Source organism: Avibacterium sp. 20-126, from assembly GCF_044358625.1.
Classification (GTDB): Bacteria; Pseudomonadota; Gammaproteobacteria; order Enterobacterales; family Pasteurellaceae; genus Avibacterium.
Genome location: NZ_CP091457.1, coordinates 1,895,426 through 1,953,096 on the forward strand (window position 1 = coordinate 1,895,426; position 57,671 = coordinate 1,953,096).

General features: G+C 40.0%; 57 protein-coding genes (2 of these 57 running past the window's edge). 21 read left to right on the top strand and 36 right to left on the bottom strand.

The window, feature by feature from the left end; genetic code table 11:
* On the bottom strand, positions 1 to 102 hold the start of the coding sequence (locus tag L4F91_RS08905; protein ID WP_250349556.1) for a putative transporter. 1,557 nt of this gene lie to the left of the window's left edge; 102 of the gene's 1,659 nt are visible here — the first part of the coding sequence; it begins with the start codon at positions 100 to 102; the stop codon falls past the left edge of the window.
* Positions 103 to 310: 208 nt separating this feature from the next.
* Here L4F91_RS08905 and L4F91_RS08910 point away from each other — a divergent pair, with 208 nt between their 5' ends.
* Complete coding sequence (locus L4F91_RS08910) at positions 311 to 2,092, top strand: ABC transporter ATP-binding protein/permease (RefSeq protein WP_250349555.1); 1,782 nt, start codon at positions 311 to 313, stop codon at positions 2,090 to 2,092.
* 86 nt (positions 2,093 to 2,178) lie between these two features.
* On the opposite strand, the gene L4F91_RS08915 is transcribed toward L4F91_RS08910, so the two are convergent.
* The 7 genes from L4F91_RS08915 to L4F91_RS08945 form a co-directional block, all read right to left on the bottom strand.
* Positions 2,179 to 2,919 carry an ankyrin repeat domain-containing protein gene (locus L4F91_RS08915; protein ID WP_265762592.1) on the bottom strand — a complete coding sequence of 247 codons (741 nt, stop codon included), beginning with the start codon at positions 2,917 to 2,919 and terminating at the stop codon, positions 2,179 to 2,181.
* A gap of 91 nt (positions 2,920 to 3,010) precedes the next feature.
* Positions 3,011 to 3,781 (bottom strand): energy transducer TonB, encoded by a 771-nt coding sequence (locus tag L4F91_RS08920; protein ID WP_265762591.1) that lies wholly within the window; start codon positions 3,779 to 3,781, stop codon positions 3,011 to 3,013.
* Positions 3,782 to 4,168 carry a TonB system transport protein ExbD gene (gene exbD / locus L4F91_RS08925; RefSeq protein WP_250349552.1) on the bottom strand — a complete coding sequence of 129 codons (387 nt, stop codon included), beginning with the start codon at positions 4,166 to 4,168 and terminating at the stop codon, positions 3,782 to 3,784.
* 1 nt (position 4,169) lies between these two features.
* Complete coding sequence (gene exbB, locus L4F91_RS08930) at positions 4,170 to 4,625, bottom strand: TonB-system energizer ExbB (RefSeq protein ID WP_250349551.1); 456 nt, start codon at positions 4,623 to 4,625, stop codon at positions 4,170 to 4,172.
* 163 nt (positions 4,626 to 4,788) lie between these two features.
* Positions 4,789 to 6,840 (bottom strand): TonB-dependent siderophore receptor, encoded by a 2,052-nt coding sequence (locus L4F91_RS08935; RefSeq protein WP_395896045.1) that lies wholly within the window; start codon positions 6,838 to 6,840, stop codon positions 4,789 to 4,791.
* Positions 6,841 to 7,112: 272 nt separating this feature from the next.
* On the bottom strand, positions 7,113 to 8,393 hold the full coding sequence (locus L4F91_RS08940) for an HlyC/CorC family transporter (protein ID WP_250349549.1): 1,281 nt from the start codon (positions 8,391 to 8,393) through the stop codon (positions 7,113 to 7,115).
* A 42-nt stretch (positions 8,394 to 8,435) separates the two neighbouring features.
* The gene (locus L4F91_RS08945; RefSeq protein WP_395896047.1) at positions 8,436 to 9,245 is read right to left on the bottom strand and encodes an inner membrane protein YpjD; all 810 of its coding nucleotides are present in this window, start codon (positions 9,243 to 9,245) and stop codon (positions 8,436 to 8,438) included.
* Positions 9,246 to 9,402: 157 nt separating this feature from the next.
* Between L4F91_RS08945 and ffh the strand changes: the two genes are divergently transcribed.
* Positions 9,403 to 10,788: a signal recognition particle protein gene (gene ffh, locus L4F91_RS08950; protein ID WP_395896049.1), complete on the top strand. Its 1,386-nt coding sequence runs from the start codon at positions 9,403 to 9,405 to the stop codon at positions 10,786 to 10,788.
* 61 nt (positions 10,789 to 10,849) lie between these two features.
* On the opposite strand, the gene L4F91_RS08955 is transcribed toward ffh, so the two are convergent.
* The 4 genes from L4F91_RS08955 to infA all read right to left on the bottom strand — a co-directional run bounded on the left by L4F91_RS08955 (position 10,850) and on the right by infA (position 15,107).
* Complete coding sequence (locus L4F91_RS08955) at positions 10,850 to 11,251, bottom strand: NUDIX domain-containing protein (protein ID WP_395896051.1); 402 nt, start codon at positions 11,249 to 11,251, stop codon at positions 10,850 to 10,852.
* Between the two features lie 108 nt (positions 11,252 to 11,359).
* Positions 11,360 to 12,823, bottom strand: coding sequence for a sucrose-specific PTS transporter subunit IIBC (locus L4F91_RS08960; protein ID WP_395896053.1), 1,464 nt, complete (start codon positions 12,821 to 12,823; stop codon positions 11,360 to 11,362).
* Positions 12,824 to 12,915: 92 nt separating this feature from the next.
* Positions 12,916 to 14,772, bottom strand: coding sequence for an ATP-binding protein (locus L4F91_RS08965; protein ID WP_395896055.1), 1,857 nt, complete (start codon positions 14,770 to 14,772; stop codon positions 12,916 to 12,918).
* A gap of 116 nt (positions 14,773 to 14,888) precedes the next feature.
* The gene (gene infA / locus L4F91_RS08970; protein WP_005627617.1) at positions 14,889 to 15,107 is read right to left on the bottom strand and encodes a translation initiation factor IF-1; all 219 of its coding nucleotides are present in this window, start codon (positions 15,105 to 15,107) and stop codon (positions 14,889 to 14,891) included.
* A 178-nt stretch (positions 15,108 to 15,285) separates the two neighbouring features.
* Between infA and L4F91_RS08975 the strand changes: the two genes are divergently transcribed.
* The 4 genes from L4F91_RS08975 to ndk all read left to right on the top strand — a co-directional run bounded on the left by L4F91_RS08975 (position 15,286) and on the right by ndk (position 18,910).
* Complete coding sequence (locus tag L4F91_RS08975) at positions 15,286 to 15,834, top strand: DUF924 family protein (RefSeq protein ID WP_250349540.1); 549 nt, start codon at positions 15,286 to 15,288, stop codon at positions 15,832 to 15,834.
* A gap of 13 nt (positions 15,835 to 15,847) precedes the next feature.
* A complete protein-coding gene (locus L4F91_RS08980) occupies positions 15,848 to 17,056 on the top strand; it encodes a low temperature requirement protein A (RefSeq protein WP_395896072.1) in 1,209 nt (402 codons plus the stop codon).
* A 112-nt stretch (positions 17,057 to 17,168) separates the two neighbouring features.
* Complete coding sequence (gene pepB, locus L4F91_RS08985) at positions 17,169 to 18,476, top strand: aminopeptidase PepB (protein WP_395896074.1); 1,308 nt, start codon at positions 17,169 to 17,171, stop codon at positions 18,474 to 18,476.
* Positions 18,477 to 18,484: 8 nt separating this feature from the next.
* Positions 18,485 to 18,910, top strand: coding sequence for a nucleoside-diphosphate kinase (ndk, locus tag L4F91_RS08990; RefSeq protein WP_250349537.1), 426 nt, complete (start codon positions 18,485 to 18,487; stop codon positions 18,908 to 18,910).
* A 77-nt stretch (positions 18,911 to 18,987) separates the two neighbouring features.
* Here the strand turns inward: ndk and pfkA are convergent, their stop codons facing one another.
* The 5 genes from pfkA to ung form a co-directional block, all read right to left on the bottom strand.
* Entirely contained in the window at positions 18,988 to 19,953 is a 966-nt protein-coding gene (gene pfkA / locus L4F91_RS08995; protein ID WP_250349536.1) for a 6-phosphofructokinase, read from the bottom strand.
* Between the two features lie 114 nt (positions 19,954 to 20,067).
* Positions 20,068 to 20,982, bottom strand: a complete 915-nt coding sequence (locus tag L4F91_RS09000) for a cation diffusion facilitator family transporter (protein WP_395896077.1) — start codon at positions 20,980 to 20,982, stop codon at positions 20,068 to 20,070.
* Entirely contained in the window at positions 20,982 to 21,533 is a 552-nt protein-coding gene (locus tag L4F91_RS09005) for a hypothetical protein (RefSeq protein ID WP_395897875.1), read from the bottom strand. Before L4F91_RS09005 ends, L4F91_RS09000 begins: the two co-directional genes overlap by 1 nt.
* 52 nt (positions 21,534 to 21,585) lie before the next feature.
* Entirely contained in the window at positions 21,586 to 22,362 is a 777-nt protein-coding gene (gene yaaA / locus L4F91_RS09010) for a peroxide stress protein YaaA (RefSeq protein WP_265777319.1), read from the bottom strand.
* 21 nt (positions 22,363 to 22,383) lie between these two features.
* Positions 22,384 to 23,052, bottom strand: a complete 669-nt coding sequence (gene ung / locus L4F91_RS09015; RefSeq protein ID WP_265777320.1) for a uracil-DNA glycosylase — start codon at positions 23,050 to 23,052, stop codon at positions 22,384 to 22,386.
* Between the two features lie 282 nt (positions 23,053 to 23,334).
* On the opposite strand from ung, the gene grcA reads away from it, so the two are divergent.
* The 4 genes from grcA to L4F91_RS09035 all read left to right on the top strand — a co-directional run bounded on the left by grcA (position 23,335) and on the right by L4F91_RS09035 (position 25,881).
* Positions 23,335 to 23,718 carry an autonomous glycyl radical cofactor GrcA gene (gene grcA, locus L4F91_RS09020; protein WP_103853427.1) on the top strand — a complete coding sequence of 128 codons (384 nt, stop codon included), beginning with the start codon at positions 23,335 to 23,337 and terminating at the stop codon, positions 23,716 to 23,718.
* 159 nt (positions 23,719 to 23,877) lie between these two features.
* On the top strand, positions 23,878 to 24,507 hold the full coding sequence (locus tag L4F91_RS09025; protein WP_395896080.1) for a hypothetical protein: 630 nt from the start codon (positions 23,878 to 23,880) through the stop codon (positions 24,505 to 24,507).
* Positions 24,507 to 25,331 carry a cytolethal distending toxin subunit B family protein gene (locus L4F91_RS09030; protein ID WP_395896082.1) on the top strand — a complete coding sequence of 275 codons (825 nt, stop codon included), beginning with the start codon at positions 24,507 to 24,509 and terminating at the stop codon, positions 25,329 to 25,331. Before L4F91_RS09025 ends, L4F91_RS09030 begins: the two co-directional genes overlap by 1 nt.
* A 19-nt stretch (positions 25,332 to 25,350) precedes the next feature.
* A complete protein-coding gene (locus L4F91_RS09035) occupies positions 25,351 to 25,881 on the top strand; it encodes a hypothetical protein (RefSeq protein WP_395896084.1) in 531 nt (176 codons plus the stop codon).
* Positions 25,882 to 25,927: 46 nt separating this feature from the next.
* Here L4F91_RS09035 and artM read toward each other — a convergent pair whose 3' ends face one another.
* The 5 genes from artM to L4F91_RS09060 form a co-directional block, all read right to left on the bottom strand.
* Complete coding sequence (gene artM, locus L4F91_RS09040; protein WP_395896086.1) at positions 25,928 to 26,611, bottom strand: arginine ABC transporter permease ArtM; 684 nt, start codon at positions 26,609 to 26,611, stop codon at positions 25,928 to 25,930.
* Positions 26,611 to 27,282: an arginine ABC transporter permease ArtQ gene (gene artQ / locus L4F91_RS09045; RefSeq protein WP_250349530.1), complete on the bottom strand. Its 672-nt coding sequence runs from the start codon at positions 27,280 to 27,282 to the stop codon at positions 26,611 to 26,613. Before artQ ends, artM begins: the two co-directional genes overlap by 1 nt.
* 5 nt (positions 27,283 to 27,287) lie before the next feature.
* Positions 27,288 to 28,010 carry a transporter substrate-binding domain-containing protein gene (locus L4F91_RS09050; RefSeq protein ID WP_395896088.1) on the bottom strand — a complete coding sequence of 241 codons (723 nt, stop codon included), beginning with the start codon at positions 28,008 to 28,010 and terminating at the stop codon, positions 27,288 to 27,290.
* Positions 28,011 to 28,021: 11 nt separating this feature from the next.
* Positions 28,022 to 28,759, bottom strand: a complete 738-nt coding sequence (gene artP / locus L4F91_RS09055; protein WP_265777325.1) for an arginine ABC transporter ATP-binding protein ArtP — start codon at positions 28,757 to 28,759, stop codon at positions 28,022 to 28,024.
* Positions 28,760 to 28,873: 114 nt separating this feature from the next.
* On the bottom strand, positions 28,874 to 29,941 hold the full coding sequence (locus L4F91_RS09060) for an AI-2E family transporter (protein WP_250363551.1): 1,068 nt from the start codon (positions 29,939 to 29,941) through the stop codon (positions 28,874 to 28,876).
* Between the two features lie 232 nt (positions 29,942 to 30,173).
* Here L4F91_RS09060 and arsC point away from each other — a divergent pair, with 232 nt between their 5' ends.
* From arsC to L4F91_RS09075, 3 genes are all read left to right on the top strand, one after another.
* Positions 30,174 to 30,524, top strand: a complete 351-nt coding sequence (gene arsC, locus L4F91_RS09065) for an arsenate reductase (glutaredoxin) (RefSeq protein ID WP_265777326.1) — start codon at positions 30,174 to 30,176, stop codon at positions 30,522 to 30,524.
* An 80-nt stretch (positions 30,525 to 30,604) separates the two neighbouring features.
* Positions 30,605 to 30,916: an alternative ribosome-rescue factor A gene (locus tag L4F91_RS09070; protein ID WP_250349525.1), complete on the top strand. Its 312-nt coding sequence runs from the start codon at positions 30,605 to 30,607 to the stop codon at positions 30,914 to 30,916.
* A complete protein-coding gene (locus L4F91_RS09075) occupies positions 30,888 to 31,181 on the top strand; it encodes a DUF5377 family protein (protein ID WP_250349524.1) in 294 nt (97 codons plus the stop codon). Before L4F91_RS09070 ends, L4F91_RS09075 begins: the two co-directional genes overlap by 29 nt.
* A 63-nt stretch (positions 31,182 to 31,244) precedes the next feature.
* Here the strand turns inward: L4F91_RS09075 and glnA are convergent, their stop codons facing one another.
* Positions 31,245 to 32,663, bottom strand: a complete 1,419-nt coding sequence (gene glnA, locus L4F91_RS09080) for a glutamate--ammonia ligase (protein ID WP_395896092.1) — start codon at positions 32,661 to 32,663, stop codon at positions 31,245 to 31,247.
* Between the two features lie 315 nt (positions 32,664 to 32,978).
* Here glnA and typA point away from each other — a divergent pair, with 315 nt between their 5' ends.
* A complete protein-coding gene (gene typA, locus L4F91_RS09085) occupies positions 32,979 to 34,829 on the top strand; it encodes a translational GTPase TypA (protein WP_250349522.1) in 1,851 nt (616 codons plus the stop codon).
* Positions 34,830 to 35,031: 202 nt separating this feature from the next.
* On the opposite strand, the gene L4F91_RS09090 is transcribed toward typA, so the two are convergent.
* The 4 genes from L4F91_RS09090 to L4F91_RS09105 all read right to left on the bottom strand — a co-directional run bounded on the left by L4F91_RS09090 (position 35,032) and on the right by L4F91_RS09105 (position 39,550).
* Positions 35,032 to 35,733, bottom strand: coding sequence for a lactate utilization protein C (locus L4F91_RS09090; protein ID WP_250363555.1), 702 nt, complete (start codon positions 35,731 to 35,733; stop codon positions 35,032 to 35,034).
* On the bottom strand, positions 35,733 to 37,145 hold the full coding sequence (locus L4F91_RS09095) for a LutB/LldF family L-lactate oxidation iron-sulfur protein (protein WP_250349520.1): 1,413 nt from the start codon (positions 37,143 to 37,145) through the stop codon (positions 35,733 to 35,735). The genes L4F91_RS09090 and L4F91_RS09095 overlap by 1 nt, the downstream gene beginning before the upstream one ends.
* 1 nt (position 37,146) lies before the next feature.
* The gene (locus tag L4F91_RS09100; RefSeq protein WP_250349519.1) at positions 37,147 to 37,878 is read right to left on the bottom strand and encodes a (Fe-S)-binding protein; all 732 of its coding nucleotides are present in this window, start codon (positions 37,876 to 37,878) and stop codon (positions 37,147 to 37,149) included.
* Between the two features lie 76 nt (positions 37,879 to 37,954).
* Positions 37,955 to 39,550 carry a lactate permease LctP family transporter gene (locus L4F91_RS09105; protein WP_265762578.1) on the bottom strand — a complete coding sequence of 532 codons (1,596 nt, stop codon included), beginning with the start codon at positions 39,548 to 39,550 and terminating at the stop codon, positions 37,955 to 37,957.
* A 290-nt stretch (positions 39,551 to 39,840) separates the two neighbouring features.
* Between L4F91_RS09105 and der the strand changes: the two genes are divergently transcribed.
* Positions 39,841 to 41,370, top strand: coding sequence for a ribosome biogenesis GTPase Der (der, locus tag L4F91_RS09110; protein WP_395896095.1), 1,530 nt, complete (start codon positions 39,841 to 39,843; stop codon positions 41,368 to 41,370).
* Positions 41,371 to 41,445: 75 nt separating this feature from the next.
* Here the strand turns inward: der and L4F91_RS09115 are convergent, their stop codons facing one another.
* Genes L4F91_RS09115 through udk form a run of 4 tightly spaced genes read right to left on the bottom strand, consistent with a single transcriptional unit; the run spans position 41,446 to position 45,243 of the window.
* Complete coding sequence (locus L4F91_RS09115) at positions 41,446 to 42,636, bottom strand: sugar transporter (RefSeq protein WP_265762576.1); 1,191 nt, start codon at positions 42,634 to 42,636, stop codon at positions 41,446 to 41,448.
* 57 nt (positions 42,637 to 42,693) lie between these two features.
* Positions 42,694 to 44,004 carry a hypothetical protein gene (locus L4F91_RS09120; protein ID WP_250363558.1) on the bottom strand — a complete coding sequence of 437 codons (1,311 nt, stop codon included), beginning with the start codon at positions 44,002 to 44,004 and terminating at the stop codon, positions 42,694 to 42,696.
* A gap of 3 nt (positions 44,005 to 44,007) precedes the next feature.
* Complete coding sequence (dcd, locus tag L4F91_RS09125) at positions 44,008 to 44,592, bottom strand: dCTP deaminase (protein ID WP_265762575.1); 585 nt, start codon at positions 44,590 to 44,592, stop codon at positions 44,008 to 44,010.
* Between the two features lie 9 nt (positions 44,593 to 44,601).
* A complete protein-coding gene (gene udk / locus L4F91_RS09130; RefSeq protein ID WP_250349513.1) occupies positions 44,602 to 45,243 on the bottom strand; it encodes a uridine kinase in 642 nt (213 codons plus the stop codon).
* Positions 45,244 to 45,466: 223 nt separating this feature from the next.
* On the opposite strand from udk, the gene L4F91_RS09135 reads away from it, so the two are divergent.
* The 4 genes from L4F91_RS09135 to fbpC are packed head-to-tail and all read left to right on the top strand — an operon-like array spanning position 45,467 to position 50,708.
* On the top strand, positions 45,467 to 46,507 hold the full coding sequence (locus L4F91_RS09135; protein WP_265762574.1) for an ABC transporter substrate-binding protein: 1,041 nt from the start codon (positions 45,467 to 45,469) through the stop codon (positions 46,505 to 46,507).
* A gap of 27 nt (positions 46,508 to 46,534) precedes the next feature.
* Positions 46,535 to 47,563, top strand: a complete 1,029-nt coding sequence (locus L4F91_RS09140) for an ABC transporter substrate-binding protein (protein WP_265762573.1) — start codon at positions 46,535 to 46,537, stop codon at positions 47,561 to 47,563.
* 21 nt (positions 47,564 to 47,584) lie between these two features.
* Positions 47,585 to 49,642, top strand: coding sequence for an iron ABC transporter permease (locus tag L4F91_RS09145; RefSeq protein WP_265762572.1), 2,058 nt, complete (start codon positions 47,585 to 47,587; stop codon positions 49,640 to 49,642).
* Between the two features lie 13 nt (positions 49,643 to 49,655).
* The gene (gene fbpC, locus L4F91_RS09150; protein ID WP_395896099.1) at positions 49,656 to 50,708 is read left to right on the top strand and encodes a ferric ABC transporter ATP-binding protein; all 1,053 of its coding nucleotides are present in this window, start codon (positions 49,656 to 49,658) and stop codon (positions 50,706 to 50,708) included.
* Positions 50,709 to 50,774: 66 nt separating this feature from the next.
* Here fbpC and rsmC read toward each other — a convergent pair whose 3' ends face one another.
* The 3 genes from rsmC to L4F91_RS09165 form a co-directional block, all read right to left on the bottom strand.
* Positions 50,775 to 51,767 (bottom strand): 16S rRNA (guanine(1207)-N(2))-methyltransferase RsmC, encoded by a 993-nt coding sequence (rsmC, locus tag L4F91_RS09155; protein ID WP_395896101.1) that lies wholly within the window; start codon positions 51,765 to 51,767, stop codon positions 50,775 to 50,777.
* Positions 51,768 to 51,912: 145 nt separating this feature from the next.
* Complete coding sequence (locus L4F91_RS09160; protein ID WP_395896103.1) at positions 51,913 to 52,419, bottom strand: DUF2301 domain-containing membrane protein; 507 nt, start codon at positions 52,417 to 52,419, stop codon at positions 51,913 to 51,915.
* Complete coding sequence (locus L4F91_RS09165; protein ID WP_395896105.1) at positions 52,412 to 53,320, bottom strand: helix-turn-helix domain-containing protein; 909 nt, start codon at positions 53,318 to 53,320, stop codon at positions 52,412 to 52,414. The genes L4F91_RS09160 and L4F91_RS09165 overlap by 8 nt, the downstream gene beginning before the upstream one ends.
* Positions 53,321 to 53,473: 153 nt before the next feature.
* On the opposite strand from L4F91_RS09165, the gene L4F91_RS09170 reads away from it, so the two are divergent.
* Positions 53,474 to 53,809, top strand: coding sequence for a carboxymuconolactone decarboxylase family protein (locus L4F91_RS09170; RefSeq protein WP_250349506.1), 336 nt, complete (start codon positions 53,474 to 53,476; stop codon positions 53,807 to 53,809).
* A gap of 48 nt (positions 53,810 to 53,857) precedes the next feature.
* Here L4F91_RS09170 and tldD read toward each other — a convergent pair whose 3' ends face one another.
* Both tldD and rng read right to left on the bottom strand, forming a co-directional pair.
* Positions 53,858 to 55,306 (bottom strand): metalloprotease TldD, encoded by a 1,449-nt coding sequence (gene tldD, locus L4F91_RS09175; RefSeq protein WP_250349505.1) that lies wholly within the window; start codon positions 55,304 to 55,306, stop codon positions 53,858 to 53,860.
* A 113-nt stretch (positions 55,307 to 55,419) separates the two neighbouring features.
* Positions 55,420 to 56,895: a ribonuclease G gene (rng, locus tag L4F91_RS09180; protein ID WP_250349504.1), complete on the bottom strand. Its 1,476-nt coding sequence runs from the start codon at positions 56,893 to 56,895 to the stop codon at positions 55,420 to 55,422.
* Between the two features lie 133 nt (positions 56,896 to 57,028).
* Here rng and cmoB point away from each other — a divergent pair, with 133 nt between their 5' ends.
* Positions 57,029 to 57,671: the 5' portion of a tRNA 5-methoxyuridine(34)/uridine 5-oxyacetic acid(34) synthase CmoB gene (cmoB, locus tag L4F91_RS09185; RefSeq protein WP_395896108.1), read on the top strand. 323 nt of this gene lie beyond the right edge of the window; only the first 643 of its 966 coding nucleotides appear in the window; it begins with the start codon at positions 57,029 to 57,031; the stop codon falls past the right edge of the window.

The window sequence follows — 57,671 nt, forward strand, 5'->3', positions numbered from 1 at the left end:
TCCAATACCTAACCCAACGCCACGAACTTTGAAATGCCCGATCCATAATCCGACGACCGCAACAAGGGCTAAAATGCTAATCGTCACCGCAATATCACTCATCACAACCTCGATAATTTCATTTAACTAAAAAAATTATAGCAACCTCTAAACAGAAAGAATGGATTAAAGTCTAAAAGTTTAATCTACATCACATTTTTCTTGCGTGCGGACTAAATTTCTTTAACAATCTTTGAACAAATTTTTAATTCTGCACTCTAAACAAAGACGATTTAACCTTTTATTTTCACATATTTACTCGGACGGTATTATGAATTGGTCAGAAGAATTACTCAGTTCATTTTTATGGATAATTCAAAGTCTTGTTATTACAAGCATCGCATTTTCTATTATTTTAGCCATTTTGGTGAAAACAACCCGTTGGGCAAGACAATTTTGGCTCATCACCCAAACTTACCTTTCGCCGAAACAGCATTTAAAACCACTCTGTTATTTTTGGGTGATTATTTTCTTTAATTTGCTTGCGGTACGGTTAGATATTCTCTTTTCTAACTGGTATAACGCAATGTATAGCGCCTTACAAGAAATGAATGCAAACGTATTTTGGCAACAAATGATCATTTTTTCTTTGCTCGCGACGGTACACGTTTTAAACGTCTTGTTTACCTATTACCTTTCGCAACGTTTTAAAATTCAATGGCGAACTTGGCTTAATCAACAATATCTCAACCAATGGACAGCAAACCAAGCCTATTACAAAACCTTGCACGGCACTAGCCAACTAGACAACCCCGATCAGCGAATTCAGCAGGATATTGACTCTTATGTGACCAGCTCGCTTGGCTTTGCCACTGGCGTCATTTCCTCAACCGTATCACTGGTTGCCTTTACCGCAATTTTATGGGATTTATCCGGTCCAATGGTGATCGCAGGCTATGAAATCCCACATATGATGGTCTTTCTGGTTTTTGTTTATGTGCTAATTACGAGTCTTATCGCTTTTAAAATTGGACGACCATTAATAAAACTTAACTTTGCCAATGAAAAGCTTAACGCGAACTACCGCTATTCCCTCATTCGTTTAAAAGAATATGCCGAAAGCATCGCCTTTTATCGTGGTGAAAAAATGGAAAGCCATATTTTATTTAAACAATTTAACAACATTATTAGCAATATCTGGCAATTGGTTTATCGAATGCTAAAACTGTCCGGATTTAATCTTGCGGTATCGCAAGTTTCCGTTATTTTTCCTTTTATCATTCAAGCGACACGTTACTTTAGTGGACAAATTAAATTAGGGGATTTAATGCAAACTTCACAAGCGTTCGGTAAAGTGCAAGAAGCCCTTTCTTTTTATCGAAATTCTTATGATGACTTTACCGCTTATCGTGCAGTACTTGATCGTTTAACGGGTTTCCACAGTGCGCTCCATTCTATTAATCACAACACAAATGTGGAAATAGAAAATAGCGATGGCGAAGTGATTTTTCAACATTTAACGATTAAACGCCCTGATAATCAAAGCCTGATTGAAAAACTTAATCTCACTCTCCCTTTAGGAAGTCGCCTACTTATTCAAGGTCCTTCTGGCTCAGGAAAAACAACCCTATTACGCACCATAGCCGGACTTTGGCCATATTCTGAAGGCAAAATATATTGCCCGCAAACACAGGCATTGTTCCTCTCACAAAAACCGTATTTACCGCAAGGTCGGTTAATTGATGCGCTTTATTATCCTACGCTTGCACCTCAAGAACCGGATTTATCCCATATTCAACAAATTATGCAACAGGTCAATTTAGGTCATTTAAGCGATAAACTTGAACAACAAAAAGATTGGACGCGTGTACTTTCTCTCGGCGAACAACAACGCCTTGCTTTTGCGCGTTTATTTTTACATAAACCACAGGTTGCCTTCCTTGACGAAGCCACCGCAAGTATGGACGAAGGATTGGAAGAAGCAATGTATCAATTATTAGATAGCATATTGCCAAATACCACTATAATTAGTGTAGGGCATCGTTCTACCTTACTGAAACATCACGCATTGCATTTACAAATTCAGCCAGACAAAAGCTGGCGTTTATGCTAACTAATAAAAAATCAGAATAAACAAAAGTGCGGTGTAAAAATAGGAAGTTTTTACACCGCACTTAGCTTTTTATTTAATCTTATTAACTAGTTACAACTAGGTTTGCCTGTTTTATGATTAATTGCGCCATTTTGAATAAGCAGTTTTTGCATTTCAGGTAAATTACGCTCACAGGCATAAGACAAGGCACTTTGGTTATAAGAAAACATTGATGGCTCTTTTGTGGTGGTCACTAAATTCACATTTGCTCCCTGAGAAATAAGGAATTTTACTGTTTCCAAGCGGTTATTGCTGGCTGCAACCATCAGCAAGGTTTCCCCATCACTTTCAATGCTTTGATCGTTTAAATCTACGGGACTTAAATTCCCATAGATTTTTTTCACTATATGGGTATTTTTGCCTAATACAGCTGATTTCAGCACGTTATAAACATCACCTGAATCAGTAGCAAAAAGGCTTGCACCTTGTGAGATCAAATATTCTACAATATCTTCATAACCAATAAATGCAGCCCAACCAAGCGCAGTTTGCCCAAGACTTCCTGTATCTTTTACCTCAAGATCTTGCCCTTTTTCAACCATCGCTTTAATTTCAGCTAAATTACCTTGTTTGACGGCATCAAACCAGTGTGCATTTTCACCTTTAGAGGGTTCTGTATAGAAAATGCGCCACGCAAGCTTATTTGGATTCGCAATATCGTGCATTTCTTCTGCACTAATACGAAATGCGGAGGTATAAGGCTTCGCCTGTTCATTTTCTGTTGCAGAGGCAAACATTGATATGCCAAGGGTTAAGGTAAAAGTAAAAAGTTGGGTTAATTTTTTCATTATCTTCTCTCTAATAAAGTAGGGAGCGAGCATTATAAAGAGAAGTGCGGTGTAAAAACAGGGAATTTTTTCACCGCACTTAAGAATGGTTTTACTGAATACTAAATCGTAATGGCACAGTCAGTGAGGAACTAACGCCCGCGGGTTTTGGTCCAACAGAACGCGCGCGTTTTACGGCATCAAGGGCGGCATTATCCAGATCATTATTCCCTGATGATTTTGCTAATTGCACATTATTCAATGAACCATCATTTGCGATGATGAAACTAACAGTAACGATTCCTTGCTTTCGCATCATTTTGGCGCGTTGCGGATAACGTTTCTGACGCTCAATTTCCTTCCTTATGGCACTAAGGTAGGCTTTGGCTTCATCTGAACTTGTTCCTTTCCCAACTAAATTCGGATTAGTTACCGTTGCTTTGCCTAGGCTCGTTGCATTGGAGGTGATCTTCGCCGCTGAATTAATATTACGATCGCCTTTTTCTAATTCTTTATTTGCCAACGGTTTTTCTTTTGGTTTTTGCTTTGGCTTCTCTTTTGGGATTTTTTTTGGCTTTTCTTTTTTAACCTCTTTTTCCTTTGGTTTTTCAGGCTTTGGCGGTTCTGGTTTCACAATAGGATCAGGCACGCTTTCTTTCACTTCTGGTTCCGGCTCTATTGGCTGTGGCTCTGGTGTCACTTCAGGCTCTTCCACGGTCATTCCCATTAGCATTTCCATTGAAATGCTATTATCAATGATTTCTGCCTGATAACCATTTGCCGTGCCATCATCTCGTATTGCATAAAGAATTGCCCCAATGAGCGTTACGTGGAACAGCAAAGAAAAGAAAAAACCAAACCAAGAACGATGTTTATTTACCATTTAGTTGCCTTTCTCTTTCATTGTTACAATGGCAACATTTTTGATGTTATTCTTCGCCATTAAATCCGTGAGGCTAACAAAATCTTGGAAGGTTGCTTTCGCATCGACTTTTAGGGTAACTTTTTGATCTTTCGCCCAACTTGCGACTTCTTTTTCCATTTGAGCGAGATCCGTAGGTTTATCGTTAAAAAAGATTTCCCCTGTTTCGGTAACCGTTAATAATTTAGCCAAATCGTCCGACTTAAATGCGACGGTACTGCTTGCTTTTGGCACATTGACTTGGATTTTTCCTTGAGAAATAAAAGACGCGGTAATTAATACAATCGCCAGCAACACTAACATAATGTCAATGAAAGGGATAATATTGATTTCATCAAACTTTTTCACATTATGCCCCTAGATTTTTTTGTCCGTTTAAGGCTTTCCATTTCAAGCGATTCACTTCTACTTTGCGTTGTAAACCGTTGTAAAACACCATTGATGGAATGGCAACTAAAATCCCTACGGCAGTGGCTTTGAGGGCAAGAGAAAGATTAAGCATAATGGCAGCAGCATCAATATCTCCCCCTGAATTTCCCAATTCATAGAAGGTTAATAGAATACCGATAACTGTGCCAAGCAAGCCGACATAAGGGGCATTCGATCCAATAGTGGAAATAATAGTGAGATTACGGTTGAGATCGATGTCTAATTCGTGAATATTGGTGTAGTGTGAAACATTCACACGGCTCAAAAAGATAAAACGTTCAATGACGAACCATACCATCATAAAGCTCATTAAGCCGAGTAACCCTAAAATAATGTAATCAATATAATGTTGTAAAAATGCGAATAATTGTGGCATTGGGAAATCCTTAACGCTGACGTTAAATAAAACTGAGGCAAACTGCCCTTAATTGTTATTGAGAATGAATTTCAATTAGGTTGCAAATTGTAACAAATTAAAAATTTTCGGTCAAAGTGCGAATAAAAAATGCGGTGAAAAATCACCGCACTTGTTAAACAGATTAGAATGTGTAATTTACATTCATTCTAAAGTCGCGTCCAGAGCCCGTTAAACTATTTACCCCTGCACGCTGGCTATGGCTTTTGTAGTTTTTGTTGAATACATTATCTACTGCAACGTTAATCGTGAGATTTTCATTGGCTTCCCAGCTCGCATAAAGATCATTTACGCCATAACCCGGTTGTTTCACACTTGCGCTTCCACCTGAACCACGGCTAGGTGTTCCTGTTTCGCCTTCAACAAAACGTCCTTTCCAACCGATAATTAAGTTTGGATTAGCGAATTTGTACGACACTTCGGTTGTCCAAGTACGCCCTGTTGCCACAGCAAATACTGTATTATCCGCCACATTACCATAGACTTCAGGTTTACTTTCTGCCACACCTGCGCGTAGTGTTAAGCCCGCGTATTTATAAGCAGCGGAGAGTTCATAACCTTGGTTACGCAATAATGCGCCATTATAAATAACATTATTTTTCAATGACATCGCATCTTTTACTTTTTGCCAGAAGTAACTTCCACTTAGTGAAATACGATCATTTAAATCATAATTGAAACCAATTTCTGCATTGCGTGCTTTTTCTGCACGGATATTGCTATCGATTCCAATTGTGCCAGAACCAGCAATCATTACCTCATATAAACGAGGACTACGGGTTGCATAGTTCAAGCTGGTGTTCAAGCTTAAATCATCAGAAACTTGCCAAATTAAGCCCGCACTTGGGTTGAAATGCCCTTTGCTTGCCTTAGAGCCATCTGACGCTTTAAAGTTAAAGTAATCATAACGCGCACCTGTTGTTAAGATGACTGGCCCCATTCCCCAAATGCCTTCTACATACACACCGAGATCGTCTTTGCGTTGATTATGCGCCTCTGCGGCAAGTTGATTTGGTTTTCCTACTTGTTTACGATAATTTACGCCGTATTTCACTAGGTGATTTTCACCAATGGCGCTGTCTAAATTTAAGTTAGCTCCCGTGGTGAGAATTTGGGTTTTACTGCTTCCTTCTTCACGTACACGTTTTGTATGATAAACATTGGCTTTCGCTTCGGTAACAAAGCCCATATTCTTACCTGTCCACTCCAAATTGGTGGTATCTTGCGTAGTGGTACGGTAACGTGGGTTATTATTCTCTTCATTCACCACATAATTCCCATTACCATCTAATACATAGTATGCATTCTTCCCACTTCTATCTTTGCCGGCATAAACGTTACTTAATTGATAGCCTTTATTGATTTGTGCTGAAGATAAGCGAGCAGTAGAAACATAAGAATTAGAAAAATCAAATTCTTCACGCAATGCACGCACACCATAGTAACGTTCTTGGCGATGGCTTAGTACTACACGTTGATTTTCAGTAATATCCCAACCCAATTTAGCCAATAAGCCACGCTCACCTAGTGCGCTGTTTTGTACGGTATCTGAACCATTAAGATTTTTATAATCTTTACCGCCTTTATAGTTTTCTTTGTGATTCCAGTTACCTGAAACTAACGCATCAAATGCCCCTACTTTGCCATATACACTCGCGCCTTGCGTATAGCCTTTATTACTACGCACGCCGCCAGTAAGTTTAAACCCAAAATCTTGCCCTTCTCTTAATAAATCTTGCGCATCAACAGTTGTTGCAATAATTGAGCCACTGGTTGCACCAATCCCAGCACTGGCAGAACCCGCTCCTTTTTGTACATCAATACGTTTAATTAAGGCTGGATCCAATAAGAAACGGCCTTCGTGGTGGAAGGATTGGGTATCTGAATAAGTATTGTCCACTTTGAAATCAATTTGATCTTGCCCCATTCCACGAATTGTTACCCATTGCGATGTTCCACCATTTCCACCACCAAAATTAATCGCAGGCTCATTAAATAACAAACCACGTAAATCCGTTTCCGTACTACGCTCCATTTGTTTTAGGGTAACGACATTGGTTTTGCTTTTCGCCCCGGTATTTTCAGTAACAACATCAATCACACCTAAGGTTTCCGCTTGCACCGCCGTTGCCACAAGTGTTGCGAGAGGTAAAAGAACAAATTTTGCTTTCTTCATAATGAACTTCCTTTATTACACACCATTAAAATATTGAGAATTATTATCGTTTTTTTTTGCATCTTTAGTCAATCGTCAGAAATGGAAAAAAGCAAATTTTTATCTACCAACAATAAAATCTTTAAAAATAAGAAAAAACTCATAAAAAAAACACCGCACTTTTATAAATAAATTAGATAACATTCAAAAATAAAAAGTAAATGCAAGGCAAAAGAAAAAGACGAAAGGCAATTCACCTTTCGTCTTTCTGCTTTTATGATAAGGAAATGCGTTTAGTTCGGCTGTGTTGCTGATGAAATTTTTTCTACTCTCGCTTGTTTCACCATATTATCTGCGACTTCTAAAATCGTGATTTTTAAGCCGTTAATTTCACATTCTGTTCCTTCATCAGGAATTTCTTCTAAATGCTCTAAAATAAGTCCATTGAAGGTTCGGGCTTCATCGGTATCCAAATGCCAGTCAAATAATTTATTTAAATCCCTGATATTTGCTGATCCTTCAATAATCATTGAGCCATCTGATTGCTGGGTAACTTCTTCATCAATGGAAGGTGCAGTAGAAGTGGTAAATTCACCCACAATTTCTTCCAAAATATCTTCCAATGTCACCAAGCCTTTAATGTCGCCATACTCATCAACCACTAAACCTATACGTTCTTTTTTATTACGGAAGTTGACTAATTGTGCATTTAATGGCGTGCCTTCAGGGATAAAATAGGCCTCATCAACTGCTCGAATTAATGTCTCTTTACTAAATTCATTTTTATCTAACATTAAACGATATGCTTCACGCACACGTAAAATACCTAGCACATTTTCGTCCATACTTTCTTTGTATAGCACGATTTTACTGTGTGCCGAGTGATTAAGCTGACGCATAATGGCTTTCCAATCATCGTCAATGTTGATCCCGCCAATATCATTGCGTGGCACCATAATATCGTCCACCGTCACTTTTTCTAAATCCAAAATAGAAAGCAACATTTCTTGGTGCGCGGAAGGAATGAAATGCCCTGATTGATTCACAATAGCACGTAGCTCTTCCGTGCTTAATGAACTGACTTTTTGTTCATTTTTAACACGGAATAATTTCATCAAACCACGAATAATCAGGTTCATTAAGAACACGATTGGACTAAAAATTTTCAGCAATGGCGTAAGAATATGACTTGATAAAAATGCCACTTTTTCTGGGTAAAGTGCTGCAATGGTTTTGGGGAAAATTTCAGCGAAAATCAGCATTGCAAAAGTTAATGCCCCAGTGGCAATCGCCACCCCCATATCGCCATACAAACGCATTCCAATAATGGTTGCAATCGCGGAAGCAGAAATATTAACGAGGTTATTACAAATTAAAATAAGGCTAAGCAGAATATCGGTTTTCTTGAGTAATTTTTCTGCCTTTTTTGCACCTTTATGTCCCTTTTCAGCAAGGAACCGCATTCGATAACGATTGGCAGAAAGTAAGCCCGTTTCTGAGCTAGAAAAATAAGCGGATAAAATCAGTAAAATAATTAACGTGATAAATAATGTACTAAGGGGGATACTATCCAAAATCAAATCCTTTTATCAAACCATCGTTCTTGGGCGCTCAAATTAAAGCCCTAGCCCAAACGCAACACGACTGCCAAAATAAGCAATTGAGAGCAAAATCATACCCGAAATACTATAAATAATCACCTTTTTTCCACGCCAGTGCCATTTCCAATGCCCAATTAAGGCAATGGCTAACACACCCCACGCTAAAAAAGAAAAAATCGCTTTTTGTACATTTTGCATACCAAAAAAGTCGGGTAAATACACCGCGCCAGAGATTAACGTTAAAGTCAGTAAGAACTCACCACTTAACATCAAACGGAAAAAATGCCGTTCTACCGTCATTAATGGCGGAATAATAGGCGATAATGCTAACTTTTTACTTTTTAAGTTTCTATCAATCCACCACAATTGAACGGCATATAAGGTCGCAATAAAACATACCGCATAAGCCAATAAGGCTAAACCGATATGTAAAAATAAGCCCACATTATGGATTAAATGTTGCACAAGTGCGATAGGTAAAAATGTCTGTAAAATCAAATTAATTATCGCCAAACAATACACAATGGGTAATAAGAACCACAGGGTATTCACTCGAAAACCAAGCGCAAAGGTTGCCAAAGCAGCCACAATTACACTTAGCAGAGAACTAATATCCATCAGGGTAAATTGTTGGGCATTCGCTAAATGAGAAAACAGGGGGACAAGACTAATGCAATGTGCCACAACTGCCAAAAGTGCGGTGCAAAAAAACAATGTTTTATTCGGTTTTTTCGTTTGTTCTCCCGAGTGTGCTTTTAATAACATTGGGGTAATGAACAAAATACTGATTATGTATAAAAAAATCGAAAATATGGCAAACCACATTTTTACTCACCTTAAAGCCAAATCAAGAATTATTTTTATTCTAGCCTTGCCGCACTAAAATCGCTATAAATTTCTTGCAAATGATGAAAATCTGTGGGATTTCAGTATAATTGGCACAATTTATTTCATTTCATTCCACTCAAATTTAGGAAAAACGATGTTTGAAAACCTTTCTGATCGTCTCTCGAAAACCCTGCGTAACATTACGGGGAAAGGACGTTTAACCGAAGATAATATTAAAGATACCCTGCGTGAAGTGCGTATGGCATTGCTTGAAGCAGACGTTGCTTTACCCGTCGTGCGTGAATTTATTAATAAAGTCAAAGAACGTGCTATCGGTGAAGAAGTCAATCGTAGCTTAACGCCGGGACAAGAATTTCTCAAAATTGTGCAATCTGAGCTTGAAAAAGCAATGGGTGAAGCCAATGAGAGCCTCAACCTTGCGACCCAACCGCCTGCGGTGATTTTAATGGCTGGTTTGCAAGGGGCGGGGAAAACCACGAGCGTGGGTAAGCTCGCTAAATTCTTACGTGAACGTCAGAAGAAAAAAGTGATGGTGGTCTCGGCGGACGTCTATCGCCCAGCCGCGATCAAACAACTTGAAACCCTTGCGCAAGCCGTTGGGGTAGATTTCTTCCCCTCTAATAGCCAACAAAACCCCGTAGAGATTGTGCAAGCCGCCCTTGCTGATGCCAAACTCAAATTCTACGATGTGTTGATTGTGGATACCGCGGGTCGTTTGCACGTTGATGGTGAAATGATGGAAGAAATCCAAAAAATTCACACCGCACTTAACCCAGTGGAAACCCTTTTCACCGTGGACGCAATGACCGGACAAGATGCCGCGAATACTGCAAAAGCCTTTAATGAAGCGCTACCGCTTACAGGGGTTATTCTTACCAAAGTAGACGGCGATGCTCGTGGCGGTGCGGCCCTTTCTATTCGCCAAATCACTGGCAAACCCATTAAATTCTTAGGGGTTGGGGAAAAAACAGAAGCCCTCGAACCATTCCACCCTGATCGTGTTGCTTCACGCATTTTAGGAATGGGGGACGTACTTTCGCTAATTGAAGATCTACAACGCTCAGTGGATCAAGAAAAAGCGGAAAAAATGGCAAAAAAATTCCAAAAAGGCGATGATTTCACATTGGAAGATTTCCGTGATCAGCTTATTGAAATGAAAAAAATGGGCGGAATGATGACAATGCTGGAAAAATTACCGGGTGCGAAAAACCTGCCTGATCACATCAAAAATCAAGTTGATGACAAAATGTTTATTAAAATGGAAGCCATCATCAATTCAATGACCTTAAAAGAGCGCGCTAAACCTGAAATCATCAAAGGTTCACGCCGCCGCCGTATCGCCTTAGGCTCTGGCACACAAGTGCAAGACGTGAATAAATTGCTGAAACAATTTGACGAAATGCAACGTATGATGAAAAAAATGCGTAAAGGTGGAATGGCAAAAATGATGCGTGGAATGAAAGGAATGATGGGCGGAATGGGCGGTTTAGGCGGCCTTGGCAATATGTTCAAACGCTAATTAATCGTAAAAAACGGAAGAAATAACCGCACTTTCAAAGTGCGGTTATTTTTTGGTGCGTTTATTCTAACGTACCTTGCTGTCTTAAATATTCCAATACTTTTTGTGTCGCTAAAGAGCATTTTTCTTTGCTTTGGTAATCCAGCCAAGCCAGTTCAGCAATTTCACTTTCAGGGCGATAATCGCCGATGAAATCGGCTTTATAGCAACGGAGTGTTACGATGCAATCACTGTTTTTACCATCTGCTTTGGCTGAAAATTCACCAATTCTTTCAAGGCTAGATTCAATTAAGGTAATACCCAATTCCTCTTTAATTTCCCGCAACAACGCTTGTTGATCCGTTTCGCCTTGCTCTCTTTTCCCACCAGGTAGATAAAATTTTTCTTTTCCTTTGGAACGCGCCATTAATACTTGATTGTCTTTAATATATAACCAAGCTAATTTATCAATTTGCGTCTTCATTTTTTGCCTCATTGAAAATAAAAATCTGCACCTCAAACGCAGAATATTGTATTCCTGTTTAGGGTGCAGATCAAAGTGCGGTACTTTTTTACGAAGTTTTATGCAATATTATCTTTTAGCTTGCGCACGTTTTACTAAAATTACAGAAAGCGTGAAAGCCACTGCGAAAGAAATAACCATTCCCACGCTATACATTGCAAGGCTGTCTGGTTTAATCGACGGAATACCTAAGAAGCCTGCCGCGCCCAGCGCTTGTGCTTTCACATTGAAGAACGCAATAAATGCACTTGATAATCCAGAACCAATCATTGCCGCTAAGAAGGCTTGACGATAGCGTAAGTTTACCCCAAACATTGCTGGCTCGGTGATACCTAATAAGGCGGAAATCCCTGAAGGCACGGCTAAACCACGTACTTTTGGATCTTTCAATGCAAAGGCTACACCTAAACAAGCCGCCCCTTGTGCGATATTTGACATTGCAGCAATCGGAAAAATGAAAGTACCACCTGATAATGACATATTAGAAAGTAGCTGGGTTTCTACTGCAATAAAGGTTTGATGCATACCTGTAATGACGATTGGTGCATAGAATGTCCCGAAAATACCACCGCCGATAAAGCCAAGTTTGTCATATAACCAAGTTAAACCAATGGTGATTAAATCACCCGCTTCACGTCCGATTGGGCCAATCACGGTAAAGGCTAATAACCCCGCGATAAATAACGAGAACATTGGCGTAATAAGATTATCTAGATAAGACGGCACAAATTTACGGAAAGTTTTCTCTAAAGTAGCAAGAACCCACGCCGAAATTAAGGTTGGAATTACCGTGCCTTGATAGCCGACTTTTTCAATTTCTAAACCAAATACATTCCAGTGCGTAATTTTGCCTTGCGCGGCGGTCAGGGCATAGTTCCAACCATCTGCCAGTGCTGGGTGAACCAATAACATCCCCAATGCAGCCCCTAAGAACGGGTTTCCACCAAATTTGCGAGTGGCCGAAAAGCCCAGTAACACGGGCAAGAAGACGAAAGGCGCATTGGCAATAGTATTAATAAAATCAACAAGATCGGAAAGATTACTAAAGCGATCGACAACGGAATACCCCGTGATAGGCTGCCCAGAATCACGCAGGGCTTGTGGCACATCCCAGAAGAATCCTTGTGCAGTAAGCATACTGTGGATCCCCATTAATAAACCGCCCGCTACAATGGCAGGGATAATTGGCACAAAAATATCTGCTAAGCCTTTCACCAAACGCATAATTAGCCCTTGGTTATTGTCTGAAGCTTGTTTTGCAACCTCATTTTTCGTCATATCCCCGATGTTTAATAATTTTGCCATTTCATTGTGTACTTTATTTACGGTCCCCGAACCAAAAATAATTTGATATTGTCCTGAAACAGAAAATTGACCTTTTACGCCATCAATATTTTCGATCGCCTCTTTATCAATTTTGCCTTCATCTTTGACCACAATACGTAAGCGAGTTGCACAATGGGCAAGCGCACTGATATTCTCTTTACCGCCCAACTTCTCAATAACTTGCTTGGCAATATTTGGAAAATTCATTGGTTTCTTCCTCTTCGTTAGTATTAAATTTGAACGATATAGATTTTAGCTAAATCCTTTAAGCATTGCTAGATCGATAGCGTAAAACAAGGCTAATTATTGTAAGAATTTAACCAATCCATTAATTTATCAAGATCTTTTTGCCAATATTGTGAAAATGTCTCTAACCAATCCGCAATGTTATTTTCCCAATCAGCAAATTCATTATGTTGTGCTTGTTCCATAATATGTTGGATACGTTTTAACCCCACCGAACCTGCCGCACCTTTGATTTTATGGGCAATATTTGCCACTTCTTTTTGATATTCAGGTTGAAGTTTGTACATTTCATAAGCAGAGAACAACTCTTTCACATAATCAGGCATCATTTGTTGGAAAAGTGCGGTGTTATTTTTTACCGTTTTTACGCCTAATAAGGTGACAAGTTCCTGTAATGTAGCCAGATCTAAGATCTCATCTTGCGCAATATCGTATTGTTTCGCGGTTGCTGGGATAGGCGAAATATCCTGATTAAAAAACTGATATAAACATTGCGTCAGTGCCTCTAAAGAAAGGGGCTTGCGTAAAATATCGTCCATTCCTTGTTGGAGATATTCTTGTTTATCGTGCATTACGTTGGCGGTAAGGGCGATCAGTGGCGGTAAATACTCATAATGATCATTTTCATATTGCTGACGTAAATACTGAGCGATTTCAAAACCCGACATATCAGGCAGTTGAATATCAATGAGTAACAAGTCATAACTATTTTGTTCAAATTTTTCAATGGCTTGCTGTCCCGTCATCGCGACATCTACCTCATAGCCTAATTTTTCCAAAACAGATTTTGCGACAATTACATTGACCTCAATATCTTCAATGAGCAAAATACGCAGTTGGCTTGGCAAATATTGTTGATAGTCTAACGGTTTACTGACAGGTTTAGCTTGGATAGTTAAGGTAAAAATTGAGCCTTTTCCCACCGCACTTTGCACGCTGAGATCGCCCCCCATTAAATTGGCAATGGTTTTGGAAACGGCTAGACCAATTCCACTGCCCGCGTGCTGATATTGGTTGGATTGCACACGATAATACATTGCAAAAATATTGGCTAATTCGCTTTCTGCAATGCCAATACCCGTATCAGAAATCGCAAAAGCAAATTGTTGTTCAGCAATCTGTGTAACTTTGAGCTTGATCACGCCTTTTTGTGTAAATTTCACTGCATTATTAATTAAATTCCATAAAATTTGACTCAATCTTGCGTTATCTAACATCAGCCATTGCGGTAAATCAGATTCATAGTCTAGTTCAAATTTTAGGTGATTTTGCTCCGCCATTAAGGTGGCAAAATTGGCAATATCATTAAGAAAGGCATAAAAATCCGTTTCTTTGCGGTTCAATTCTATTTTATGCGCATCAATTTTTTCCAGATCGATAATATCGCTAAAAATATGCCCTAAAGACACCGCACTCATATTGATTGTTTTGAGATAATTTTGCTGTTCAGCGGTTAAATTACCGTCTAATAAAATACGGCTCAACCCAATAATGCCATTTAGTGGGGTGCGCAATTCGTGGCTAATGGTTGTCATTAATGCGGTTTTATTTCGGCTATTTTGTTCAAGATCATTAAGCGCAATGGATAATTTCTTTTCTGCGACCATTCTTTCCGAGACTTCACGGCGTAAATTTTCCACTAATTTGGCTAATTCAAGGCGAGATTTTTCTAGCTTTTCCACTAACAGCGTGAAGAAATAGATCACAAAAGGCGCAGAAATCAAGCCAAATACCACAGAACGCACGACGTCTGCCCAATAAACCGTTCCTACAACAAAAAGGCTTAATAGCATTTGTGTACAAAGTGCCAGTACAGCTAGCACCAGCACACCAAGCAGGGAAAACCGCACGCGCCCAAGACGGATCACCCAATCCACATAGCGTTGTGCGAAATGTTTGATATTTCTCATTTTTATGCTCTTTATCGGTAAATAGCGTGATAATTGCGATCACATTATAAAAAATAGATAAAAATTTGCCCTAAGCATCACTTAGGGCAAATCTCAATAAATAAGAAGAATAAAAATTAGCGACTACGGAAAATAATACGTCCTTTGCTTAAATCATACGGCGTCATTTCTACAGTAACTTTATCGCCTGTTAAAATACGAATATAATTTTTACGCATTTTTCCTGAAATATGTGCAGTAACTACGTGCCCATTTTCTAATTCCACACGGAACATTGTGTTTGGCAAGGTTTCTAAAATTGTGCCTTGCATTTCAATGCAATCTTCTTTAGCCATTAATTCCTCTAATATTAGTTAATAAATAAGTCAAAAAACGGGCAAATTATACTCCTATCAAGGGCATTCACCAAGTTTTTTCTAGAAATTTAGTCTAATGCACAAATTTTAATAAACTATGGTAAAATCTGCCGCCGTGAAATTCACTTCATTTTTTTATTTCAATTAAGGACATTTTATGAATATTGCGACACCACAAGCGGTGCTGGATTTTTGGTTCAGCGAGGAAAATCAACCTTTTTGGTTTGTAAAAAGTGAAGACTTTGATAATAAAATTCGTGAAAAATTTGACCGCACTTTAAAAGCGGCAGCACAAGGTGAATGCGCAAGCTGGCGTGAAAGCATCGAAGGACGCTTAGCAGAAATTATTGTATTAGATCAATTTTCTCGTAACCTATACCGCAATACCCCTGCGGCATTTGCACAAGATCCGATGGCATTAGCATTAGCCCAAGAAGCGATTAAACAAGCTGATTTTACTCGCCTGCCAACAGTATGGCGTAAATTTATGATTATGCCTTATATGCACAGTGAATCAGCCTTTATTCACCAACAAGCAGTTGATTTATTTCGTTCGCTAAATGATGAATACACGCTGGATTTTGAGTTACGCCACAAAGCCATTATTGATAAATTTAATCGTTATCCACATCGTAATGAGATTTTAAATCGCCCATCGACAGCGGAAGAAATTGCGTTTTTAAATCAACCGAATTCCTCGTTTTAATCTGGAGTATTAAATGATTCATAAATTAATGAAAGCCCGCGATCACCACGAAGTCCATCGTGTCGCCACCACGCTTGAGCTTTATTTTGATTTAGTTTTCGTGATCGCCATTGCGGCTACCGCAAGTGGTTTACACCACGCCCTAGCAGCACATCATTTCAGTGAAGGCTTAATCCATTTTGCCACGTCGTTTTTCTGTGTGTGGTGGGCTTGGATGAACTTTACTTGGTTTGCCTCTGCTTATGACAATGACGATTTTAGTTATCGTATTGTTACAATGGTACAAATGTTCGGTGCAATTATTCTTGCCATTGGTATCAATAATGTCTTTGAACATAATGATTTTACGATGATCTTAATCGGCTATATTGTGATGCGGGTCGCGATGGCATATCAATGGTTTCGTGCAGCCAAAAGTGATCCGGAACGTCGGACAACCTGCTTGCGTTATGCCTTCGGGATTATTTTCACCCAAATTTGCTGGACTATTAGTGCATTGAATTTTCCTTATTTATTCAATAATCTCTTTCCATTCTTGGCATTATTAGAACTTTGCGTGCCAGCTTGGGCGGAAAGTGCGAATAAAACTGCTTGGCACCCACACCATATTGCTGAACGTTACGGATTATTGGTTATCATCGTATTAGGTGAAGGTATTTTAGGCGCCACCAACGCCATTACGCCGTTATTCCATAGCAATGAAGCAATGCTTACTGAAGCATTCCCGCTCGGTTTGGGTATCTCTGCCCTAATGTTTTCTTTATGGTGGCTTTATTTCAAAATGCCTTGGGGTGAATTTTTACATAATGAACGTACCTTAAATAATGCGTTAGTTTATGGCTATGGACATTTATTGATTTTTATCGCGCTCACTGCATTAGGCTCAGGTCTTGAACTGTTAGCCGACGCCGTAAAAGAATTTGGCACGATGGCAGAGGTTGTTGAACACGCAAGCAGCAATGCCCATTCTATTTCACCGCTATTTGCGATGATCGCCCTAAGCATTTGCACTGCGATTTATCTTATTGCGTTAGCCTTCTTACGCTGGTATTTAGATAAAGATACGAATTACAGCGTAATTGGTTTCGTACTTGCTATCGCAGCCACCTTCCTCGGCGTACTATGCGTGTATTTAGGTATGCCACTGCAATGGTCAATTTGGTTCACCGTAATAGCCCCAATCGCAATGATTTCTTTCTATAAAACAAAACCCATCGGTTAAGTTTTTGCCCCCCTCCCCTCGCTAAAAAGTGAGCGAGGGGAGATTTAACATTTTGATTTTTCTCACACTTGTATTAGGATAACTAAATCTAATTTGAATGAGGATAATCATTATGTTAATTCACCTTTCAACACAACCTGCCAGCCCAGTCTGGGGCGAAAATGCATTGCTGAGTTTTTCCAATGACGAAGGCACGGTTCATATCAAACAAAACGCCCCAAATTCTGACCGCACTTTAATTCAGAAAGCTGCGCGCAAATTACGTAATCAAGGTATTAAAGAGGTAGAATTAGTCGGTGAAGATTGGGATCTAGAAAACTGTTGGGCATTTTATCAAGGTTTTTATTCCGCAAAGCAAGATTACGCTATTGAATTTCCTCATTTAGATGACGAACCGCAAGCAGAACTATTTGCCCGTATTCAGTGCGGTGATTTTGTTAGAGAAATCATTAATTTACCCTCTGATGTGATCACCCCAAAAAAATTGGCTGAGCGATCTGCACAATTTATTGCCGAACTTGCTGCGGAATACGCCTGTGAAAGTGCGGTAAGTTTTGAGATTATTTCTGCGGAAGCCTTATTAGAGAAAAATTATCAAGGCATTTGGAATGTAGGCAAAGCGTCTAGCCATAAGCCTGCGATGCTACAACTGGATTTTAATCCAAGCCAAGATCCGAATGCCCCCGTTTTAGCCTGTTTAGTGGGGAAAGGCATCACATTTGACAGTGGCGGATATAGCTTAAAACCGAGTGATTCAATGTCCACAATGCGTACGGATATGGGCGGTGCAGCGTTAGTGACGGGCGCATTAGGTATGGCGATTGCAGGAGGGTTAAACCAACGGGTGAAACTCTATCTCTGCTGTGCCGAAAATATGGTAAGTGCCGAAGCGATGAAATTAGGAGATATTATCACTTATCGTAATGGCATCACTGCCGAAGTGCTAAATACCGATGCCGAAGGGCGTTTAGTACTAGCCGATGGTTTAATCGATGCCGATAAACAAAATCCGCAATTTATTATTGATTGTGCCACCTTAACGGGAGCGGCAAAAATCGCCGTAGGAAATGATTACCACTCGGTGCTTTCAATGGATAACGAACTTGTTGCCGACCTCTTTAACGCGGCACAAATCAGCAATGAGCCATTCTGGCGTTTGCCTTTTGAAGAATTCCACCGTCATCAAATTTCATCATCATTTGCGCAAATTGCCAATATCGGTACCGTGCCGGTGGGCGCAGGTGCAAGCACGGCAACGGCGTTTTTATCCTATTTCGTGAAGAATTATCAACAACATTGGTTGCATATTGATTGCTCTGCCACTTATCGTAAATCAGCCAGTGATTTATGGGCTGCGGGGGCAACAGGCATTGGTGTGCAAACACTCGCTCATTTACTCTTAAACAAAGCAAATTCATAGGAGGAAAGATGGAACGGACATTATCTATCATTAAACCGGATGCGGTAGAACGTAACTTAATTGGTAAAATTCTTAACCGTTTAGAAAGTGAAGGTTTCCGCATCATTGCAATGAAAATGGTACATTTAACCCAAACACAAGCAGAAGGGTTTTACGCAGAGCATCAAGGCAAACCATTTTTTACTGATTTAGTCGATTATATGACTTCCGCCCCTGTGGTAGTTTCCGTACTAGAAAAAGAAAATGCGATTAAAAATTACCGCACTTTAATGGGGGCAACAGATCCAGAAAAAGCAGAAGAAGGGACAATACGTAAGCAATTTGCACTTAGCCAACGACAAAACTGCGTACACGGTTCTGATAGCCCTGAAAGCGCTGCCCGTGAAATTGCCTATTTCTTTGTCGAGGGGGAAATTTGCCCGAGAGCAGAATAATTTTGTTATTTCAAAACGCAAAAGAGCAAAAGAGCCAATAAAAATTGGCTCTTTTTATATGGATAAAATTGAGGAAATTAATCCAAACGTGCCGCCATTTTCAACCAGTCCGCTTTAAATTCACGGCGCATATTATTGATCGCATCAATAATATCGTGATGCACAAGCTGCTCATTTTGAATACCTACGCAGTAACCGCCTTTACCTTGTAATAACAGATCTACCGCATAAACACCCATACGAGAAGCTAAAATACGGTCAAACGCACAAGGTGTACCACCACGTTGAATATGACCTAATACTGTTGCACGCGTTTCGTGTTTAACGCGTGCTTCAATTTCTTTGGCAAGTTCATTCACATCACAGATTAATTCTGTAATCGCAATAATCGCGTGACGTTTTCCTTTGATGATACTGCGTTCAATTTGTTGAATAAGCTCTTCACGGTTAAATTCCACCTCAGAAGCCACAATATATTCACAACCACCAGCAATCCCCGCCGAAATAGTCAGATCACTACAATGTCTGCCCATAATTTCTACGATTGAAATACGTTGGTGAGAGCTTGAAGTATCACGCAAGCGGTCAATCGCTGTTACCGCCGTTTCTAATGCGGTTTGATAACCGATGGTGTAGTCTGTTCCTGCCACATCATTATCAATCGTCCCCGGGATACCAACACAAGGGAAACCGTGTTCTTCGGTGAGCAATTTTGCTCCCATATAGGAACCATCTCCCCCAATCACGACTAAGGCATCAATACCGTGTGAGCGTAAAATTTCCGCACATTTTGCCCGCACTTCAGGTTTCTTAAATTCAGGGAAACGCGCTGATCCTAAGAAAGTTCCCCCGCGGTTAATCACATCGGATACGCTATAACGCGTTAATTGCTTAATTTTATTGTTATACAACCCGTGGTAACCATCATAGATACCATACACTTCTAAACCTTCTCCTAAGGCTGAACGAACGACGCCACGGATCGCAGCATTCATTCCCGGTGCATCACCACCACTGGTTAATACGGCAATTTTTTTAATCATAATAGTCAATACCTTTATTCAAAGTTAATAATATAAAAACTGTGCGTAGCTTACACTATTCACCAAATCTGCTCTAGAAAAATTTCGTGAATTCTATCACATTTTGATTTAGGTCTAATTATTTTGCTGTAAGCTATCAGCTTGCGCCTGTTCTATTTGTACCACACTGGTCGGTTCGTGATGAATCACAATATCCACCTGTGGAAAACATTGGCGTAAACGTTGTTCAAGATGATCGGTAATTTGATGCGCTTCCACAAAAGAAAGATGATCATCTAATTCTAAATGGAATTGAATAAAACGAATCGCCCCTGAGCAGCGAGTACGCAAATCGTGAAAGCCTAAAATATTCGGTTGTGATCGGATAACCTGTTCAATTTGCTCAATTTCTGCTGGGGGTAAAGCTTGATCGAGCAACAACTGAATGGCATTGTAAAACATTTTTGCTGCATTCAATAAAATATATAACGCAATAAAAATAGCAAACACTGCATCCGCCCACAGTACGCCCCATAAGCTCAAGCCTAAAGAACATAAAATCGCCATATTCATTAGTAAATCTGTTTGATAGTGCAAACGATCCGCCTTAATCGCAGGACTATCCGTTTGTTTTATAATATGGCTTTGATAAAGTACCAGTAACAATGTTGCCACAATGGAAAACAGCGTTACCATAATACCGAGAGCGGTTTGATTTAACGGCTGTGCTGAGGTTAAACGGTAAATACCTTGTAATAAAAGGAAAATCGCACTGCCTGAAATAAACGCACTTTGAATAAGTGAGGCGAGAGATTCTGCTTTGCCGTGTCCAAAAGAATGATTATGATCTGCTGGCATTAAAGCAAAACGCAAGATCAGCATATTCATAAAAGAGGCTAATAAATCTAGCGTAGAATCTGTAATAGAAGCCAGCATACTGACAGAATCCGTTTTCCACCACGCGAAGCCTTTCACTAAAATTAATAGCAACGCGGTGAAAATCGCACAGTTTGCAGCCCGCTTCACCTGTTTAGAATAGACTTCTTGCATTAGCTATTACAGCTCCAAGCGAAAGGGGTACGGTTTAATTTTTGCATTTCTTTATCAACAATATATTTTTTCAAATAACGAATTACTCTGCGATGCGCCATATTCATCAATTTGCGATCCTTGGCAATTTTCACAGAATATTGATATTGTACAAACCCACAAAATGGAATGTTTTTACCCCGCGCCACATTTACCTGCCAATCTGGATTTTGTGCGCTAGGATCATAAATCACAAAAGCAAAAAGTTCATTTTTTCTTGTGTAAATATCAAAATGTTGCACGCCAGTATTACGATAAACACGTTTACGCAAGGCAATGCGATCGGCTAAAGAAAGCTTATCCTTATTGCGGTCTTGCAACAGCTCAATGGCACTGTGCCATTGCTCAGCAGTTTCACCTTTTGGGACATAAACATAGCGTGCAATCGTACCGAGATCCTGCTGCGAAGCAAGATAATAAGTTTGCCCTCCGTGATTAATCGCTTCTGACACAGCAAGCTGCGGGGAAATGCTGCACGCCGTAATACTCAGTGCGGTGAAAAAAATACCCATTTTTTTTACCGCACTTCTCTTTTCCTTAATCCATTGAATTAGCGCTTTCATTTTATTCACTCAAATCGCGTTTAAACACGAATTCCTTTTCTGTTGATGAAGTGGCATCAAACCAGTAACCTGCGAGATCGAACGCTTTTAATTGTTCTACTTGGGTGAGCCGATTTTGAATGAGGTAGCGACACATCAAACCGCGCGCTTTTTTCGCATAAAAGCTGATGACTTTATATTTCCCATTTTTATTGTCTAAAAAAACTGGTTTCACAATATGTGCATTCAATTCACTTTCGTTGACGGATTTATAGTACTCATCCGAAGCAAGATTAATCAACACATTATCCCCTTGTTGATCTAACGCGTGTTGTAGCGTCGTCGTGATAATATTACCCCAAAAATGATATAAATCTTTGCCTTTCGGGTTGGCTAATTTCGTTCCCATTTCTAAACGGTAAGGCTGCATTAAATCTAAAGGGCGTAACAAACCATATAAGCCTGACAACATTCTCAAATGCTGTTGCGCGAATAAAATATCCTCACGAGATAAATGTTCTGCATCTAACCCCGTGTACACATCGCCTTTGAAAGCAAGAATCGCCGGGCGTGAGTTTTGTTCGTGGTGAACCTTATCCCATTGGGCAAAACGAGCCACATTCAATGCGGCTAATTTATCGCTAATTGACATTAAAGACGCCACCTCATTTGGTGCAAGCTGGCGACAAATATCAATAAGCTGTTCGCTATATTGCGTTAAATCAGGCTGAGAAACGTCAAATTTTTCTACCGCACTTTCAAAATCAAGGGTTTTAGCGGGAGAGATAATTGCTAACATAATGAAATCCTTATAAATATGCTAAACCATTAAGGGGAGCTGCCATTCAATTGGCGATAATTGATGTTGTTGTAAATAGGCATTCGCTTGAGAAAAATGCTTGCAGCCAAAAAAACCACGATGTGCCGATAAAGGTGAAGGATGGGGAGCTGTGAGAACACAGTGTTTTTGTCGATCAATAAACTGCCCCTTTTTCTGTGCGTGACTGCCCCATAAGAGAAACACAAGATTTTCTCGCTGTTCATTCAAGGCTGAAATAACACGATCAGTAAAGGTTTCCCAACCAAAGTTTGAATGGGAATGGGCTTTGCCTTGTTCCACCGTTAAAACCGTGTTCAATAATAATACGCCTTGTTCCGCCCAGCTGACTAAATAACCGTGCTGAGGAATTTGAAAGCCCACATCATTGGCTAATTCTTTATAAATATTCACTAACGAAGGGGGCGGCGCAACACCGGGCTTCACCGAAAAAGATAGCCCGTGCGCTTGATTTGGACCGTGGTAAGGGTCTTGCCCTAAAATCACCACTTTCACTTGATCAAATTCGGTTAATTTGAAAGCATTGAAAATCTCATTCGTTGGCGGATACACAATTTTACCCACTGCTTTTTCACGCTGGATTTGCTGTAAAATTTGCTGAAAATAAGGCTGGCTTTTCTCGCCACCAATCACATCTTTCCACGTTTTCATTTTGTTTTCCTCAGCGTTAAACTTAGAATGAGATTATAAATAACCTCCCCCCAAATTAACAGCCTCTATTTTGATTTAATTATTTAACCATTCTTTAAATAAATGTTAATTAAATGTTAAATTTAAAATAATGATTTCATTTTATTTTTGATGTATATCAATTTCACTATTTTTGTTTGGCAAATTCAATCTGATCCATATCAAAATAATTGAATTGGTCAAATTTTTTGATAAAATCGCTACCAACTTATGATTAATTAACAAACAAATTTAGGAGTTCTTATGATTAAAGGTATTCAAATCACTCAAGCTGCCAATGACAATCTTTTAAACTCATTTTGGCTATTAGACAGTGAAAAAGGTGAAGCACGTTGTTTATGTGCAAAAGGTGATTTCACAGAAGATCAAATCGTAGCAGTCAGCGAATTAGGTCAAATCGAATATCGTGAATTACCTGTTGATGTTGCTCCAACTGTAAAAGTAGAAGGCGGTCAGCATTTAAACGTAAACGTTTTACGTCGTGAAACATTAGAAGATGCGGTTAAAAACCCTGAAAAATACCCACAATTAACAATCCGTGTTTCTGGTTATGCAGTACGTTTTAATTCATTAACACCAGAACAACAACGTGATGTAATTACTCGTACTTTCACTGAAAGTTTATAATTTATCTAATCGTAGTTTAGACGCGAAAAAATCGCCCTAAACCATTAGGGCGATTTTTTACATAAATTTATCTGTCTTACATATTATCACTAGCATAATTACAATCGATTACTTATAATGCCATATACCTAATAAGAATTATTTTCATATGGATAAATTATGTATCGATATCTAATTAACTTATTATTTATCTTCATTTTTTCAGCCTGTTCCACCACCGCTCCATTAGGTAATACCCCTATTCCACCGGGAAAAGTAGGAAAAATCGTTGGAAATTCTACCGCACTTACTCATACGCCACTTTTACTTGGTAACTCAGCAATGCAAGAATCCCCTGTGAGTATTATGAGTTTTACCTCTGGTATCATCACTGTGTGGGCAATAGCACCTAATAATTGGCTATGGGGGTACTCACCTTTTGATTCAAAAAATTTTGGTTCTTTACGTAACTGGTATATTATCAAAAATCCCAATGGTTCTGTTTCTTTCCGTAATGTACAAACAGAGACTTGTATAGCATCACATGGCAACGGTATAGTGCATACTCACTGTAATACAACTGATTTAACCCAACAGTTTGATTTGCTACCTTTAACAAATAGTGCCATTGCATTAAAAAATGCTGCGAACCAACAGTGCTTACGTACCCCACTCTTTCGCTCAACAGTTTATATGTCCTTGACGTTTGCAAGCTGTGTAACAGAAGAACAAAATACACTAGAACAACAATGGTTTATTATTCCGCCTATTTTGAACCCTTTCCCTATTCCATACCAAGGAGACTCATAATGTGGAAAAAATCTTTATTCTTTTTGACGTGTTTACTTTGTTCAACGATTAGCAATGCCCGTTTAGAAGATTTCAAAGTTGCCACTTGGAATTTACAAGGTTCTTCCGCTGCAAATGAAAACAAATGGAATATCAGCGTTCGTCAACTCATTACTGGAATCGGTGCTGTAGATATTTTAGCTGTGCAGGAAGCGGGAGTATTGCCAAGTTCAGCAATGGTAACAGAACGTATCGTACAGCCTGTCGGTGTTGGCATCCCGATAAACGAATATATTTGGAATTTAGGCACGACCTCACGCCCCGATAATGTATTTATTTATTATTCTCGAGTAGATGTGGGAGCCAATCGGGTAAATTTAGCCATTGTAAGCCGCCAACGAGCAGATGAAGTGATTGTCATTCCACCCCCAACGGTTGTTTCACGTCCAATCATAGGAATAAGAATTGGCAATGATGCATTTTTCTCTATTCATGCCTTAGCTAATCGAGGCGTGGATTCCACTGCAATTGTACGCTCAGTATTTGATCATTTTAATCAAATTCCTGAACAACGCGATGTAAATTGGATGATTGTAGGGGACTTTAACCGTATTCCCTCTTTATTGCAAAGCTCACTTGAAATGGCTGAACCGGGCATAGCAAGACACGTGAATATCATTGCCCCTACCACACCAACTCAGCAAAGTGGGGGAACATTAGATTACGGTATTATTGGCAACTCAGCGAGTTTCACTCGAAGTGCAATTATTGCTTCTATTCTATTTGGGCAAATTCGTAGCCAATTATTATCAGATCATAGACCTGTAGGCTTTTTTGTTCCGTAATACTTATAAAGGAATAATAATGAAAAGACATTTAATTATTTTAAGTTTAATCTGCTATTCGCTTTGTGCAAATGCCGAACCTAGCACTCTGATTGATGATGAAACACAAGTAAATCCTTTAATTTCCTTGCGAAGTTTAGAAACAGGAGTTCCATTACCAAATCAACAATATACGGATATGCGCAATCAGCAATGGATCATTAGCGAAGTACTTCCTTCTGAAACTTCATTAACCAAGTCTGGTCTGACTCAATTTCGCGCAATAGGATTTCCCCGTTGCTTATATAGTATTCAAAATCGGTTTATTACAGCAAATTGTGATCCGAGAGATAATGGCTCATTATGGCAATTAATCCCAAGTACATTAGGTGGAGTACAAATCAAATCTGTTCGCACGGAATTATGTTTGAGCGCAGGTCAAAGCTATAGCGATTATCAATTTGCGCCTTGCCAAGAAGATGAAAATAAACCTGTATCCACTAAATTGCTATGGATTTTAGCACCTGCTGCAATGCCTGCTAGCCTTTCCCCAGCCTTACCTGAAGAATAATTGTCTATAAAAAAGCGGATCAGGATGATCCGCTCATATAAAACGATTAGTCTTTGCTAAACTCTAGTCGCTCAAATACTAGCACTTTGTTTTCTAACTTGCGTAATAATAATGTCGCAATGCCTGTGATGGCAAGGTAGATAACACCTGCAATTCCATAAATAGTGAGTGCATCATATTCTGTGCCGTAAAGTTGTCTTGCGTAGCCCATAATATCCAAAATGGTAATGGTTGACGCAAGAGACGTGCCTTTAAACACCAAAATGATTTCATTGCTGTAAGAAGGCAAAGCACGTTTTAAGGCATAAGGAATTAAAATTTTGAGGGTTTGCCAACGAGTTAATCCAAGTGCCGCACAACTTTCCCACTGCCCTTTGGAGATCGCTTTGACTGCGCCATAAAATAACTGTGTGGAATAAGCCGCACTATTTAAAGCAAGGGTGAGCATTGCACAAAACCACGCATTAGACAATAGCGCCCAAGCTGGGCTTTCTACGATCCATTGGAACTGTCCGGGGCCGTAATAAATTAAGAAAAATTGCACTAATAGCGGTGTGCCGGTGAATAAAGTGAGGAAAATATTTACCGCACTTTTTAATAATTTATTTTCCATAGCAAGAATAAAGGTCAATGCAATGGCTAAAATAAACGCCAAAAAGAGTGCCGAAATGGTGAGCAATAAGCTTGTTGGAATGCCTTGTGCGATGGTGATGAAATAATCGTGAATCATTATTCCACTCCTCTTTCAAAACGGGTGAAGCGCCATTCAAGCTTGCGGATTAGCATTTGGCTGATTAGTGTAATCACTAAATACATCAATGCGGCAAAGCCATACCAAGTGAACGGTTCGTGTGTTCTTGTGTTGATCAATTCAGCTTGACGCATTAAATCGTGTACCCCAATTAATGAAACTAAGGCAGTATCTTTCAATAGCACTAACCATTGATTACTCAACCCCGGTAAGGCGTGTCGCCAAACTTGTGGCATAATGATATGCAAAAAGGTGTAACCACGGCTTAAACCAAGGGCAGCGCCCGATTCCCATTGTCCTAATGGAATTGCTTTAATTGCCCCACGCAGAGACTGTGAAGCATAAGCAGCAAAAATGATAGAAAGTGCAAGCACGCCACAAAAGAACGGGCTAAGTTCTAAATATTTTCCTGTGATTAATTCCAAAACTTCGGGAATACCAAAATAAATTAAGAACACCACGAGAATTTCAGGCAAGCCGCGTAATAAGGTGATCACAATAGCACTCGGTTTACGCACAGATTGCCATTTGCTCATTTCTAAGCTAACAAAAATGAGTGATAAAATCAGCCCGAAGAATAAAGAACACACCGCCAACCCTAAAGTCATTAGGGTTGCGGTGTACATTAAAGGAAGATAATCCACAAACATAGCGATTATTTAGTCATCCATTTGTCGTAAATTTTTTGGTATTCACCGTTTGCTTTAATGGCTTCAATACCTTTGTTTAAACTTTCCACTAAAGTAGTGTTAGATTTATTTACGGCGATACCTAAACCATTGTTAAAGTAACGCTTATCCGTAACACGCTCGCCCACAAAAGTTAATTCTGGATTTTTCTCGAACATATCACGCAATACATCGGTATCACCAAAGATCAAATCAATACGTCCATTTTTTAAGTCTAAAACCGCATCTTGCAAGCTTGCGTAAGATTTTGTTGTGTATTGTTTTGCCTCAGCATTGGCATATTGTTGATAAGTTGTCCCATTTTGCACGCCAACGGTTTTCGCTGTGGCTAAATCTGCTTTCCCTTTCACCGAGATAAAGCTTGCAGAGCTTTCATAGTAAGGCTGGCTGAATGCCACTTGCTTAGCGCGCGCTTCCGTAATATCAATGGCGGAAATTGCTGCATCAAACCCACGCCCTTTAATTAAACTTGGAATTAATGCATCAAAAGCTTGGCTTTTAAAATGACAAGTGGCTTCAATTTCTTTACAAATTGCGTTAGCAATATCGACATCAAAGCCCACAATTTCGCCTTTTTCATTGGTTAATTCAAAGGGTGGATAGCTCGGTTCCATTGCAAAGGTAATATCTTGTGCTTGCACCATTGCGGCTGAACTTGCTAAAAGTGTAGCTAAAAGTAATTTTTTCATTGTGTAATTCCTTAATGTGAATGAGATAAGTATTGTTTAAATTGTTCCGTTTTCGGTTGGGTGAAACAGCTTGCATCGCCCATTTCAATGATATGACCTTTTTCCATATACACCACTTTGGTTGCAACTTTCTGTGCCACAGAAACTTCGTGCGTTACGATCACTTGAGTAATGCCTGTTTGTTGCAGTTCCTGAATAATTGACACCACTTGCGCGGTGATTTCAGGATCTAGCGCTGCCGTAGGTTCATCAAATAATAAAACCTGTGGTTTCATCATTAATGCACGTGCAATCGCCACACGCTGTTGTTGCCCGCCAGAAAGGTGTAATGGAAAGCGCTCAGCAAATTCTTCCAAGCGTAAACGGGCAAGCAATTCAAGCGCTTGTTTTTTCGCGGTTTCTTTATCCAAACCTAGCACTTTTACGGGGGCTTCAATCAAATTTTCAATCACGCTTAAATGTGGCCATAAATTGTACTGCTGAAATACCATCCCCACATCTTGGCGTAATTGACGCATTTGTTTTGGGTTTGCCCTTGCCGCAGAAAGATCAAATTTATTATTGGCAATAACGAGTTCGCCTGATTTTGGCACTTCTAGTAGGTTTAAAGTACGAATCAGTGTACTTTTTCCTGCACCACTTGGCCCTAATAAAACCACGGTATCACCATCTTCCGCCGTTAAATTAATGTCAAACAGGGCTTGTGATGAACCGTAGAAAAAATTGAGATTTTTTACACTAATGGTCATTTTTGTTGTTAGCTCTACATTCAAAGTTGAAATAATATTAATATTTTTTGCATAAGTATGCAAATAAAAAGTTAAAAATTTTCACCGCACTTTTGTTTTAAGGGGAAAATTCGCTTAACTTTGTCCCGCACTTTCATCAGAAGGCCAAGAATGCACCACTGCTTTGACTAAAGTAGCAAGGGGGATCGCAAAAAACACGCCCCAGAAGCCCCATAATCCACCAAAAATAAGTACGGCAACAATGATAGTCAGTGGATTGAGGTTTACCGCTTCAGAAAATAAAAATGGCACAAGCAGGTTTCCATCTAAAATTTGACTTACCACATAAGCAGCGATTAATGACCAAAAAGTCGGCGTAATACCAAATTGCGACATCGCCACTAAAGCTACCGGAATACTCACTAACACCGCCCCCACATAAGGCACAAGGACAGAAAGCCCCACGGTAACAGCAAGCAATAAGGCATAACGCAGATCAAAAAAGAGGAAGATTGCATAAGTAATCACACCAACGACAAGAATTTCAATAATTTTGCCACGAATATAATTGGCAATTTGTTTTTGCATTTCTTGCCACACTTCATCAGCCAGTTTGCGATTGCGAGGTAAAAATCCGCTGATATAAGTGAGTAATTCTTGTTTATCCTTTAATAAGAAAAATACCATTAATGGCACAAGGAAAGCATAGATGCCCAAGCTCACAAGGCTGATAATAGAAGAAATTGAAAGTTTGAGCGCCGATTCGCCAAAGCCTAAAATTTTGCTTTTCACACTGGTGAAAAAGCTGTCGATCATTTGATAATCCACCACTTCAGGATAATGTTCAGGCAAAGAAAGTAGCCAATCGTTAAGGGAATTAAACATATGTGGCAATTCACTGAATAAATTAATCGTTTGATTCACTAAGGTGGGAATGAGTACCAGCGCAATAATCAGCACAATGCTAATAAAGCCACCAAGCACAAGAAGGGTTGCCAGTAAACGAGGGAATTTGAGTTTCTCATTTAACACGCGAATAGGCATTTCCAGCAAATAAGCCAATACGATCGCCACCAACAACGGCGCAAGTAAATCACTAAAAAAATAAATGGCGATAAAACCAAACAGCAAAATGGCAAGTAACGCCATCGCCTGCGGATCACTAAATCGGCGTTTGTACCAATTTTTCAACATTTCTAACATAAAGCCTCCTTTCAGTGAGAATTTGTGCCGATTATAAGGTAAAATCAGGGGGATTTATATTAGGGGCTGTTGATAATTTATTGTACATTTGAGTTATCGTTTAAAATTAGCACAATTGCAGTGGTGTCCAAAATCAAGAATGCTTTCCTTGATAAGAACGACAGCAAAGAGTGTGCTAATCTAATACAGCCCCAAATGAATTCTCAACAGCCCCTAATAAAAGGAATTTTCTATGACCGTCAAAATTTATCACAACCCACGTTGTTCAAAAAGTCGCGAAACCCTTGCGTTATTACAACAGCAGGGCATTGAGCCGGAAATTGAGCTTTATTTAGAAAAGCAATATTCCGTTGATTTCTTGCAACAATTAGCACAAAAGTTACAGCTAAACAGTGTGCGAGAAATGATGAGAACGAAAGATGAGTTATACCGCACATTGCATTTGGATTCACACACTGTTACGGAAACGCAGTTACTTGAAGCAATCGCACAGCATTCCGCCTTGCTTGAACGCCCGATTGTAGTCAATGGAGAAAAAGCAAAGATTGGTCGCCCACCAGAAAGTGTTTTAGCAATTTTATAATTTCTTCGCTATAATAATGCCCGCTCCGCCATAATCATTGAGCGGGCATTATTTTTACCCATTTTATTTATTAAGAGGCAATGATGAAAAAGAAAAAATCTTTTGCGCCCGTTGCTGAGGTGCAAGGTTGCACCACCTATCAGCATAACAAAGGGACAATTCGAGATAACGCCATTCAGGCATTATTATCCGATAAATTATTTCGCCAACGCATTGAAAAGAAACGAAAAGGCAAAGGCAGCTATCAGCGTAAGGCAAAACATCAAGGGAAATATATTGAAAAGCCCGATTATCAAGTTTTTGGCAACAGAGATTTTATAATCGGGTTTTTCTTAACAAAAATAGCAAATAGAGGAAGTCATTATGTCAATCAGAACAGAATGTTTATTTAGCAACGAATGGAACGTACGCATTAGCGATCCCGGTGAAGAAGGCGCCCACAGTCATTTTTTTGAGAAAATTTATATCACCCTTGATGCCCATATTGAAGGTGAACATATCACCTATGAATTTACACGCAAAGTAGAAGATCAAGTAAACATTAATCGCACTTTCACCGAATTAAGCGAATTATTCAAATTTTTAGGCGAATACCTTGATCCCGTAGCGCTAGGATTTTTAGGGGTAAAAATAGGTCATTTAGGTGTAACGGCTTAATCTAATTAGGAACTAAAGCTAAAAAAAGAGCGATTTTTCAACCGCTCTTTCTTTTATCTAGATTTAAGCATAATACATCTCAAATTCCACTGGGTGTGGTGTCATATTTAAACGTTCTACTTCTTTACGTTTCATTGCAATAAAGGCATCCACAAATTCTTTACTGAATACGCCACCTTGGGTTAAGAAGCCATAATCTTGTTCGAGGGCGTTTAATGCTTCTTCTAACGAACCTGCAACCGCTGGAATTTCTTTTAATTCTTCTGGTGGAAGATCATAAAGGTTTTTATCCATTGCATCGCCAGGGTGAATTTTATTCACAATACCGTCTAATCCAGCCATTAATAATGCTGAGAAAGCTAAGTATGGGTTCGCCATTGGATCTGGGAAACGAGCCTCAATACGAATTGCTTTCGGGCTAGTTACCGCCGGAATACGAATTGAAGCTGAACGATTACTTGCTGAATAAGCCAATAATACAGGCGCTTCAAAACCCGGTACTAAACGTTTATATGAGTTGGTTGAAGGGTTAGTAAAGGCATTTAATGCTTTAGCGTGTTTAATAATGCCACCGATATAGTAAAGCGCGGTTTCAGAAAGCCCTGCATATTTGTCACCTTGGAAAATATTTTTGCCGTCTTTACTTAAAGACATATTACAGTGCATACCAGATCCATTATCGCCTGTGATTGGTTTTGGCATAAAACACGCGGTTTTGCCGTGTTCTAACGCAACATTTTGTACGACATATTTATAAATTTGGGTTTCATCCGCTTTTAGGGTAAGTGAGTTAAATTTGGTCGCAATTTCATTTTGTCCTGCGGTCGCCACTTCGTGGTGATGCGCTTCAACGACTAATCCCATTTCTTCTAAAATCAAGCACATTTCAGAGCGAATATCGTGCGCGGTATCATTTGGTGCAACGGCACAGTAACCGCCTTTGGTTAGAGGACGATAACCATTGTTGCCCCCCTCATAGGCTTTATTCGTATTCCAAGCGCCCTCAATATCATCTACAACATAAGAATTACCATTCATTGCTGAGCCAAAACGCACATCATCAAATAAGAAAAACTCTGGTTCTGGGCCGAAAAAGACATCGTCTGCAATACCTGTTGAACGCATATAATTTTCTGCACGGGTTGCAATAGAACGTGGATCACGATCATAGCTTTGCATTGTAGTAGGTTCATAAATACTGCAGCGAAGGGATAAGGTTGGAATTTGTGCGAAGGGATCAACTACGGCGGTTTCAGCAATTGGCATTAATAACATATCCGCTTTATTAATCGCTTTCCAGCCTTCTACCGAGGAGCCGTCAAACATTTTACCATCCTCAAATAAGTCTTCATCAATGAGACTAACTGGTAAAGATACGCCGTGCTCTTTTCCTTTTATATCCGTAAAACGTAGAAGAACGAATTTAATGTCATTTTCTTCAATTAATTTAAACACATTGGCAACGGCCGCTTCATTTGACATAGTGATAATCCTCATAAGTATGATTGCTAGAGTTGAGATAATGGGTGTGCAATGCACGCTGGCTAAAATATCACATCACTTGCAAAATTCAAGGGGCGAGCGAGATTTTAATTTTACTCAAGTGCGGGGAAAAAATTCGGCATTTTTACACCGCACTTTATAAAATGCTCTCCAAAAGACAGCACACCACTTATTTCTAATTATTCATAGCTCACGTGGACAAAACGTTGTATAATCTGCAACCTTTTCGTGCAATCTTGCGAATAAGATTGCACATTATTCAAACATCATTATTGATAACAAAAGACTTTTCAAATGACAGATACCATTGATATTAACAAATTGCGTAACATCGCAATTATTGCTCACGTTGACCACGGAAAAACGACCCTTGTTGATAAATTATTACAACAATCAGGCACCCTTGAAGCAAGCCGTGCGGACGCAGATGAGCGTGTAATGGACTCCAACGATCTTGAGAAAGAACGTGGCATTACCATTCTTGCAAAAAATACCGCAATTAACTGGAACGATTACCGTATAAATATTGTTGATACCCCGGGACACGCTGATTTTGGCGGTGAAGTAGAACGCGTGCTTTCTATGGTGGATAGCGTATTACTCGTTGTTGATGCCTTTGACGGTCCAATGCCACAAACACGCTTTGTTACACAAAAAGCCTTTGCTCACGGGTTAAAACCCATCGTGGTGATTAATAAGGTAGATAGACCAGGCGCACGCCCTGATTGGGTGGTGGATCAAGTCTTCGATCTTTTCGTCAATCTTGGGGCAACCGATGAACAACTTGACTTTCCAATTATTTACGCCTCAGCATTAAATGGCGTAGCAGGCTTAGAACACGAAGAGCTGGCAGAAGATATGACGCCATTATTTGAAGCCATTGTAGAACACGTTGAACCACCAAAAGTCGAGCTTGATGCCCCATTCCAAATGCAAATTTCACAGCTTGATTATAGCAACTATGTAGGCGTAATTGGCATTGGGCGTATCAAACGTGGTAAAGTCAAACCAAATCAAGCAGTGACCATTATTGACAGTGAAGGTAAAACACGTAATGGCAAAATTGGTCAAGTATTAGGGCATTTAGGCTTACAACGCTATGAAGAAGATCTTGCGCAAGCGGGCGACATTGTAGCAATTACAGGATTAGGTGAACTCAATATTTCCGACACCATTTGCGATGTGAACAATGTAGAAGCCTTACCAGCATTAAGTGTTGATGAGCCGACGGTAACAATGTTCTTCTGCGTAAACACCTCGCCATTCTGTGGAAAAGAAGGGAAATTTGTTACCTCTCGCCAAATCTTAGAACGCTTAAACAAAGAGCTTGTACATAATGTGGCATTGCGTGTAGAAGAGACCCAAAACCCTGATGAATTCCGTGTTTCAGGGCGTGGTGAATTGCACCTTTCTGTGTTAATTGAAAATATGCGCCGTGAAGGCTATGAGCTTGCGGTATCTCGTCCAAAAGTTATCTTTAAAGAAGAAGACGGTCGTAAACAAGAGCCATTCGAGCAAGTTACCATTGATATTGAAGAACAACATCAAGGTGCAGTAATGGAAGCCTTAGGTATCCGTAAAGGTGAAGTGAAAGATATGATCCCAGACGGCAAAGGACGTACCCGTTTAGAATATATTATTCCAAGCCGTGGTTTAATTGGTTTCCGCAATGAATTTATGACGATGACCTCAGGAACAGGGCTACTCTATTCCACATTCAGCCATTATGATGACGTAAAAGCCGGTGAAATCGGTCAGCGTAAAAATGGTGTATTGATTTCAAATGGTACAGGGAAAGCCCTTGCTTATGCACTATGGGGCTTACAAGAGCGTGGTAAACTGATGATCGATCACGGTGTGGAAGTGTATGAAGGTCAAATTATTGGTATTCACAGCCGCTCAAACGATCTCACAGTAAACTGCTTACAAGGGAAGAAACTCACCAATATGCGAGCTTCAGGAAAAGATGATGCGATCGCCTTAACCACACCAGTACGTTTCTCTCTTGAGCAAGCCATTGAGTTTATTGATGATGATGAATTAGTGGAAGTAACGCCAACTTCAGTACGTATTCGTAAAAAATTACTGACTGAAATGGAACGCAAACGTGCTAGCCGTACCACAACCAGTACGAGTACACATTAATTCCATTATTCTTAAGTAAAAAAGTGCGGTGTTTTTTTTACAAATTTTCCACCGCACTTTTTATCGTAAACCTTGCTATTCCCTTTACTTTAGCCTAGTTTTATTAAGTCAGTCTTCGCAAAAGTTCAAACTAACGTTACACAAAAAAGCCGAATGAAAATCCATTCGACTTTTAATACAGTATAAGTTAAATAACTAAGTGCTAAGCAAGATCATCAATCACTACATACACTTTGGTAGTCGGTCCGTGAACGCCCACCACTTTTACTAACTCAATATCTGCTGTGGAACTTGGGCCTGAAATGATATTCACACAAGAAGGCATTCTTTCCCCTAACACAGCTTTGTCGTGCAGAATTTTAGCAAGTTGTGCGACGCGAGGTAAAACAAGGCTTTTACGTACTACCACAATGGATTTTTCAGGCAATAAACTTACTGAACGGCCTTTATCTTTACCTGAAAATAACACGATTCCCCCTGACTCAGCTAAACCATATTCTGCATAAGCAATACCGATATTCGCTTGTTCTGCGTGTTTTAGGTTTTCTTCGCCATTTTGTGGTAGCCAGACCGTAGTGTCGTAATGTGCTTGTACCGCTTGAGTAATACCAAGTTGCGCTAAACGCTCATCTCCCGTGAGAATAACTGGCCCACCACCATATTTTTCACACACAGAAAGCACCGCACTTTGTATTTCTGCTTCATTTGTTTCAATCACATCAACCATCATCGCTTTTGCTGATTCGATAAACGCTTGGCATAAAGCTTGTGGGTTAAGATCAGTTAAACGTGTAGTGGCATAATCATTCAGCGGTGCAGGCATTGGTTCTGGCACAAGCTGGCGTGGACGCCCCATTTTTTCCGCAAGTTTGTTCAGAAAGTTTTCTCTATTTTGTACGTCCATTATTTTGCCTCTCTTTTGTTAAACCATTCACGGAAACTTTCGCCATCTGCACTTGGTAGATCGCGTGCTTTTGTCCATTCTGCTAATGCCCCAAATTCAAGCGGTGCTTTACCATTTTTGATGAACTTACTGGCAACTTTCGCCCCAACATTCACGCCCACTTTCCATAACGTTGGGTGGGAATTTGCAAAATTGAAGCCAAAGATAGATAAACGCTCTGCTGCAGGCGTCATACCACTTTGAGCAATATGCTCACGGTGTTTTAGGATAAGTTGTGCCAATGGAATTTTCACTGGGCAAACGGAATTACAAGCTGTGCATAACGAGCAGGCGTATGGCAGTTCTTTAAAATCTTCATAACCGCCTAGTAATGGGGAAATGACTGATCCGATTGGTCCCGGATAAATTGAGCCATAACCGTGTCCACCAATTTGGCGATATGCTGGGCAAGTATTTAAACAGGCTCCACAACGGATACAACGTAATACCTCTTTAAATTCACTTTCAAGAATTTTTGAACGGCCATTATCCACGATAACTAAATGGAATTCTTCAGGGCCATCTGTTTCCCCCGTAAGACGTGGCCCTGTTAGCCAAGTGTTATAGCCGGTTAGTTTTGCACCGACTGCACTTCTGGCAAGCATTGTGATTAAAACATCCACTTCCTCAAAGGTAGGCGCAATACGTTCCATTCCCATCACGGCAATGTGCGTTTTCGGTACCGTGGTGGCAAGACGCAAGTTTCCTTCGTTGGTGACCAAGCAAAGGCTGCCCGTTTCTGGCACGGCAAAGTTACATCCACTCACACCGATGTCCGCCTCTAAGAAATCTTGGCGGATTTTTTCACGAATAAATAAGGTCATTGCTTCTGGCGTTTCTGGCCCGTCATAGCCTAATTTTTCGTGTAAATCTTTACGGATTTGGTGGCGATCTTTGTGAATGGCTGGCACCACAATATGAGAAGGACGATCTCCGGCAATTTGTAGGATATATTCGCCTAAATCTGTTTCCACCACTTTAATGCCTTCGGCTTCAAGCACTTCATTCATACCGATTTCTTCGGTAACCATTGATTTGGATTTGACAATTTTCTTGGCATTTTTCTCAAGGGCAACTTGACGGATATAATTGGTTGCATCTTCTGCCGTTTCAGCAAAATACACTTTTCCACCATTTTCGCTCACTTTTTCGCTTAATTGATATAAATAAGCATCAAGATTAGCTAAAACGTGGTTACGAATATGTTTTGCCTCATCACGCCATTCTTCCCAATGGCCCAGTTCGTCCACCATTTTTTGGCGATTTGTGCCAATACGTTCTTGCGCCATAACAATGGCTTTTCGCATAATGTCGTTGTGAATTTCATTATCCACACGTTTTTTAAATGCAAGATTACTGGTTTTTAATGACATCTTATTTTTCCTCCTGCATTAATACTTCGGCAATGTGCATCACTTTCACCTTTTTGCCTTCACGACTTAAACGTCCGCCTATATTGAGCAAACAACTCACATCTGCACCGATTAAATAGTCTGGCTCAACCTCAGTAATATGCGCCACTTTTTCTGTAACCATTTCACCAGAAATTTCTGCCATTTTGACGGAAAATGTTCCACCGAAACCACAGCAAGTGCTTTGATTATGAATTGGCAATAATTCTAGCCCTTTCACATTTTGTAATAAGGTTAAAGGTTCGTTCACAATACCTAATTTACGGCTTAAACTACAAGAAGGGTGATAAACTGCTTTTCCCGTTAATCTCGCACCCACATTAGTTACGCCTAATTTATTAACGATAAAATCCGTTAAATCATAAAAACGATCAGACACTTTCTGCGCACGTTCAGCCCACTCAACCTCACCAAAACGGTTAAAATATTCAGGATAATTTTTAATTGCGTAAACACAAGAGCCAGCTGGGGCAACGATAGGGTAATCATTCACTTCAAAGGTCTCTACCAAGTTTTTCATTCCTGCTAAGGCTTGTTTGGTATAACCACTGTTAATCGCAGGCTGTCCACAGCAACCTTGTTTTTCAAGGAAAACAATATGACAGCCCAATTTTTCTAGTAATAATACTGTATTTTTTGCAACGCCGGCTTTCACAACATCAGCGATACAAGTAACGTAAAAATTTACGTTCATAAATTACTCCAACATAATCAAATAGAAATGAAGAAATCAGGCAAAGTTGCCTCTGCCTGATTTGTAATAATTCGCACTAAACGTTAAAGAAAAGTGGAATAATAAATAATGCAACAAGTGCGGCAATGATACCATAAACAATCATTGGTATAATGGTTTTCTTAATGATCGTGCCTTCTTGTTTATCAATATTTAATACTGAGCTTACCGCAACGATATTATTGATACATACCATATTCCCCATTGCGCCGCCCACAGATTGTAAGGCAAGCACAAGGGTGGCTGACAAGCCCGTAATTTCTGCTGTGGAAAGTTGAACACTACCAAAGGTCAGGTTAGAAACCGTATTTGAACCAGAGAAGAATGCCCCTACAGCGCCTAAGTAAGAAGCAAATAATGTCCAGTATTCGCCAGTGGCTTCAGCGAAACTTCGACCGATAATTTTCACCATTGAATTATCGCCTCCCACAAGCATTAAATTCACCATAATTAATGCCCCAACGAGTGCTAAAAATGGGTTGCGAGTTTGTCTTAAGCTTCCCATAAAAATCTCTTTGGTTTTACTTGCCGACAATGAAAATAATGGGATAGAAATTAATACGGTTACCACAAATGGAATTAATGCTGGCACATAAAGCAATTTATAGCTTGCATTAACTGATGTGCCAAAAATGTGTTTTAAGCTGAAAATCAAGCCGTGGCTAATTTCAAATAAACCTAATGAGCCTAATTGCACGCTAAGCCAAGTTGTCGCATCGTTCATCATTGCTTTGAATGGTAATTGTTGCAAACGTGTTACAATCAAAATCGCAATGAGTAATCCTGTTGGCAATAAGGCTTTTACCACTTGCCCCATACTTACTGCATTGTCGTCAAGGTTATTTTCCACTTTTGCTAAACCGATGCCTTTATTCGCCACGAATACAGACACCAACAAGCCAATTGCCCCACCCACTAATGATGGAAATTCATAATTTACTTGTGCTAATAAGAAATAAGGCACCACACAAGCAAAAATACTGATATAAATAAAGACAAGATTTTTACGAATTTCACTCCAGCCGACAATTAAACGTAATGCCATTAATGGAATAATTAATGCCGCAAACGAATGAATTAATGCTGACATTGAACCAATTTCTAAAATTTGTCCTTCATTAAGGTGTAAAGGCCCAAATCCGAACCACGTTGGCGTACCTACCGCCCCGAAAGAAACGGGAACCGAGTTCATAATTAAGGCTAACATCGCCACTTTTAATGGCGGAAAACCTAATCCCACTAAAATTGGGGCAGCAATTGCGGCGGGTGTTCCGAAGCCACTCGCTCCTTCAATCATAAACGCGAATGCCCAACCGATAATCATAATTTGTGCAACAGGATTTGGATTAATGTTTCCCAACCATTTGCGTAATGTATTCGTTACCCCTGAAGTTTCAGAAAAACGATTAAATAAAATCGCCCCGAAAATCACCGTAATTGGCGTTTGAACCGCCACCAATGCCGCGGTAACATTGGCACTCACAATGGCGATATCTGTACCGAAGAAAATAAATTGAATAATTAATACGACTACTGCAATCCACGGCAAAGCAACATAAGATGGCAACGCATTACGTTTTACCATTAAATAAATTAATAAAACAATAGGAAAAATACTCAAAAAAAGAGCCATACAAACTACTCCATCAATAATTAATTTTATGACTTAACTGGGTCGCCATTCTATGCTGATTTAATCGATTTAGTAAAATATTTGTTAAAAAATTATGACAATGATCACAAAAAATTTTAACATTTTGCTAAAAATACTTCCTTCTAGTTAGCCTTTAACCTATCCAATAAGCCATTTCTCATTCAGGGTAAAATCCGCTATAATTAGCCAATTTTGCAAAAAACTTGTTATTTTTTCACCGCACTTTGTTTTTGCCGTGAAAATTTGCCCTAACAAAGATAGAGGTTTTTATGACAACTCCTGTTGTTGCCCTTGTGGGTCGCCCAAATGTGGGGAAATCCACCTTATTTAATCGCCTAACACGTACTCGTGATGCCCTTGTTGCCGACTTCCCGGGGTTAACACGCGATCGTAAATATGGTCAAGCCAATATTGCTGGTTATGATTTTATCGTGATCGATACGGGCGGTATTGACGGTACCGAAGAAGGCGTTGAAGAAAAAATGGCTGAGCAATCCTTACTTGCCATTGAAGAAGCTGACATTGTATTGTTTCTTGTTGATGCGCGTGCTGGACTAACTTCTGCCGATATTGGCATCGCCCAATATTTACGCCAACGTCAAAATAAAACCACCGTGCTGGTTGCCAATAAAACTGACGGTATTGATGCCGATTCACATTGTGCTGAATTTTATCAGCTTGGGTTAGGCGAAATTGTACAAATCGCCGCTTCACAAGGGCGTGGCGTAAACGCGTTAATGGAACAAGTGCTTGCCCCCCTTGCTGAACAGAATGCGGAAAAAGAAGCAGCGCAAAACCAAAGTGCGGTGAAAAATAACGAAGAAAACCAAGATGATGAATGGGATCACGAGTTTGATTTCAACAACGAAGAAGATAGCCAGCTTTTAGATGAAGCCCTTGAGGAAGAAGAAAGCGAACAAGAGCAAAATATCAAAATTGCTATTGTAGGGCGTCCTAACGTGGGTAAATCCACCCTCACGAACCGTATTTTAGGTGAAGATCGCGTCGTGGTTTACGATCTCCCTGGTACAACACGAGATAGCATTTCTATTCCGATGGAACGTGATGGTCAGCATTACACGATCATCGACACCGCTGGGGTACGTAAACGGGGCAAGGTGCATTTAACGGTAGAAAAATTCTCTGTAATCAAAACCTTACAAGCAATTCAAGAAGCCAATGTGGTACTACTCACCATTGATGCGCGTGAAGGGATTTCCGACCAAGATCTTTCCTTGCTCGGCTTCATCTTAAATGCGGGGCGTTCTTTAGTCATCGTGGTAAACAAGTGGGACGGTTTAGATCAAGAGGTTAAAGATCGTGTAAAGTCAGAATTAGATCGTCGCCTAGATTTTATTGATTTTGCAAGAGTTCACTTTATTTCCGCATTACACGGTAGCGGTGTGGGCAATCTCTTTGATTCCATTAAAGAGGCTTATGCTTGTGCCACGCAAAAAATGACCACCTCAATGCTCACTCGTATCCTACAAATGGCAACTGATGAACATCAACCGCCGATGATGAGTGGTCGCCGAATCAAATTAAAATACGCTCATCCGGGTGGCTATAATCCGCCAATTATTGTGGTACACGGTAACCAAATTGATCGCCTGCCAGATAGCTATAAACGTTATTTATCAAACTATTATCGTCGCAGTCTAAAAATCATTGGCTCACCAATTCGCTTACTATTCCAAGAAGGCAGTAACCCATTTGCAGGGAAACGCAATAAATTGACTCCAAATCAGTTGCGTAAGCGTAAACGTTTGATGAAATTTATAAAGAAATCAAAGAAATAGTTAAAATAAAAGGCGATCAACCATCGCCTTTTTTATTACCTACAGAAAAATGAGCTATTTTTCCACCGCACTTAATTATTGCGTTATCTGGATTGGCAAATAACGATAACGTAAATGAATAAATAAAAATAACAGCATACTAAATAATGCCAGTATTCCGCCAACCACACCGATATAAGATAATCCCAAATGTTGCATCACTTGATTCCCTAATAATGCGCCGCCACCAATGCCGATATTATAAATCCCTGAAAATATTGCCATTGCGACATCTGTTGCATCGGGAGCAAGTTGTAAAATACGGATCTGTAAACTTAATCCAATCCCTGCAATACCTGTTCCCCATAATAAAATTAATGGATAGGTAAACGCAGAATGCTGTTTTAATAATAGCAATAAAAACAAGGAAAGGCTTAGACTTATCATTGCAATAAGTAAAAATTTTGCCGGTCCAAAGCGATGAAAGCGACCAAATAAAAAACTTGCGATCATTCCAGCACAACCAAACAGCAATAAAATCAGGGTCGTTTCTGTTGGCGCAATAGTCACTTCTTGGATCATAAAAGGTTCAACATAGCTATATGCGGTGAAATGAGCTGAAATCACAATGGCGGTAAGAACAAATAATCCGACTAAGAGTGGACGTTTAAATAAAATCGGAACACTTTTCAATGAACCGGCATTTTTACTCACTAAGTGCGGTAATAATTTATAGAGAAAAATCAATACGATAAATGCCACCACACCAATCACGCCAAAGGTGGTTCGCCAACCCAGCCATTGTCCAATAATACGCCCTAAAGGTAAACCTAACACCATTGCTAATGCACTGCCCATTGCTAACAAACCGAGCGCTTGTGCTTTTTTATCTTTCGGTGCAAGGCGTACTGTAAGCGAGGCGGTAATTGCCCAGAACACAGAATGAGAGATTGCAATGCCAATGCGAGAAATCAGCAATACGTGAAAATTCCACGCCACACAGGACAGTATGTGGCTCAAGATAAACAGAATAAATAGTTTAATCAGCAAGCTACGCCGTTCTAGCTTTGCGGTTAGTAACATAAAGGGCAAGGAAAGCAGGGAAACAATCCACGCATAAATGGTGATCATCAGCCCAGTTTGGCTGACGGGCATTTGGAAACTTTTCGCGATATCCGATAATAGTGCCACTGGGATAAACTCGGTGGTGTTGAAAATAAACGCGGAAAACGCCATACAAATAACGCGCCATAATTTTACACGGCGAACAATTTTGGGAGATAACATTGTTAATTGGGGTTAGCAAAAAAGGGGGCTATTTTAGCATAGAAGTTTGGTTTTTTCTCAATGGGAAAAATGTTGTTTCAATAGCGCTTTAAGTTGTTTTTTTAATCCTTGCGTGGACTCAATGTGATATTGTGGCGAATAGCAATCACCAAAGAAATGTAACGGCAGTTGGATCTGTTGATATTTTTTCTCACGCAAATTGAGATTAACGCGAAAATCGCATTGCTGGCTGACTTGATCCACTGTCCCTTCGCCTGCCAGTTGAAAATAAGCATCGTGTAATTGTAAATTTTGCCATTGCATTGTTTGCTGATCCCAGATTAATTGGGTACTCAACAGTTCAAAAGGCGAATCCATATTTTGCAAGCGTTCTGTATCATAATTAATCGGCAAACGTTGTGCCACGATGGCTAACAGATTGACATTTTTCGCTTTGCCATTGGTAATCTGTAAACTCGCCTGCCCTTTTTTGATTTTCTGTGCAACCAGTTCCATTTCTCCTTTTAATTGAGCTTGCCCTGTTGCCAATACGGGTAATTTCAACAATGCTAGCCATTGTTCTATGGCGATATTCTGTGCGGAAAACTGCAAACGTTGTGATTCTTGATTAAATTGGAAGTTCATATTCCCTTGTGATAACAAGGCAAGGTTGCCATTTATAAAGTGCGGTTGAAATTCCAGCAGAATTTTTCCCTGCGAAAATGGTATTTGATTAATGCTAAGATCCGTAAAATCAAGTTGGTAATGCTGAGTTTGGTTTTGGGTTTCACTGTGTAAATTCCCTTGTGATAATTGCAATACCACTGTATTCACATCGCCATAAAGTGGCTGTTCAAACTGCCACAGCCCGGCAATTTGCTGAAAAGTTAAGCCATTATTGGAAAGTTGCAAGTTTCCTTGTAAATGGAGTTGACTTTCATTTCGTGTTGCCTGTGCGCTAAACGCCATTTGCAAAGGAGAGGTTAAATTCAATGAGGCATTTTGTGATAACGCATTGAATAAATGGGAAATATCCTGCCAAGCAAGTGCGCTGGGGGTTAGACTAACATTTAGCCCTTGCCATTGAGAACCTGCCATTTTGCCATTATGCAACTGAAGCTCATTCAGCGTAAGCTGACCACTAAGCAAGGTGATAGGATTGAATTCAAGCACAATTTTTTCGAAAAAAAACCACCGCGCTTTTTGTTGAAACTTAACTTGATGTAAGGATAATTGAGTAGGGAAAAGCTGACTTTCTACTTTCGTCACTTGGATATGATGTTGCGCAAGCTGTGCAGAAAGTTGTGCGGTTAAACGTGATTTCTGCCAAAAAAGAAAACATAGCCCAACACACAACAGTGCGATTAGCCATATTATTTTCTTTTTCATTGCTTATTTATCCTTATCAATACGGCTGGCTACCGCATTTTGCTGATCCTTATATTTCGCATCTTGACGGCGATTATAAGGACGGGCTGCCTCACCACTTAGCACTTCAAAACTTAATGCGCCAATCACCATTTTTGGACGCAGTGCTAAAGGTAATTTACCTGAATTATAAAATTCCAACACGATTCGCCCATTCCAACCCGGATCAATGCGATGTGCTGTAACGTGAACCATCAACCCTAGGCGAGCAAGGGAAGAGCGTCCATCTAGCCAACCGATAATATTTGCGGGCAAAGATACGGCTTCAAAAGTGGTAGCAAGGGCAAGTTCCCCCGGGTGAAGAAAGAATGCCTCACCGTCATCAATGAGAATTTCATCACTCATCACCGCTTCAAGCTGGGCAGAAACCTCTTCTTTTTTGCCACTTAAATCAATATAAGGCGCTGTATGCTCACGAAATACACGGAAAGAATTACCTAAGCGTACATCAACGGTTGCACCATTGATTTTGTCATTATCTGGGCGTGGCGTTAAGCTGATAATACCTTGATCTAAATAACGTTCAATGTCAGTATCACATAATCTCATTGTTATCCCCTATTTGCCTTTCAGTAGATGCAAAATCTGTGCTTTTAACATATTGATTGCAATACGGTTTTTCCCACCACGAGGAACAACAATATCCGCATATTGTTTCGACGGTTCGATAAATTGCAAGAACATTGGACGAACCGTTGCTCGGTATTGATCCACTACCGATTGTAAAGAACGACCACGTTCTTCCATATCGCGTTTTAAACGGCGGATAAAGCAAATATCCAATGGTGCATCGACAAACACAGAAATGCTCGCCTCTTGGCGAATGCGTTCATCTGTGAGCAACAAAATCCCTTCTAAAATAATCACTTTCTTTGGTTTGAAATGGGTGGTCTCACCAGTACGCGTGTGTTCCACATAGCTATAAACGGGAATATCTACCGCCTTGCCTGCTTTTAATGCGCGCAAATGTTGCAATAATAAATCACGATCCATTGAATTTGGGTGGTCGTAATTGGTTTTAATGCGCTCTTCAAAAGCAAGGTGGGTTTGATCTTTGTAGTAGCTATCTTCGGAAATGATGCCGATGTCTTCGCAACTGAGTTCATCACGAAGCTCTTTATGAATGGTCGAAGCAATAAGGCTTTTTCCTGATGCGGAAGCCCCTGCAATAGCAATAATAATGCAATCTTGATCTGACATAATAGGATTCAATTAAACGAATGAGTAATTTGCGAATTATAAAGAAAAAATTCACTTTTTGATAATAGTTTCCCCCTTTTAATAAAATAAAACGAAAGAAATCTTCTATTTTGTGATATTGCTCACAGCATTTTTTATCCCATTCAGATAGGATTAACCGCATTTAATTAAGATTAATCAATAAGATAGCTGATTTTCTCGACAAACCATAAGGAGTACGACAATGAAAGGTAAAGCAATTTCTCTCGCAATTTCCACCGCACTTGCCACGTCAGCCTTAATATTCAGTGTGCAAGCACAAGCCAAGGGACGATTAGTGGTATATTGTAGCGCAACGAATGAAATGTGTGAGGCTGAAACCCAAGCCTTCGGTCAAAAATATGATGTTAAAACCTCTTTTATCCGTAATGGTTCAGGCAGCACCTTTGCCAAAATTGAAGCCGAGAAGAAAAATCCTCAAGCTGACGTATGGTACGGCGGTACCCTTGATCCGCAATCTCAAGCAGGAGAACTTGGTTTATTGGAAGCCTATCGTTCACCTAATGTTGAACAAATTATGCCAAAATTCCAAGATCCAGCGAAAGTCAAAGGCAATTATACCTCTGCGATTTATATGGGTATTTTAGGTTTTGGTGTGAATACTGAACGCTTGAAAAAATTAGGCATCAAAGATGTCCCTAAATGCTGGAAAGACTTGACCGATCCTCGCTTAAAAGGTGAAATTCAAGTAGCTGACCCACAAAGCTCAGGTACAGCTTACACAGCAATTGCGACCTTTGTACAATTATGGGGAGAAGATCAAACTTTCAATTTCTTTAAACAACTTCATCCGAACATCTCCCAATATACCAAATCGGGCATCACACCTTCACGCAATACGGCAAGAGGCGAAACCACCGTAGGGATAGGATTCTTACACGACTATGCCCTTGAAAAACAACAAGGTGCGCCAATTGAATTAGTTGTCCCTTGCGAAGGAACAGGTTACGAACTAGGCGGTGTGAGTATCTTAAAAGGTGCGCGCAACTTGGATAACGCCAAATTATTTGTGGATTGGGCCTTGTCGAAAGAAGGTCAAGAATTAGCCTGGAAAAAAGGGCGTGCTTTCCAAACCCTCACGAATATCACCGCAGAACAATCCCCTACGGCGTTTGATCCAACTAAACTTAATTTAATCAATTATGATTTTGAAAAATACGGTGCCTCCGAAGAACGCAAACGCCTAATTAACAAATGGGTGAATGAAGTGAAATTAGCGCAGTAATTTAGCCTTAGCATAGTGAGGTGGGTAATGAAAAAAGTAACGTCCAATCTAATTTTGTCTAGTCTATTACTAGCAGGATTAAGTCTTTCTAATCGGGCTTTTGCTGAGGGGCGCTTAGTGGTTTATTGTAGCGCACAAAATATTGTATGCGAAAAAGCGGTGCAAGGATTTGCGCAGAAATATAAGGTAAAAACTTCTTTTATTCGCAATAGCTCTGGTAGCACGCTTGCCAAAATGGAGGCTGAAAAAAATAATCCTCAAGCCGATGTTTGGGTTGGTGGCCCTTTTGATACACACCTCCAAGCGGGAGAGTTGGGCTTAATTGCGTCTTATGATTTTCCAAAACGCAATGAAGTAATGACACAATTCCAAAAACTTGGGAATGGAAAAAGTTCTATTATTTATATGGGGGTTTTAGGTTTTGGCGTTAATACAGAACGTTTGAAAAAACTAGGCATCACAGAAATACCAAAGTGTTGGAAAGACCTATTAGATCCTCGCCTAAAAAATGAAGTGCAAATTGCTGATCCACAAAGCTCTGGCACGGCTTATACGGCAATAGCGACTTTTACACAGCTTTGGGGAGAAGATAAAGCCTTTGATTACCTCAAACAAATCCATCAAAATATTTCACAATATCCAAAAGCAGGGACAGCCCCTTCACGCAATACGGCAAGAGGTGAAACCGCGATTGGTATTGGTTTTTTACAAAATTATTCTTTTGAAAAACAACAAGGTGCGCCAATTGAACTGATCGTACCTTGCGAAGGAACGGGCTATGAGTTAGGGGGTGTAAGTATTATCAAAAATGCACGTAACCTAAAAAATGCACAACGATTTGCTGATTGGGTAATGTCAAAAGAGGCGCAAGAATTATCTTGGAAAGAAGCCCAATCTCATCACGTTGCGACAAACATTAATGCAGAACCTTCACCTTATGCACTTAAACCTGCTGATTTGAATTTGATCGATTATAATTTTGATAAATTTGGTTCAAACGAAACACGTCGTCATCTCATTGACAGATGGGTAAATGAAGTAAAATTGGCGAAGTAATAGGTGTTTCACGGAGATGTTATGAAAAAGCTGTCACAGATGTTTAATTGTAGCCTATTTTGGATTTTGCTAGCGCTGTTGGGTTTTATCTGCTTGCCTTCGATGGCGTTGTATTATGGCTTAGCAGAATCTACTGCGGATGAAATTTATGAAGCAATGGGCTGGGCAAGCTTTAATTTAAGTTGGTTTTGGTTTGCATCATTAGCATTCGTACCCATCTTTTCAGCTGTTTTCAAAGGAAAAGGCGAACGGCAACAGGGCATTGCCGAATTTATAGCAGTTTTAGTGATTTTCCTGTTCGTATTTATTTCTGCCACCATAGAAAAATTCAATCTCGGCTATGCTATTTTTATTCTAATTCTAAGCCTGATTGCTCTTGCAACGCAGGGTTTAGCAAAAATGAAGGTGATGCAAGGGGATAAATTTATCATCGCCTCGCTAATTAGCATTGTCTTGCTGATTTTCTTTTTTATTGTTTATCCAACTTTGGCAATTTTTGTCTCAATGTTTTATGACAATGGGGACTTTGTGCCAAGTCAAGTGATCAGCATTATCGAAAAACCTTATATTATTCGGATTATCGGTAACTCGCTCAGTGTGGCAATCACGGTGGGGATTTTAGCGACATTATTTGGTTTAATTTTCGCTCTTTATACGACACGTATTGCGAAACGCACCGCAGTCATCGGAAAAATTTTCTCCATTTTACCTATTGTTACCCCGCCTTTCGTGGTAGGGTTAGGCGTAACCTTAATGCTTGGGCGTTCAGGTTATGTGACTGAATTTTTGGTAGAATATTTTGGCTTTAGTAGCAACTGGTTATATGGGTTTACCGGGATTATCATTGCTCACACCCTCGCGCTGACACCTATGGCATTTATGATTTTAGAAGGTGCGCTAAAATCTATTCATCCCTCTATTGAAGAGGCAGCTTACACGCTACGCTCGAATCGCTACCAAGCCTTTTTTAATATTATTTTTCCTCTACTCAAACCTGCACTCGCCAATGCGTTTTTAGTGGTCGCGATCCAATCTTTGGCGGATTTTAGTACCCCACTTGTATTGGGCGGTAGTTTTGATGTGATTTCTTCACAAATTTATTTCTATATTGCAGGTTCACAGTTAGATTATGCCTCAGCGAGTACTTTAGGAAGTCTCTTATTAATTTTTTCCTTAGGTATTTTTATTATCCAATATTTGTGGATAGGTAATCGTTCATACGTTACGGTTTCCGGTAAATCTTATCGTGGCGATGTGCAAGATTTACCAAGTGCGATGAAATTTTTCATTATTTTTACCCTTGCTTTCTGGGTACTGTTTAATGCGGTGTTATACGGCAGTATTTTCTACGGCAGTTTCACAATGAACTGGGGAGTGGATTACACCTTCACCTTTAAACACTATCTCACCTTGTTTGGACAAGGCTTTAGTGACGGAGCCTGGCCATCACTTATTCATACGGTGATTTTTGCCGCCACTGCCGCCCCTATCACCGCAATTTTCGGTTTGCTGATCGCCTACATTACGGTACGCCGTGATTTTAAAGGTAAGAAAACCCTTGAGTTTTTAACCTTACTTTGTTTTGCCGTTCCCGGAACCGTGGCTGGGGTTTCCTATATTCTTGCCTTTAACAATGCCCCAATTTACCTTACTGGAACCAGCATTATCATTGTACTATCAATGGTTATGCGTAATATGCCTGTGGGGATGCGCGCCGCAGTGGCAGGTTTAGGACAGCTTGATAAATCCCTTGATGAAGCATCACTTTCCTTAAAAGGAAGCTCATTAAAAACCATTTGGTATATTGTCTTTCCATTACTTAAACCCGCCTTATTATCTGCATTAGTAACGAGTTTCGTACGAGCAATGACCACAGTCAGTGCGATCGTATTCTTAGTGACCGCAGATACAAGAGTGGCGACCTCTTATATTTTGAACCGTGTAGAAGATGGTGAATACGGTGTGGCCATTGCTTATGGCTCAATTTTAATCGTAGTAATGATGGCGATTATCTTGTTATTTGATTGGTTAGTGGGCGATACACGCATTGCACGTTCTAAAGCGAAAAAAATGAATTAATTAGGTTGTCAAAATGAAGAATAATGATTTTTTAGTATTAAAAAATGTCACCAAATCCTTTGGTAACGCGGTGGTAATCGATGATCTCAATCTTTCCATAAAACAAGGCTCAATGGTTACCTTACTTGGGCCTTCTGGCTGCGGCAAAACCACCGTGCTACGCCTTGTCGCGGGGTTGGAAAGCCCAACCTCAGGGCAGATTTTTATTGATGGCGAAGATGTAACCAAATCTTCCATTCAAAACCGTGATATTTGTATCGTGTTTCAATCCTACGCGCTGTTCCCGCATATGTCTATTGGCGATAATGTGGGCTACGGTTTGCGTATGCAAGGCGTCGGATCGGCTGAGCGCAAACAACGTGTAAAAGAAGCGTTGGAATTGGTCGATTTAGCCGGCTTTGAAGATCGTTATGTGGATCAAATCTCGGGCGGTCAGCAGCAACGCGTTGCCTTAGCTCGCGCCCTCGTATTAAAGCCGAAGGTGCTATTATTTGACGAACCACTGAGCAATCTTGATGCGAATTTACGCCGTAGTATGCGTGAAAAAATCCGCGAACTGCAACAACGCCTTGGCATTACCTCCCTTTATGTGACTCACGATCAAAGCGAAGCTTTTGCGGTGTCTGATGAAGTGATCGTAATGCACAAGGGGAAAATTATGCAAAAAGCGTCTGCGAAAGAACTTTATCAACACCCTAACTCATTATTTTTGGCGAATTTTATGGGGGAAAGTAGCATTTTTGACGGAAAACTTGAAAACGGCACAATCACCGTCAATCAATATGCATTTTCCTTACCCAATGTGCAATCTTTCGGTTTAGCAGACGGGGAATGCTTAGTCGGTATTCGCCCTGAAGCGGTACGTCTTTCACAACAAGGAGAGGCAACACAACGCTGTGAAATTCAAAGTGCGGTGTATATGGGTAATCACTGGGAAATTGTCGCACAATGGGGCGAGAAGCCGTTACTCATTAATTGCCAGCCAGATAGTTTTGATCCCACCATCAGCCAAGCCTATGTGCATTTTGCTAACTATGGCGTGTTCTTACTGAAAAAAGAAACGTAGCGCAAGGAATCACTCGCAAAACCAAAGTGCGGTGGAAAATTTAAAATTTTTTTACCGCACTTTGTCTTAATAATAAACAGAATAAACTTTAAATTTATTCGTTTTGGTTAACACTTGGTGCGAACCAAAATACTGATCCAATAAATCCGCATAAGGTAAGAAAGCATTTGCCACAATACGCAGCTCTCCCCCTTCGTTTAAATGCCATTTAGCTTGTGAAATAAGTTCCGACACGGCACGAAATGCGGTATCCATTCCATCGTGGAAAGGCGGATTAGAAATGATCAAATCAAATTTTCCTTCAATTTGAGAAAAGACATCACTTGCAAAAATCTCTGCCTGCAAATTATTTTCTAAGAAAGTCCGCTGGGCTGAAGCAACCGCTAAAGCGTGAATGTCCGTCATTGTCAGTGCAACCGTTGGATTATTCTGCTTAATATAGCTCCCGATTACCCCAGCTCCACAGCCCATATCTAGCACACGACCTTTAATTGGGTGATCTAATGTAGAAATCAATAACGCCGTTCCCACATCTAACTCCGTTGCACTAAACACCCCGGGTAAACTGAAAATGGTCAGATCGCCCAATTGAGCGTGCTGGTAGGATTTCCAATATTTCGCTAAATCAAAGTGCGGTGATTTTTTCAGACAAAAATGATAAAGCCCACAACGTCTTGCACTATCAATCTTGCCAATTTCACCAAACGGAGAAAGCATTTTTTCCGCTGAACGCACACCGCTACGATTTTCGCCAATAATCAATACTTCTTGCTCAGGTGAGCATTGTGATAAAAGCTGCATTAATTGCAACTGATTTTCTTGTTTGTTTTTTGTCCAGTAATAAACAATAAGATCCGCGGTCGGCACAAAATCGACGGAAAAATCCACCGCACTTTTGTTTTTTGCATAATCAAAATACCACGTCCAACAATGCACCGATCTTGCGCTGCTACATAATTGTTGTGGAAAATCATCATTCAACGCCCCAGTAAATAATACATTTCGATTTTCAAATAAAGAAAGATGGCGTTCTAGCACTTGGCTTTCAGGTGAAATCACGGTTTTATCCTATTCATAAAAATATCAATAAAATCCTGCTTTTATAAAAGCAAGAATGAGGTTTCTCAATTCTATAATGCGAAATCAGACAAGACAATCATCTCTTGGCAAATAAAATTTCTCGCTGCTTTGATGTTGCCGACGATTAAATTTGATATTTAGTCTTATCCCCAATATCAAAATGTAATGGCATTCGCCATTTTTGAATGGCAAGCAGTGCAAAAAGTAATGCAGAAATCACCGATAACCCATTGAGAAGTAAGGAATAATTTAAGACTTCCGCAAGCCACAATAAGGCGAGAAAGAGAGGTTGCAAATTTAATCCAAAAATACGAAAACAAAAATACTCTTTAAATGACAACCCACCCAGTGTCAGCAACGCGCCGCCTATTGCTAATTGTGGCATTCCAACTAAATGGCATAACAATGCTGTCCAAGTGGCAAATTGCAATAGAAAACGGATATTTTTCAGATAGATATGCAATGATGAGGCACAACATAACGCCGAACAGAGTAAGCCTAAATAGGCAATTTCTGGAAAATAAGGTAACAGTGCCGTCATTATTGCTGCTAAGACAAAACCGCAACGATAAATGATGACCGTAAAATAATCACACCAATCCATCGGTGATTGAATATGTGGATCAGCCATTCGTTTCTCCTTGTTTACGATATTGATTTGGCGAAATGCCATAATATTGCTTGAAGACGCGACTAAAATAAGCCTCTGACTGATAGCCTATATCTAAAGCAATAGTCAGAATGTTTTTCTGCGTCGTTTTGAGTAACATTGATGCCTGTTGCATACGAACTTGAGCCAGAAATTTTCCCGGCGTAATCGCCATTTTCTTTTGAAAAACGCGGATAAAATTGGCGCGCGACATATTCGCAATTTTCGCAAGATTTCCCATATTCCAATTCTGCTCAGGCTGCTGCAAAATTGCACGCACCGCAACGGATAAACGTTTATCTTGCAATACCGCAAGTAGCCCTATTTTGCTTTCGTGTTTTTCAATATAATCGCGTAAAATGTAAGAAAACAGCACGGATGAAAGGGCATTAATAATCGATCTGCCAGCAAATTGTGTTTCCCCTTCTGCCTCAAAACGGAATAATGCCATAAGTTGTTCAATTGGTGTTTGATATATCGAAAAATGCAAAATATGCGGCAGAATTTTGAATAAAATAGACTGTTTATCATAATAAAACGCCCCACAGAACATTTCAAAATCATTTTTATCTAAGCCATTACTTGCCCGTTGAAATAAGCCATTTTCACGCTTTTCAATTGACGCTGGTGTCTTTTCTGCAAATTGTCGGCTTTGAATATAGTGCAAATCTCCCTCCGGTAAAAAGAAAATATCCCCGGCTTTTAGGAAAATTTTTTCTTTATTCACAATCACTTCACATTCCCCCTGCACGATAATATGGAAAACGCCCATATTTTGTGCCGCACTTGGCTGAACTGATTGCCACTCACCTTGAAATAAACAATGGGTATGAATTTCCCCTTTAATCTGCGCCAACTCAATTAAATGATCTAAAATATCCAATATTTTTACCTCACGATTATTAAGCAATCATCATAAAGTATTTTGTTAGACTTTTTAACCACAAATTGAGATGATTTTACAAGATAGCCCGAATAAATCATCTCATAATAACACAAGCTAAACAGAGATGATTTGATTAAATAGGAGTAAACAATGTTTAAAGACTGGAAACAAGAAAAGACCCACGTTAAGCAATCTTTCGGCGAACTTGGTAAAAAATATCCGAAAATGTTACAGGCATACGGTGCATTATCAAGTGCAATGGAAGCCTCAGCACTAGATGCTAAAACACGTGAACTCATCGCCCTTGCGGTTGCTGTTACCACACGTTGCGAAAGTTGCATTGCAGTACACGCAGATGAAGCAGTCAAAGCAGGTGCGACGGAAGAAGAAGTTGCTGCAGCATTAGCCACCGCCATCGCCCTTAACGCGGGTGCTGCTTATACTTATTCATTAAGAGCCTTAGAAGCATTTAACGTTAATAAATAGTCAATAAAAAAACCTAGTATTATTGCTAGGTTTTTTACCATAAAGGCGTTAGCTCGTTCCCCCCACCGTAATTTGTTCGATTTTTAATGCGGGCTGACCAACCCCAACAGGAACACTTTGCCCCTCTTTTCCACATACGCCAATGCCGTGGTCGATTTCTACGCTGTCGGCGACCATTGAAATATTTTGCATCACGTCAATACCACTACCAATTAGCGTTGCCCCTTTCACGGGTTTCGTAATTTTGCCATTTTCGATCAAATAAGCTTCCGAAGTTGAGAACACAAATTTTCCTGAAGTGATATCCACTTGCCCTCCACCAAAGTGCGGTGCAAAAATCCCACGATCTACGGAAGCTATAAGATCATCAAATTTACTTTTACCAGCTAGCATATAAGTGTTGGTCATTCTTGGCATAGGTAAATGGGCATAACTTTCACGGCGACCATTGCCCGTAGGGGCAACGCCCATTAAACGCGCATTCATTTTATCTTGCATATAGCCTTGCAAAATCCCCTCTTTAATCAATACGTTACATTGGCTTGGTACCCCCTCATCATCAATGGTGAGCGAACCTCGGCGATTTGGCAGTGTACCATCATCAACAATGGTGCAAAGTGGGGAAGTGACTAATTCACCAATTTTTCCAGTAAACAAAGAGCTTTCTTTTCGATTGAAATCGCCTTCTAAACCGTGTCCGACTGCTTCGTGCAATAGCACACCGGGCCAACCAGCGCCAAGCACAACGGGCATTAATCCAGCGGGGGCTGGAATGGCGTTAAGATTGACTAAGGCTTGACGGACTGCCTCTTTTGCAAACGCCACTGCGCGCATTTCACCGTTATCTATCTCAAAAAACCAATCTAACCCAAAACGCCCCCCACAACCTGCACTACCACGTTCACGCTTGCCATTTTCTTCAACTAATACAGAAATAGACAAACGCACTAAAGGGCGAATATCCGCGGCTAATGTGCCATCTGTTGCGGCAATAAGCACTTCTTCATAAATGGCACTTAAACTAGCGGAAACTTTGGTGACGCGCGGATCAGCCGAACGCGCAGTACGATCCACCAGATGCAATAATTCAATTTTCTTTTCTTTGCTTAGGCTTTCCAGTGGATTAATCGCTGCATAGCGATGCACTGCAGAAACTGACATAAACTGCTGTGGCAAAATAAAACTTTGCTGCATAGGCTGAGCGATGCCTTTCACTGCGTTGGCACATTGTTGTAAACTTGCTAAGTTGATTTGATCGGCATAGGCAAAACCTGTTTTCTCGCCACTCACTGCACGCACGCCTACCCCGCGATCAATATGAAAACCGCCTTCTTTAATAATACCGTCTTCTAACACCCAGCTTTCATCTTGGCTAAGTTGGAAATATAAATCGGCATAATCAATATTGCGGTGATCCATAAGGTTAAAGACATTTATTAAATCTTGCGTCGCCAACTGGCTTGGCGTAAGTAGGGATTGGGTTACTTTGTTTAGCATTGTTTTCTCTTATAAAGATAGGGGCGGACAAAACTGAGCGCCATTGTGTTGAAAAAAATTCTAATATTCAGACCGCACTTCATAAGCAAAGTGCGGTGCTTTTTAGTGAAGTTTTACATTACCACAACATCAAATTGTTCCTGATGGTAAAAAACCTCGGTCTTAATTTGAATTTGTTTACCCAAAAAGACTTCTAATTCTGCAATTAATCCGTGGCTTTCTTCATTAATTAAATAGTCTGCAACTGCTCTTGAGGCATATACGACAAATTTTTCGCTATCAAAAAGATGATGCACGCGGATAATTTCACGCATAATTTCGTAACAAATGGTTTCTACGGTTTTCACTCGTCCACGTCCGCTACATTCGGGACATTCATCACATAAAACGTGTTCTAGGCTCTCACGAGTTCGTTTGCGTGTCATTTCCACTAAACCGAGCTGGGTGAAACCATTTACACTGGTTTTGACGCGATCTTTCGCTAAGGCTTCTTGCAACGATTCCAATACACGAGTTTGATGCTCTTCTGACTGCATATCAATAAAATCAATGATGATAATGCCCCCCAGATTGCGCAGTTGAAGCTGTTGGGCGATCGCTTTGGTTGCTTCAATATTGGTATTAAAAATCGTTTCTTCAAGGTTACGATGCCCTACGAATGCCCCCGTATTAATATCAATGGTGGTCATTGCTTCCGTTTGCTCAATGATAAGATAACCGCCCGATTTCAAATTAACGCGCTTATCTAATGCGGTATGAATGGCATTTTCTACCCCATACACATCAAATAGTGGTTGATTGCCAGAATGAAGTACTAATTTTTCTGTTAAACTCGGGATAAATTCTTCGGTAAATTCTTTCACTTCATTGAAACAAAGATTAGAATCAATGCGGATTTTTTCTAGATCGACGCCGATAAAGTCGCGCAAAATACGTTGCGGAAGCGCAAGTTCGCCATAAAGCATTGAACGTGTTGGGTATTTTGCACGGCGTTCCATTACTTTACGCCATAAGCGTTTTAAAAATTCTGCATCTTGTAAAAGTTCTTCTTCCTTTGCGCCTTCCGCCGCGGTACGGATAATAAAACCACCTAATTCATCACAAAAAGGCAATACCAGATCTTTTAATCGCGCACGTTCCTCTTCACTTTCAATACGTTGCGATACGCCAACGTGGCTGTTTTCTGGCATAAACACGAGGTAGCGAGAAGGCAGAGTAATATCCGTAGTCAGTCTTGCTCCTTTTGTGCCAAGGGGATCTTTCACCACCTGCACCACAATATCTTGCCCTTCACGCACTAGCTCTGCAATATCTTTCACGATAAACTGTTTTTTCTCGTTTTCATCCACACATTCTGTGTGTGAAACAATGTCAGAGGCGTGCAAAAAGGCTGCCTTCTCCAAACCAATATCCACAAAAGCCGATTGCATTCCCGGCAATACCCGGGTTACACGACCTTTATAAATATTGCCAACAATGCCACGTTTAGCTTGCCGTTCTATATGTACTTCTTTCAAGATTCCTGTATCTACAAGGGCAATACGCGTTTCACTCGGCGTTACATTAACTAATAATTCTACGGTTTCCATATTAATCTTGTTTGCTTGTTTTTCTGTTGGCTAGTCTAACGAAAAGGGAAATAGAATAACAGTACCAAATCAGGTAAAATATGACTTTTCTCAAATTTTAACCTTTTCTTTTGGAATGTTCCGTTTATAAATTATGATCGATTTTCGTCCTTTTTACCAACAAATTGCCACAAGCCCACTTTCAGCTTGGCTTGAAACGCTCCCCGCTCAACTTAAACAATGGGAAAAACAAACCCACGGCGATTACGCCAAGTGGGCAAAAATTGTGGACTTTCTGCCTGATTTGCACGCCAATCACATTAATTTAAAAAGTGCGGTGCAATCTGAAAGTGAGATTGAACTGAATGCTGGAGAACGTCAGCGCATTGTGTATCATCTTAAGCAATTAATGCCTTGGCGCAAAGGACCTTATCACCTTTTTGGCATTCATATTGATTGCGAATGGCGTTCTGATTTCAAATGGGATCGCGTGCTACCTCACCTTGCACCATTAAAAGATCGCTTAATTTTAGATGTGGGCTGTGGCAGCGGCTATCATATGTGGCGAATGCTAGGCGAAGGTGCCAAAATGGTGGTAGGCATTGATCCAACAGAACTCTTTTTATGCCAATTTGAGGCGGTGCGTAAATTGTTAAATAATGATCGCCGAGCCAATTTAATTCCCCTTGGTATTGAACAAATGCAACCTTTAGGGGTGTTTGACACCGTGTTTTCAATGGGGGTGTTGTATCATCGCAAATCCCCTTTTGAGCATTTCGCTCAATTGAAAAATCAGC

What these genes read in the sequence shown, in the direction of transcription:
- artM (WP_395896086.1), bottom strand. Translation starts at nt 26,611, where the DNA reads ATGATTCACGATTATTTCATCACCATCGCACAAGGCATTCCAACAAGC.
- fbpC (WP_395896099.1), top strand. Translation starts at nt 49,656, where the DNA reads ATGAAGAATAATGATTTTTTAGTATTAAAAAATGTCACCAAATCCTTT.
- artQ (WP_250349530.1), bottom strand. Translation starts at nt 27,282, where the DNA reads ATGTTTGTGGATTATCTTCCTTTAATGTACACCGCAACCCTAATGACT.
- L4F91_RS08910 (WP_250349555.1), top strand. Translation starts at nt 311, where the DNA reads ATGAATTGGTCAGAAGAATTACTCAGTTCATTTTTATGGATAATTCAA.
- L4F91_RS09060 (WP_250363551.1), bottom strand. Translation starts at nt 29,941, where the DNA reads ATGTTAGAAATGTTGAAAAATTGGTACAAACGCCGATTTAGTGATCCG.
- L4F91_RS09145 (WP_265762572.1), top strand. Translation starts at nt 47,585, where the DNA reads ATGAAAAAGCTGTCACAGATGTTTAATTGTAGCCTATTTTGGATTTTG.
- L4F91_RS09170 (WP_250349506.1), top strand. Translation starts at nt 53,474, where the DNA reads ATGTTTAAAGACTGGAAACAAGAAAAGACCCACGTTAAGCAATCTTTC.
- pfkA (WP_250349536.1), bottom strand. Translation starts at nt 19,953, where the DNA reads ATGATTAAAAAAATTGCCGTATTAACCAGTGGTGGTGATGCACCGGGA.
- ung (WP_265777320.1), bottom strand. Translation starts at nt 23,052, where the DNA reads ATGAAAACGTGGAAAGATGTGATTGGTGGCGAGAAAAGCCAGCCTTAT.
- typA (WP_250349522.1), top strand. Translation starts at nt 32,979, where the DNA reads ATGACAGATACCATTGATATTAACAAATTGCGTAACATCGCAATTATT.
- L4F91_RS08955 (WP_395896051.1), bottom strand. Translation starts at nt 11,251, where the DNA reads ATGAAGACGCAAATTGATAAATTAGCTTGGTTATATATTAAAGACAAT.
- L4F91_RS09160 (WP_395896103.1), bottom strand. Translation starts at nt 52,419, where the DNA reads ATGGCTGATCCACATATTCAATCACCGATGGATTGGTGTGATTATTTT.
- L4F91_RS08915 (WP_265762592.1), bottom strand. Translation starts at nt 2,919, where the DNA reads ATGAAAAAATTAACCCAACTTTTTACTTTTACCTTAACCCTTGGCATA.
- L4F91_RS09120 (WP_250363558.1), bottom strand. Translation starts at nt 44,004, where the DNA reads ATGAAAAAGAAAATAATATGGCTAATCGCACTGTTGTGTGTTGGGCTA.
- L4F91_RS09030 (WP_395896082.1), top strand. Translation starts at nt 24,507, where the DNA reads ATGTGGAAAAAATCTTTATTCTTTTTGACGTGTTTACTTTGTTCAACG.
- grcA (WP_103853427.1), top strand. Translation starts at nt 23,335, where the DNA reads ATGATTAAAGGTATTCAAATCACTCAAGCTGCCAATGACAATCTTTTA.
- L4F91_RS09105 (WP_265762578.1), bottom strand. Translation starts at nt 39,550, where the DNA reads ATGGCTCTTTTTTTGAGTATTTTTCCTATTGTTTTATTAATTTATTTA.
- yaaA (WP_265777319.1), bottom strand. Translation starts at nt 22,362, where the DNA reads ATGTTAGCAATTATCTCTCCCGCTAAAACCCTTGATTTTGAAAGTGCG.
- L4F91_RS09115 (WP_265762576.1), bottom strand. Translation starts at nt 42,636, where the DNA reads ATGTTATCTCCCAAAATTGTTCGCCGTGTAAAATTATGGCGCGTTATT.
- L4F91_RS09140 (WP_265762573.1), top strand. Translation starts at nt 46,535, where the DNA reads ATGAAAAAAGTAACGTCCAATCTAATTTTGTCTAGTCTATTACTAGCA.
- L4F91_RS09070 (WP_250349525.1), top strand. Translation starts at nt 30,605, where the DNA reads ATGATGAAAAAGAAAAAATCTTTTGCGCCCGTTGCTGAGGTGCAAGGT.
- L4F91_RS09100 (WP_250349519.1), bottom strand. Translation starts at nt 37,878, where the DNA reads ATGAACGTAAATTTTTACGTTACTTGTATCGCTGATGTTGTGAAAGCC.
- ndk (WP_250349537.1), top strand. Translation starts at nt 18,485, where the DNA reads ATGGAACGGACATTATCTATCATTAAACCGGATGCGGTAGAACGTAAC.
- ffh (WP_395896049.1), top strand. Translation starts at nt 9,403, where the DNA reads ATGTTTGAAAACCTTTCTGATCGTCTCTCGAAAACCCTGCGTAACATT.
- L4F91_RS09135 (WP_265762574.1), top strand. Translation starts at nt 45,467, where the DNA reads ATGAAAGGTAAAGCAATTTCTCTCGCAATTTCCACCGCACTTGCCACG.
- L4F91_RS09095 (WP_250349520.1), bottom strand. Translation starts at nt 37,145, where the DNA reads ATGTCATTAAAAACCAGTAATCTTGCATTTAAAAAACGTGTGGATAAT.
- L4F91_RS08960 (WP_395896053.1), bottom strand. Translation starts at nt 12,823, where the DNA reads ATGAATTTTCCAAATATTGCCAAGCAAGTTATTGAGAAGTTGGGCGGT.
- L4F91_RS09035 (WP_395896084.1), top strand. Translation starts at nt 25,351, where the DNA reads ATGAAAAGACATTTAATTATTTTAAGTTTAATCTGCTATTCGCTTTGT.
- tldD (WP_250349505.1), bottom strand. Translation starts at nt 55,306, where the DNA reads ATGCTAAACAAAGTAACCCAATCCCTACTTACGCCAAGCCAGTTGGCG.
- L4F91_RS09075 (WP_250349524.1), top strand. Translation starts at nt 30,888, where the DNA reads ATGTCAATCAGAACAGAATGTTTATTTAGCAACGAATGGAACGTACGC.
- L4F91_RS08980 (WP_395896072.1), top strand. Translation starts at nt 15,848, where the DNA reads ATGATTCATAAATTAATGAAAGCCCGCGATCACCACGAAGTCCATCGT.
- L4F91_RS09000 (WP_395896077.1), bottom strand. Translation starts at nt 20,982, where the DNA reads ATGCAAGAAGTCTATTCTAAACAGGTGAAGCGGGCTGCAAACTGTGCG.
- rng (WP_250349504.1), bottom strand. Translation starts at nt 56,895, where the DNA reads ATGGAAACCGTAGAATTATTAGTTAATGTAACGCCGAGTGAAACGCGT.
- exbB (WP_250349551.1), bottom strand. Translation starts at nt 4,625, where the DNA reads ATGCCACAATTATTCGCATTTTTACAACATTATATTGATTACATTATT.
- pepB (WP_395896074.1), top strand. Translation starts at nt 17,169, where the DNA reads ATGTTAATTCACCTTTCAACACAACCTGCCAGCCCAGTCTGGGGCGAA.
- L4F91_RS08965 (WP_395896055.1), bottom strand. Translation starts at nt 14,772, where the DNA reads ATGAGAAATATCAAACATTTCGCACAACGCTATGTGGATTGGGTGATC.
- L4F91_RS09025 (WP_395896080.1), top strand. Translation starts at nt 23,878, where the DNA reads ATGTATCGATATCTAATTAACTTATTATTTATCTTCATTTTTTCAGCC.
- udk (WP_250349513.1), bottom strand. Translation starts at nt 45,243, where the DNA reads ATGTCAGATCAAGATTGCATTATTATTGCTATTGCAGGGGCTTCCGCA.
- der (WP_395896095.1), top strand. Translation starts at nt 39,841, where the DNA reads ATGACAACTCCTGTTGTTGCCCTTGTGGGTCGCCCAAATGTGGGGAAA.
- L4F91_RS08935 (WP_395896045.1), bottom strand. Translation starts at nt 6,840, where the DNA reads ATGAAGAAAGCAAAATTTGTTCTTTTACCTCTCGCAACACTTGTGGCA.
- glnA (WP_395896092.1), bottom strand. Translation starts at nt 32,663, where the DNA reads ATGTCAAATGAAGCGGCCGTTGCCAATGTGTTTAAATTAATTGAAGAA.
- arsC (WP_265777326.1), top strand. Translation starts at nt 30,174, where the DNA reads ATGACCGTCAAAATTTATCACAACCCACGTTGTTCAAAAAGTCGCGAA.
- L4F91_RS09050 (WP_395896088.1), bottom strand. Translation starts at nt 28,010, where the DNA reads ATGAAAAAATTACTTTTAGCTACACTTTTAGCAAGTTCAGCCGCAATG.
- L4F91_RS08945 (WP_395896047.1), bottom strand. Translation starts at nt 9,245, where the DNA reads ATGTGGTTTGCCATATTTTCGATTTTTTTATACATAATCAGTATTTTG.
- L4F91_RS08920 (WP_265762591.1), bottom strand. Translation starts at nt 3,781, where the DNA reads ATGGTAAATAAACATCGTTCTTGGTTTGGTTTTTTCTTTTCTTTGCTG.
- artP (WP_265777325.1), bottom strand. Translation starts at nt 28,759, where the DNA reads ATGACCATTAGTGTAAAAAATCTCAATTTTTTCTACGGTTCATCACAA.
- L4F91_RS09090 (WP_250363555.1), bottom strand. Translation starts at nt 35,733, where the DNA reads ATGGACGTACAAAATAGAGAAAACTTTCTGAACAAACTTGCGGAAAAA.
- L4F91_RS09005 (WP_395897875.1), bottom strand. Translation starts at nt 21,533, where the DNA reads ATGGGTATTTTTTTCACCGCACTGAGTATTACGGCGTGCAGCATTTCC.
- infA (WP_005627617.1), bottom strand. Translation starts at nt 15,107, where the DNA reads ATGGCTAAAGAAGATTGCATTGAAATGCAAGGCACAATTTTAGAAACC.
- L4F91_RS08975 (WP_250349540.1), top strand. Translation starts at nt 15,286, where the DNA reads ATGAATATTGCGACACCACAAGCGGTGCTGGATTTTTGGTTCAGCGAG.
- dcd (WP_265762575.1), bottom strand. Translation starts at nt 44,592, where the DNA reads ATGAGATTATGTGATACTGACATTGAACGTTATTTAGATCAAGGTATT.